The 56,375-nt window shown below is 62.5% G+C and carries 58 protein-coding genes (1 of these 58 cut by a window edge); 24 read left to right on the forward strand and 34 right to left on the reverse strand.

Translation table 11 applies throughout. From position 1 onward, the window contains the following. From YH3_RS36745 to YH3_RS18830, 3 genes are all read left to right on the forward strand, one after another. On the forward strand, nt 1–840 hold an 840-nt coding region (locus YH3_RS36745; protein ID WP_238592649.1), incomplete at its 5' end, for a dihydrolipoamide acetyltransferase family protein. A gap of 6 nt (nt 841–846) precedes the next feature. Further along, nucleotides 847–2,244, forward strand: coding sequence for a dihydrolipoyl dehydrogenase (lpdA, locus tag YH3_RS18825; RefSeq protein ID WP_064443847.1), 1,398 nt, complete (start codon nt 847–849; stop codon nt 2,242–2,244). A 106-nt stretch (nt 2,245–2,350) separates the two neighbouring features. After that, on the forward strand, nt 2,351–3,589 hold the full coding sequence (locus YH3_RS18830) for a helix-turn-helix domain-containing protein (protein WP_064443848.1): 1,239 nt from the start codon (nt 2,351–2,353) through the stop codon (nt 3,587–3,589). Between the two features lie 10 nt (nt 3,590–3,599). Here YH3_RS18830 and YH3_RS18835 read toward each other — a convergent pair whose 3' ends face one another. Further along, nucleotides 3,600–4,811, reverse strand: a complete 1,212-nt coding sequence (locus tag YH3_RS18835; RefSeq protein ID WP_064443849.1) for a low temperature requirement protein A — start codon at nt 4,809–4,811, stop codon at nt 3,600–3,602. A gap of 192 nt (nt 4,812–5,003) precedes the next feature. Here YH3_RS18835 and YH3_RS18840 point away from each other — a divergent pair, with 192 nt between their 5' ends. Together YH3_RS18840 and YH3_RS18845 are read left to right on the forward strand one after the other, a co-directional pair. Beyond that, on the forward strand, nt 5,004–5,228 hold the full coding sequence (locus YH3_RS18840; protein ID WP_228401253.1) for a flavin reductase: 225 nt from the start codon (nt 5,004–5,006) through the stop codon (nt 5,226–5,228). Nucleotides 5,229–5,239: 11 nt separating this feature from the next. Beyond that, the gene (locus tag YH3_RS18845) at nt 5,240–5,530 is read left to right on the forward strand and encodes a hypothetical protein (RefSeq protein ID WP_064443851.1); all 291 of its coding nucleotides are present in this window, start codon (nt 5,240–5,242) and stop codon (nt 5,528–5,530) included. A gap of 9 nt (nt 5,531–5,539) precedes the next feature. Here the strand turns inward: YH3_RS18845 and YH3_RS18850 are convergent, their stop codons facing one another. Then, the gene (locus YH3_RS18850; RefSeq protein ID WP_064443852.1) at nt 5,540–7,957 is read right to left on the reverse strand and encodes a lysylphosphatidylglycerol synthase transmembrane domain-containing protein; all 2,418 of its coding nucleotides are present in this window, start codon (nt 7,955–7,957) and stop codon (nt 5,540–5,542) included. Nucleotides 7,958–8,167: 210 nt separating this feature from the next. Here YH3_RS18850 and ppk2 point away from each other — a divergent pair, with 210 nt between their 5' ends. Next, nucleotides 8,168–9,133: a polyphosphate kinase 2 gene (gene ppk2, locus YH3_RS18855; protein ID WP_003940295.1), complete on the forward strand. Its 966-nt coding sequence runs from the start codon at nt 8,168–8,170 to the stop codon at nt 9,131–9,133. A gap of 13 nt (nt 9,134–9,146) precedes the next feature. On the opposite strand, the gene mgrA is transcribed toward ppk2, so the two are convergent. Further along, nucleotides 9,147–10,178 carry an L-glyceraldehyde 3-phosphate reductase gene (gene mgrA / locus YH3_RS18860; protein WP_042451484.1) on the reverse strand — a complete coding sequence of 344 codons (1,032 nt, stop codon included), beginning with the start codon at nt 10,176–10,178 and terminating at the stop codon, nt 9,147–9,149. Between the two features lie 324 nt (nt 10,179–10,502). Between mgrA and YH3_RS18865 the strand changes: the two genes are divergently transcribed. Further along, a complete protein-coding gene (locus YH3_RS18865; protein WP_064443853.1) occupies nt 10,503–12,779 on the forward strand; it encodes a bifunctional SulP family inorganic anion transporter/carbonic anhydrase in 2,277 nt (758 codons plus the stop codon). 4 nt (nt 12,780–12,783) lie between these two features. Here the strand turns inward: YH3_RS18865 and YH3_RS18870 are convergent, their stop codons facing one another. Genes YH3_RS18870 through YH3_RS18880 form a run of 3 tightly spaced genes read right to left on the reverse strand, consistent with a single transcriptional unit; the run spans nt 12,784 to nt 15,444 of the window. Next, complete coding sequence (locus YH3_RS18870) at nt 12,784–14,127, reverse strand: sensor histidine kinase KdpD (RefSeq protein WP_003939972.1); 1,344 nt, start codon at nt 14,125–14,127, stop codon at nt 12,784–12,786. Further along, nucleotides 14,124–14,828, reverse strand: a complete 705-nt coding sequence (locus tag YH3_RS18875; RefSeq protein ID WP_003939853.1) for a response regulator transcription factor — start codon at nt 14,826–14,828, stop codon at nt 14,124–14,126. The genes YH3_RS18870 and YH3_RS18875 overlap by 4 nt, the downstream gene beginning before the upstream one ends. Nucleotides 14,829–14,868: 40 nt before the next feature. Beyond that, nucleotides 14,869–15,444, reverse strand: a complete 576-nt coding sequence (locus tag YH3_RS18880; protein WP_007733449.1) for a TetR/AcrR family transcriptional regulator — start codon at nt 15,442–15,444, stop codon at nt 14,869–14,871. An 89-nt stretch (nt 15,445–15,533) separates the two neighbouring features. Between YH3_RS18880 and YH3_RS18885 the strand changes: the two genes are divergently transcribed. After that, nucleotides 15,534–16,529 (forward strand): hypothetical protein, encoded by a 996-nt coding sequence (locus YH3_RS18885; protein WP_064443854.1) that lies wholly within the window; start codon nt 15,534–15,536, stop codon nt 16,527–16,529. On the opposite strand, the gene YH3_RS18890 is transcribed toward YH3_RS18885, so the two are convergent. Then, nucleotides 16,526–16,903: a DUF952 domain-containing protein gene (locus tag YH3_RS18890; protein WP_064073987.1), complete on the reverse strand. Its 378-nt coding sequence runs from the start codon at nt 16,901–16,903 to the stop codon at nt 16,526–16,528. The genes YH3_RS18885 and YH3_RS18890 overlap by 4 nt on opposite strands. A gap of 76 nt (nt 16,904–16,979) precedes the next feature. Here YH3_RS18890 and YH3_RS18895 point away from each other — a divergent pair, with 76 nt between their 5' ends. Both YH3_RS18895 and YH3_RS18900 read left to right on the forward strand, forming a co-directional pair. Then, a complete protein-coding gene (locus tag YH3_RS18895) occupies nt 16,980–17,567 on the forward strand; it encodes a TetR/AcrR family transcriptional regulator (RefSeq protein ID WP_047270920.1) in 588 nt (195 codons plus the stop codon). A gap of 10 nt (nt 17,568–17,577) precedes the next feature. Further along, nucleotides 17,578–18,924, forward strand: a complete 1,347-nt coding sequence (locus YH3_RS18900) for a deoxyribodipyrimidine photo-lyase (protein WP_064443855.1) — start codon at nt 17,578–17,580, stop codon at nt 18,922–18,924. A 4-nt stretch (nt 18,925–18,928) separates the two neighbouring features. On the opposite strand, the gene YH3_RS18905 is transcribed toward YH3_RS18900, so the two are convergent. The 3 genes from YH3_RS18905 to YH3_RS18915 all read right to left on the reverse strand — a co-directional run bounded on the left by YH3_RS18905 (nt 18,929) and on the right by YH3_RS18915 (nt 21,273). Then, nucleotides 18,929–19,297 (reverse strand): VOC family protein, encoded by a 369-nt coding sequence (locus YH3_RS18905; protein ID WP_003939994.1) that lies wholly within the window; start codon nt 19,295–19,297, stop codon nt 18,929–18,931. 156 nt (nt 19,298–19,453) lie between these two features. After that, nucleotides 19,454–19,900, reverse strand: coding sequence for a hypothetical protein (locus YH3_RS18910; protein WP_021332236.1), 447 nt, complete (start codon nt 19,898–19,900; stop codon nt 19,454–19,456). A gap of 134 nt (nt 19,901–20,034) precedes the next feature. Then, nucleotides 20,035–21,273, reverse strand: coding sequence for an MFS transporter (locus YH3_RS18915; RefSeq protein WP_064443856.1), 1,239 nt, complete (start codon nt 21,271–21,273; stop codon nt 20,035–20,037). Between the two features lie 113 nt (nt 21,274–21,386). Between YH3_RS18915 and YH3_RS18920 the strand changes: the two genes are divergently transcribed. After that, nucleotides 21,387–21,977, forward strand: coding sequence for a TetR/AcrR family transcriptional regulator (locus YH3_RS18920; protein ID WP_050654696.1), 591 nt, complete (start codon nt 21,387–21,389; stop codon nt 21,975–21,977). Here YH3_RS18920 and YH3_RS18925 read toward each other — a convergent pair. Then, on the reverse strand, nt 21,935–22,555 hold the full coding sequence (locus YH3_RS18925) for a GNAT family N-acetyltransferase (protein ID WP_058226247.1): 621 nt from the start codon (nt 22,553–22,555) through the stop codon (nt 21,935–21,937). The two genes, YH3_RS18920 and YH3_RS18925, sit on opposite strands and share 43 nt — an antisense overlap. A gap of 57 nt (nt 22,556–22,612) precedes the next feature. After that, nucleotides 22,613–23,197, reverse strand: a complete 585-nt coding sequence (locus tag YH3_RS18930; protein ID WP_064443857.1) for a TetR/AcrR family transcriptional regulator — start codon at nt 23,195–23,197, stop codon at nt 22,613–22,615. Nucleotides 23,198–23,284: 87 nt separating this feature from the next. Here YH3_RS18930 and YH3_RS18935 point away from each other — a divergent pair, with 87 nt between their 5' ends. Further along, nucleotides 23,285–23,671 (forward strand): DUF1304 domain-containing protein, encoded by a 387-nt coding sequence (locus YH3_RS18935; protein ID WP_064443858.1) that lies wholly within the window; start codon nt 23,285–23,287, stop codon nt 23,669–23,671. 7 nt (nt 23,672–23,678) lie between these two features. On the opposite strand, the gene YH3_RS18940 is transcribed toward YH3_RS18935, so the two are convergent. The 3 genes from YH3_RS18940 to YH3_RS18950 form a co-directional block, all read right to left on the reverse strand. Continuing rightward, complete coding sequence (locus YH3_RS18940) at nt 23,679–24,188, reverse strand: hypothetical protein (protein ID WP_228232225.1); 510 nt, start codon at nt 24,186–24,188, stop codon at nt 23,679–23,681. 301 nt (nt 24,189–24,489) lie between these two features. After that, a complete protein-coding gene (locus tag YH3_RS18945; protein ID WP_020970454.1) occupies nt 24,490–25,335 on the reverse strand; it encodes a mycofactocin-coupled SDR family oxidoreductase in 846 nt (281 codons plus the stop codon). Between the two features lie 92 nt (nt 25,336–25,427). Beyond that, nucleotides 25,428–27,344, reverse strand: a complete 1,917-nt coding sequence (locus tag YH3_RS18950) for a propionyl-CoA synthetase (RefSeq protein WP_064443859.1) — start codon at nt 27,342–27,344, stop codon at nt 25,428–25,430. 178 nt (nt 27,345–27,522) lie between these two features. Here YH3_RS18950 and YH3_RS18955 point away from each other — a divergent pair, with 178 nt between their 5' ends. After that, a complete protein-coding gene (locus YH3_RS18955) occupies nt 27,523–28,794 on the forward strand; it encodes an MFS transporter (protein ID WP_064443860.1) in 1,272 nt (423 codons plus the stop codon). A gap of 20 nt (nt 28,795–28,814) precedes the next feature. Here YH3_RS18955 and YH3_RS18960 read toward each other — a convergent pair whose 3' ends face one another. The 6 genes from YH3_RS18960 to YH3_RS18985 form a co-directional block, all read right to left on the reverse strand. After that, complete coding sequence (locus YH3_RS18960; RefSeq protein ID WP_047270909.1) at nt 28,815–29,855, reverse strand: hypothetical protein; 1,041 nt, start codon at nt 29,853–29,855, stop codon at nt 28,815–28,817. Next, a complete protein-coding gene (locus YH3_RS18965) occupies nt 29,852–31,339 on the reverse strand; it encodes a carboxyl transferase domain-containing protein (protein ID WP_064443861.1) in 1,488 nt (495 codons plus the stop codon). Before YH3_RS18965 ends, YH3_RS18960 begins: the two co-directional genes overlap by 4 nt. Before the next feature lie 94 nt (nt 31,340–31,433). Then, nucleotides 31,434–32,627: an ABC transporter permease gene (locus YH3_RS18970; RefSeq protein ID WP_007733417.1), complete on the reverse strand. Its 1,194-nt coding sequence runs from the start codon at nt 32,625–32,627 to the stop codon at nt 31,434–31,436. Then, nucleotides 32,624–33,520 (reverse strand): ABC transporter ATP-binding protein, encoded by an 897-nt coding sequence (locus YH3_RS18975; RefSeq protein WP_003939757.1) that lies wholly within the window; start codon nt 33,518–33,520, stop codon nt 32,624–32,626. The genes YH3_RS18970 and YH3_RS18975 overlap by 4 nt, the downstream gene beginning before the upstream one ends. 43 nt (nt 33,521–33,563) lie before the next feature. Further along, nucleotides 33,564–34,109: a hypothetical protein gene (locus YH3_RS18980; RefSeq protein WP_003939943.1), complete on the reverse strand. Its 546-nt coding sequence runs from the start codon at nt 34,107–34,109 to the stop codon at nt 33,564–33,566. Continuing rightward, nucleotides 34,102–34,425 (reverse strand): helix-turn-helix transcriptional regulator, encoded by a 324-nt coding sequence (locus tag YH3_RS18985; protein ID WP_003940147.1) that lies wholly within the window; start codon nt 34,423–34,425, stop codon nt 34,102–34,104. The genes YH3_RS18980 and YH3_RS18985 overlap by 8 nt, the downstream gene beginning before the upstream one ends. A gap of 109 nt (nt 34,426–34,534) precedes the next feature. Between YH3_RS18985 and YH3_RS18990 the strand changes: the two genes are divergently transcribed. From YH3_RS18990 to YH3_RS19000, 3 genes are all read left to right on the forward strand, one after another. Further along, nucleotides 34,535–34,951, forward strand: coding sequence for a hypothetical protein (locus tag YH3_RS18990; protein ID WP_230691721.1), 417 nt, complete (start codon nt 34,535–34,537; stop codon nt 34,949–34,951). A 74-nt stretch (nt 34,952–35,025) separates the two neighbouring features. Beyond that, nucleotides 35,026–35,439: a VOC family protein gene (locus tag YH3_RS18995; protein WP_064443862.1), complete on the forward strand. Its 414-nt coding sequence runs from the start codon at nt 35,026–35,028 to the stop codon at nt 35,437–35,439. After that, entirely contained in the window at nt 35,440–36,015 is a 576-nt protein-coding gene (locus YH3_RS19000; RefSeq protein WP_007733408.1) for a TetR/AcrR family transcriptional regulator, read from the forward strand. It begins immediately after the preceding gene. Between the two features lie 12 nt (nt 36,016–36,027). On the opposite strand, the gene YH3_RS19005 is transcribed toward YH3_RS19000, so the two are convergent. The 3 genes from YH3_RS19005 to YH3_RS19015 all read right to left on the reverse strand — a co-directional run bounded on the left by YH3_RS19005 (nt 36,028) and on the right by YH3_RS19015 (nt 39,307). After that, nucleotides 36,028–36,867: an aldo/keto reductase gene (locus YH3_RS19005; protein ID WP_058037842.1), complete on the reverse strand. Its 840-nt coding sequence runs from the start codon at nt 36,865–36,867 to the stop codon at nt 36,028–36,030. A 145-nt stretch (nt 36,868–37,012) separates the two neighbouring features. Beyond that, nucleotides 37,013–38,644 (reverse strand): ABC-F family ATP-binding cassette domain-containing protein, encoded by a 1,632-nt coding sequence (locus YH3_RS19010; protein WP_030535395.1) that lies wholly within the window; start codon nt 38,642–38,644, stop codon nt 37,013–37,015. A 66-nt stretch (nt 38,645–38,710) separates the two neighbouring features. Further along, nucleotides 38,711–39,307 (reverse strand): class I SAM-dependent methyltransferase, encoded by a 597-nt coding sequence (locus tag YH3_RS19015; RefSeq protein WP_054188857.1) that lies wholly within the window; start codon nt 39,305–39,307, stop codon nt 38,711–38,713. Between the two features lie 130 nt (nt 39,308–39,437). Between YH3_RS19015 and YH3_RS19020 the strand changes: the two genes are divergently transcribed. Then, entirely contained in the window at nt 39,438–40,286 is an 849-nt protein-coding gene (locus YH3_RS19020; RefSeq protein ID WP_037128502.1) for an aldo/keto reductase, read from the forward strand. A 64-nt stretch (nt 40,287–40,350) separates the two neighbouring features. On the opposite strand, the gene YH3_RS19025 is transcribed toward YH3_RS19020, so the two are convergent. Next, on the reverse strand, nt 40,351–41,502 hold the full coding sequence (locus YH3_RS19025) for an NADH:flavin oxidoreductase (protein ID WP_064443863.1): 1,152 nt from the start codon (nt 41,500–41,502) through the stop codon (nt 40,351–40,353). Between the two features lie 202 nt (nt 41,503–41,704). Between YH3_RS19025 and ctaD the strand changes: the two genes are divergently transcribed. Genes ctaD through YH3_RS19040 form a run of 3 tightly spaced genes read left to right on the forward strand, consistent with a single transcriptional unit; the run spans nt 41,705 to nt 44,453 of the window. After that, entirely contained in the window at nt 41,705–43,459 is a 1,755-nt protein-coding gene (gene ctaD, locus YH3_RS19030; protein ID WP_046379038.1) for a cytochrome c oxidase subunit I, read from the forward strand. 45 nt (nt 43,460–43,504) lie between these two features. Further along, nucleotides 43,505–43,978, forward strand: a complete 474-nt coding sequence (locus YH3_RS19035) for a MarR family winged helix-turn-helix transcriptional regulator (protein ID WP_003939892.1) — start codon at nt 43,505–43,507, stop codon at nt 43,976–43,978. Nucleotides 43,979–44,033: 55 nt separating this feature from the next. Next, the gene (locus YH3_RS19040; RefSeq protein ID WP_042451127.1) at nt 44,034–44,453 is read left to right on the forward strand and encodes a DUF5313 family protein; all 420 of its coding nucleotides are present in this window, start codon (nt 44,034–44,036) and stop codon (nt 44,451–44,453) included. A gap of 9 nt (nt 44,454–44,462) precedes the next feature. Here the strand turns inward: YH3_RS19040 and YH3_RS19045 are convergent, their stop codons facing one another. Next, nucleotides 44,463–45,491 (reverse strand): NAD(P)/FAD-dependent oxidoreductase, encoded by a 1,029-nt coding sequence (locus tag YH3_RS19045; protein ID WP_064444227.1) that lies wholly within the window; start codon nt 45,489–45,491, stop codon nt 44,463–44,465. A 33-nt stretch (nt 45,492–45,524) separates the two neighbouring features. On the opposite strand from YH3_RS19045, the gene YH3_RS19050 reads away from it, so the two are divergent. Together YH3_RS19050 and YH3_RS19055 are read left to right on the forward strand one after the other, a co-directional pair. Next, nucleotides 45,525–46,151, forward strand: coding sequence for a helix-turn-helix domain-containing protein (locus tag YH3_RS19050; RefSeq protein ID WP_003940282.1), 627 nt, complete (start codon nt 45,525–45,527; stop codon nt 46,149–46,151). 56 nt (nt 46,152–46,207) lie between these two features. Beyond that, nucleotides 46,208–46,666: a GNAT family N-acetyltransferase gene (locus YH3_RS19055; protein WP_064443864.1), complete on the forward strand. Its 459-nt coding sequence runs from the start codon at nt 46,208–46,210 to the stop codon at nt 46,664–46,666. Nucleotides 46,667–46,678: 12 nt separating this feature from the next. Here the strand turns inward: YH3_RS19055 and YH3_RS19060 are convergent, their stop codons facing one another. Genes YH3_RS19060 through YH3_RS19085 form a run of 6 tightly spaced genes read right to left on the reverse strand, consistent with a single transcriptional unit; the run spans nt 46,679 to nt 52,311 of the window. Beyond that, the gene (locus YH3_RS19060; protein ID WP_064443865.1) at nt 46,679–47,215 is read right to left on the reverse strand and encodes an AAA family ATPase; all 537 of its coding nucleotides are present in this window, start codon (nt 47,213–47,215) and stop codon (nt 46,679–46,681) included. A gap of 53 nt (nt 47,216–47,268) precedes the next feature. Then, nucleotides 47,269–48,063 (reverse strand): MHYT domain-containing protein, encoded by a 795-nt coding sequence (locus tag YH3_RS19065; protein ID WP_003939865.1) that lies wholly within the window; start codon nt 48,061–48,063, stop codon nt 47,269–47,271. A gap of 40 nt (nt 48,064–48,103) precedes the next feature. Then, nucleotides 48,104–48,691, reverse strand: a complete 588-nt coding sequence (locus YH3_RS19070) for an ATP/GTP-binding protein (RefSeq protein WP_003940118.1) — start codon at nt 48,689–48,691, stop codon at nt 48,104–48,106. Then, nucleotides 48,672–49,046 carry a DUF742 domain-containing protein gene (locus YH3_RS19075; protein WP_007727785.1) on the reverse strand — a complete coding sequence of 125 codons (375 nt, stop codon included), beginning with the start codon at nt 49,044–49,046 and terminating at the stop codon, nt 48,672–48,674. The genes YH3_RS19070 and YH3_RS19075 overlap by 20 nt, the downstream gene beginning before the upstream one ends. 5 nt (nt 49,047–49,051) lie before the next feature. Next, complete coding sequence (locus YH3_RS19080) at nt 49,052–49,468, reverse strand: roadblock/LC7 domain-containing protein (protein ID WP_003940329.1); 417 nt, start codon at nt 49,466–49,468, stop codon at nt 49,052–49,054. Continuing rightward, nucleotides 49,465–52,311: an ATP-binding protein gene (locus YH3_RS19085; protein WP_238592652.1), complete on the reverse strand. Its 2,847-nt coding sequence runs from the start codon at nt 52,309–52,311 to the stop codon at nt 49,465–49,467. The genes YH3_RS19080 and YH3_RS19085 overlap by 4 nt, the downstream gene beginning before the upstream one ends. A 378-nt stretch (nt 52,312–52,689) precedes the next feature. On the opposite strand from YH3_RS19085, the gene YH3_RS19090 reads away from it, so the two are divergent. Then, nucleotides 52,690–53,199 carry a hypothetical protein gene (locus YH3_RS19090; protein WP_064443867.1) on the forward strand — a complete coding sequence of 170 codons (510 nt, stop codon included), beginning with the start codon at nt 52,690–52,692 and terminating at the stop codon, nt 53,197–53,199. 4 nt (nt 53,200–53,203) lie between these two features. Here YH3_RS19090 and YH3_RS19095 read toward each other — a convergent pair whose 3' ends face one another. Continuing rightward, nucleotides 53,204–54,646 (reverse strand): phospholipase D-like domain-containing protein, encoded by a 1,443-nt coding sequence (locus tag YH3_RS19095; protein ID WP_064443868.1) that lies wholly within the window; start codon nt 54,644–54,646, stop codon nt 53,204–53,206. Then, a complete protein-coding gene (locus YH3_RS19100) occupies nt 54,643–55,746 on the reverse strand; it encodes an NAD(P)-binding domain-containing protein (RefSeq protein ID WP_054188849.1) in 1,104 nt (367 codons plus the stop codon). The genes YH3_RS19095 and YH3_RS19100 overlap by 4 nt, the downstream gene beginning before the upstream one ends. A 112-nt stretch (nt 55,747–55,858) precedes the next feature. Between YH3_RS19100 and YH3_RS19105 the strand changes: the two genes are divergently transcribed. Continuing rightward, on the forward strand, nt 55,859–56,375 hold the 5' portion of the coding sequence (locus YH3_RS19105) for an enoyl-CoA hydratase (protein WP_003940192.1). Its footprint extends 215 nt past the window's final position; the window shows 517 of its 732 coding nt (coding positions 1–517); its start codon is at nt 55,859–55,861; its stop codon lies off the right edge, out of view.

Below are 56,375 nucleotides of genomic sequence, written 5' to 3' on the forward strand. Positions count from 1 at the left end.
AGAACTGCCCGATCACTGGGCGTCAACCTGCATGACTGTCGTCCGACGGGTTCGCGGGGGCGCGTCTGCGTCGCCGACGTGCACGACGCCGCTCGTTCCGCGCAGCTCCTGCCCGAGGCGGCGGCTGAGACCGAATCCGTTGCGGCCGAACCCGAGTACGACACAATTCCTTTCACCCCCATGCGATCGGCAATCGCCGGTAGGTTGCAGGCGTCCAAGCAGCAGGCACCCCATTTCCGGCTCACCGCAGACCTCGAGCTCGATGCGCTCCTCGCTCTGCGCAAGGAGATCAATTCGACCGTCCCGGCGGTCAAGCTGTCGGTCAACGACTTCATCGTGAAGGCTTGCGCCGCTGCACTGATGAAGGTGCCGGACGTGAACGTCCAGTTCGATGCCGCGAACGAATCGGTTCTTCGATTCGCGTCGGCGGATGTCTCGGTGGCAGTTGCACTTCCGACCGGGCTGATCACGCCCATCGTGCGTAGCGCGAATACCAAGTCGTTGGCGGACATCTCGGGTGAGGTGCTCTCGTTGGCCACCAAGGCGAAGACCGGCAAACTTCGTCCCGAAGAATTCCAGGGCGGAACCTTCACGGTGTCCAACCTCGGCATGTTCGGGATCAAGGCATTCGACGCGATCATCAATCCGCCCCAGGGAGCGATCCTTGCCGTAGGTGCGGGGGAGAAGCGCGCGGTGGTGGTCGGTGACAGTGTTTCTGCCCGGACCGTGATGACCGTGACCCTCTCGTGCGATCACCGGGTTATCGACGGAGCCCTGGGTGCGACCTTCCTTCGGGAGCTCCAGCGCTTTGTCGCTTCTCCCGCGCTGATGTTGGTGTAAGGGGCTGTGGTGGAAAACAATACGTCGCATAAGTACGACGTTCTTGTCATCGGTGGCGGCCCCGGTGGTTACGTGGCGGCGATCCGGGCTGCCCAGTTGGGGTTGAGCGTCGCGCTGGTAGAACGTGATCGCCTCGGAGGTATCTGCCTCAACTGGGGTTGTATCCCCACCAAGGCGATGCTGCACGGCGCGGACGTTGCGCATACCTTGAGTGAACTCGACACATACGGATTCAGTTCGGCGTCTGTCCAGTTCGACATCTCGAAGTTGGTGTCGTTCAGCCGAGGGGTTTCGGAGAGGTTGTCCGGCGGTGTTGCCTATCTGATGAAGAAGAACGGCGTCGACGTCATCTCAGGCGCCGCGAAGTTGGTGGACAAAGGCGTCGTATCCGTGGGAGGACAGACGTATCGAGCCGACCACGTGATCATTGCAACCGGTGCCCGGCCGCGTTCGATTCCCGGCGTTGCCCCCGACGGTGATCGGGTGTGGACCTACTTCGACGCGCTCGTCCCGAAGGAACTGCCGAAGTCGCTGCTCGTGATCGGGTCCGGCGCGATCGGAGTCGAATTCGCCAGCCTGTACCGCGATCTCGGAACCGAGGTGACCATCGTCGAGATGGCACCACACATCATGCCGGTCGAGGACGAAGAGATCTCGGCCTTCGTTCGCAAGCAGTTCGAGAAGCGTGGCATCACGATTCACACCGGAGCCTCGGTGTCGGCGGTGACCGTCGGCGACGACGCCGTCCAGGTGAATGTGCAGACGAGCGACGGTGTCGAGTCGTTGACCGTGGACCGGGTGTTGGTGGCGGCCGGAATCACCGGCAACGTCGAGGATCTGGGGTTGGAGGCTCTGGGCGTCGAGATCGAGCGCGGTGCGATCGTCACCGACCAGTGGTGCCGTACCAGCGCTTTCGGGATCTATGCGATCGGTGACGTCGCGGGCGCTCCATGTCTGGCGCACAAGGCAAGCCACGAAGCTGTCCTGTGCGTCGAAAAGTTGGCAGGCGTGCCCGACGTTCATCCGCTCGATCGCGACTACGTTCCGGGATGCACGTATGCCCGCCCACAGGTGGCGAGCCTGGGTCTGACGGAGAAGCAGTGCGCCGGTACTGGTCGCGCGCTGCGGGTCGGACACTTCGACCTGCAGGCGAACGGCAAGGCACTGGCGATCGGCGAGGCCGAAGGCTTCGTCAAGACGATCTTCGACGCCGATACCGGGGAACTTCTCGGCGCGCACATGGTCGGTCCGGATGTGACCGAGCAGATTCAGGGTTTCGGTATCGCTCGATCCCTCGAAGTCACCGGCGAGGATCTCGCCGAGGTCGTGTTTGCTCATCCGACGCTCTCGGAGGCAATGCACGAGTCTGTGCTCTCGGCGCTGGGGAGACCCCTCAACGCGTGAGCACCGTTCGCGTGCGTGAACGCCGTCCTTTCGTTCACGCACGCGAACAACTCTGCAACCGGGTGCAACGCTCGCTTTCGATGACCCCGTCACATAGGACTGGAGTGTGATCGGCGAAACGAATCGACTCGAACCGGCCCTGGCCAGTGGTGAAGACCCGGCGCAGTACGCACGTGTTCTCGAATCCGTGTACGAAGCAACGATGTCGGGACGCAAGCCGCCTGCGCGTCCGCGCTCCGTCATCGCGAATTCGTGGTCGCGTTTGCGTGCGCTCGGACTCGATCCGGACCGGTGCTCGATCACCGAGACGGGCCGCGAATCCGAGATCGAAGAAGGCAGACGCGCAGCCGGCATGGCGGAGATCTTCGACGAGGCGGTGCACGGTCTGGCACCACTCGTCGGCCCGGACGACGCGAATCTGATCGTGGTGGCGGACCGCTACGGACGTATCCTCTGGCGACACGGGTCCAGTCGAATGTTGGATCGGGCCGAACGGCTCGGGATGATCGAGGGTGCGTCGTGGACCGAGGAAGCTGTTGGTACCAACGGGATCGGCACTTCCTTGGCATCAGGTTCGGCAGTGCAGGTGTTCTCGGCCGAGCACTACTCGCGCTCGCAGCATCCGTGGACCTGCTCCGGGGCGACGGTTCGAGATCCGCGTAGTCGCCGGGCCATCGCCGTCGTGAACGTCGCCGGCGCAGCAGACACGGTCCACCCGTCGACTCTCGCTCTCGTGGACAGTGTGGCCAGGCTGGCGGAATCCGCACTGCGGGAGAAGCATCGAATCGGATTGGATCAGCTCCGGATGATCTCGGCATCGACGCTGGCTCGTGCGAGTCAGCCGACAGTGGTCGTGGACCGCAGTGGCTGGGTCGCGGCGGTGGACTCGATGGCGCCGATCTACAGAATCGCACTGCCGAAAGTGATGAGCAGCGGCGAGCATTGGCTCCCGTCGCTCGGACTATGTATGTGCGAGCCGCTTCCGGGTGGTTGGCTCGTCCGCCCTCAGATGGATCCGGCGTCCGGAACGGTTTGTGCAGAAGTCGAATTGGATGTGCAAGATCCGAATGCGATGGAATTGCGGTACTCCTCGGCAATGGGGAGCTGGAGTATCGACCTCAGCCCGCGCCATTCGCAGATCCTCGTGGCTCTGACACAGGCGCCCGAGGGCCTCACGGCCGCGCAGCTCGCCTCACAGTTGTTCGGCGATCCACGCAAGACGGTGACCGTCCGGGCCGAGATGTCGAGGTTGCGTAAGCGATTGGCCGGAATCCTGTTGGCTCAGCCCTATCGCTTCGACCCGGCGGTGAGGGTAAAAACCGCCCCTGCTGTGCGCCTTTATTAACCGCGGGGGGTTAATAAAGGCGCACAGCAGAGCGGCGCGAACGCCGCACCTGCGCGTACTCGTAGCCGTTCTGCCAGGACACGGTGGCCACCAGCACCCAGATGATCCACGTGGCGCTCATGTGCGTGCCGACGATGCCCATGACGATGGGGATGGCGGTGCACGGGAGCGCCCAGCCGAGCAGCCACCGTCGGTCCGATCGCGCGAACAGCCCTGCCACCAGGCTGATTCCGAAATAGACTGCGATGCTTCCGCACAACAACCACCGCAGGTTCGCGGGCGTGTGCTCCGCGCCGTGTTCGGTTGCCGCTCCGAGCCCCGCGACCAGAACCGCGATAGCGCCGGTGGTGAAACAGTGCAGCGCCATGTCGATGCGAGCGGGAAACTTCTCGGCCTGCAGGTGCGGAACACCGGCGTGGCCGTAGAGAAGCGAGAGAGCCCACATGCCCGAGAGCAGGACAAACGATCCGACTGCGAGGCTGACCACCGTCGAGTCCCAGGTGAGCTTCGAGGCCGCAGAAATCACGAGGATCACACCCTCGCCCAGCACGATGATGACGTACAGGCCCAAGCGCTCGGCAAGGTGAGCCCGATCGGAGTGCAGGGCTTCGAGTTCGGGCATCCGGTCGTCCTTGAACCCCCGAACCTTGATGATGCGGTCGAGCTTTTCCTGCGCGTCTTCCATGATCGCGCTGCCGGAGACGACGAACATGATCAGCAGGTCGATGGTCACACCGGCGGTCCAGAGCCAGAACCGAGTTTCGCCCTCGAACCAGAACGAGACGATCCACGGGATCACACCGAGAGACATCTGGGCGATCGGCCAGTCCACGACTATCTGGCCGTTGTGCCACACCCGACTCGCCAGCAGACGTACGGCCACGTAGGCGACAGCGAAGGCCAGCGCATGGTTGTCGTGGATGCCGGCCACGGCCGCCATCATGACGGCCAGTCCGAACATGGCGATCAGCATGCTCGGGATCCGGACACGGTCACCGGCAACGTTGCCGTACATCGTGAACGTCGCCCACGCGGTCCAGAACGCGAGATAGAGCAACGCGTAGAGCGCGACATCCGACCACGACGGCGAACCGTGGAGCAGGTGAGCCAGCTGACCGATACCGGCAACCACGACGAGGTCGAAGAACAATTCGATCCATGACGCGTGTCGCTCGCGCACCGCCTTCTGCTTCGAGTCTGGTTCATTTCCGAGTTCCGACATACAGCTCAGTATCGGCTATCGGCATCAACAGTGCTGGTAGGCGGCGAAGTTGTCCGTTTTTTCGAAGTAGTGTTTATGCTGTCCGCGCTCACGCGCGCGCCGTCAGGGAGGGGCATGCGAAGGCGCAAGTCGACGCCGTCGACCACATGACAAAGAAGTACGCACAAGAGTTGGCAGACAAGGGCTGACATCGTGAATGTCCCACAGGGCAACCGGGCGTTGTGTTTTCGAGAAGCCATGGCGCACGTGTGCTCACCGAGACTGCCGGACGCTCCCATCTGGATCATGTGCACCGTGGACGGTGGTGATCACAAGATCGTGACAGGATCGGTGGACGAGGTCGAGCATCGCGAGTCGAATCCACTGACCTACCACCGGCGTGTATTCGGTACGCACGCACCGATGTCAGTGCTCTAGGAAGGAGAGCCATGTATGTACTGGTGGACGACGGCCGCGTCAGCATCCACGATGTGGACAACCTGAAGGACTTTCACGTCGAGGTGAGTGCCGACATCTCCGAAGCCGAACTGGACGAACTCTTGCGCCTTCAGGATTACGGATACGTCAGCGGTGGTAGTGCATTCATCTCGGTAGCCCGCGTTCGCGAGAGCACCACGGACGTCGAAGGTGTTGCCGCGATGGTCGAATACGCCCAGAGCAAAGGCTGGGTGGACGAGGACGGCGAAGCACTGCAGGCTCACGTCGTTCGCCAGAAGTAGCGGAACGGCTCAGACCATGTCGTTCTTCTGCAGCCATCGCAGCGTCGGCCAACCGCAGAACACCGGGAGCCAGCAGGTCAGCACTCGGTAGAGCAGGACCGACGGGACCGCGATGCTTGCCGGCAGTCCGAATGCGGACAGACCACCGATGAGGGCGGCCTCGACGGCTCCGACGCCACCCGGTGTCGGAGCCGCCGAGGCGAGCGTCCCACCGATCATCGTCACGATGGTGACGGTGATGAACGTCGTGCCGCCGCCGAATGCTTCGACGCTCGCCCACAGAGCCAGGGCGGCACCCAGAGTTGTTGCGGCGCTGCCGCCCACGATGATGAGGAAGCGCGTGGGATTTCGCGCGAGTTGGCTCAGTTCACCCAACACCTCGGTGATCTGAGGACGCAGATCGTCGCGCAGCCACCCACGGAGTTTCGGGATGAACATGAATGCACCGAGAACTCCGAGCGCGACGCCGCCCGTCAGGTACAGAACAGTGGATCCCGGGATGAAGTGCGAGAGGTTCGTATCACGTCCGGCGACGATCGAGAAGAAGATCAGCAAGCCGACGTGGGTGACCACCTGAACCGTCTGTTGCAGCGCGACTGCGGCCGTTGCACGGACGGTACCGAGCCCGCCCTTCTGCAGGAACCGCACGCTCAGCGCGAGCCCGCCGACTCCGGCCGGAGTTGTCGTCGCCGCAAAGGTGTTGGCCACCTGCATGATCAAGAGGTTGCGGTAACTGACCATCGACGACGCACAGGCCCACAGGGCCGCTGCCGCGCCGACGTACGTCAGTGCGGAGACGCCGAGGCCGAGCAGTGCCCACCACCAGTTGGCCGTCTTCAGCTCGGTGATGAACGCGGGGACCTGGCTGATGAAGGGGTAGGCGACGTAGACCAGACCGATGAGCAGAACGAGCTGGATCAGCTGGTTGCGACTGAATCGGGTGACCTGTGCGGGAGCGACCTTTTCGATCCCGTTCTTGGCACCGACCTCGTCTCGGATCTCGGTCATCAGTTTCGCGGAATCCGTGACCGTCCGCCGAATTCGGTTGGGCAATGCAGCGGTGGTCAATCGGCCGGAGGCGGCGAGAATCGTGTCTGCGCCTTGCGCTCGAATCGCGGCGTCCACCGCTGCATCGACCCCGAACAATGATGCGGTGGCGAAGAGAAGTTGTGCGTTGTCGGACTGCATCTGAACTTCGGTGGCGCCGAATTCGGAGTACGCGTACCCGCCGAAGAGGATGGTTCCGCCTTCGACACGAATTTCGGAAGCGCGCAGGTCGCCGTGCGCCATCTGGTGCACGTGAGCGGTATGCAGTGTCTGCCACAGCGCGTCGATCAGTTTGGTGGATTCTTCCTCGCCCGCCTGGTTCTCGACGGCGACGGCAAGGGGGATGCCACGAGGACTCGGGCGCGCGTACATCTCCCACCCGCGATCGAGTACCGAGATTGCGACGGCCTTGGAACTGGCCAGACCGATGTCGGCGAACGCGATACCCATGAGCGCTCGGTGTTCGACGGCGCGACGAAGTGATCCGTAGGGCGGCGGAGTTTCACGGTTCCGGAACGAGATCCAACGGAACGTCTGTCGAATTGCTCCGCTGCTTCGCTGGTTCTGTCCGTACAACTCGACGACGAGTTCGTCGAAAGGTTCGTCGTCCGGTGCTTGGTCGATGGCTGCGGACATGACAAGAGGCCCGATTCCCGAGGGACTCACGACGCGGAACGCGGTGACGCGGTAACCGCGCCGCGCGAGTACGCGTACTGCCGAGTCCAACGGCACTTCGAGGGCAGGGGTGCCGACGGCGAGAACGATCACCGCGCCGATCAGGTAACCGACGGCGAGACCCAGCATCGATCGTGCGGGAACGATCGAGCTGACGATCAGATGGATGGGAGCGAAGAGCAGAAGCAGCGTCCACCAGGCTCGTCGCCACTTCTTCGGAAGCCACGGGCCCGAGACGGTGAGCACCGCCGCGAGCATCGCGATCCATCGCGGATCGTCGAGGAATTGCGACAGGAAGGTGGCGTCGAGTCGGTCCGGCACGTCGAGGTGCCATTTCGGTGCCGCCAGGCCTGTTCCGGTGAAGGACAGCGCGACACCGGCGCACAGGCCGGCGGCGGCGTATCCGGCCAGCAACTTCCACCGGCGCCCGACGATCAGGCCGATCAGGATGGCGAACGGTAGCGCCAGAATTGCGATGCCGTAGAGCAGGTACACAGTGTCTGACAGGCTCGGCGAGAGAACACCGACGATGTTGGACACCGACGTTTCGAGGGCGTCCCACTGACTTCGAGTGATCAGAGATCCCGCGATCACGCCGCCGAGCAGCACAGCAGCGATCGCAACCCGCATGATGTCGCTCGTACGGCGGTGCAGTGGTGGCAGGAGGCTTCCCGTTACCGGGATCTCCCGTCCGTCTACTCGCATCTCGCCAGAACTCTCTTCTCTCGGGGTTACCGACCGTCTCAGTTACCTCGATCAAGGTACCGCGTGAGGGTTCGGCGACTGGGAAGCCGGACCTGTCGTTACCTCCTCGATGCCAAGCAACATTCTCTTCGGACCCGCGGGAGCGGGCTTCGGCGCGTAAAATTCACTTTCCGGACGTTCGTTCATTTCGACGACAGGGAGTGCGTATTCATGAGCCCCGACGCCAGCGGTGTGGACGGTCGGGTTCCTGACCTGCCGACCCCGTCGACCAGAATTTCCGTCACCGAGGATTACGCGGCCGAGATCGACGAGCTGTCGAGTCTCAAGCACAAGCTCGGCGTGCTGGAGCCTTCGGAGTTCGCGGATGCCTGGAAGCAGGGTTACCCCTACGAGAAGAAGATGTCGCGCCGCGAGTACGAGCGGAAGAAGCGGCGTCTGCAGATCGAGCTGCTCAAGCTGCAGTTGTGGGTCAAGGAAACCGGTCAGAAGGTGCTCATCATCTTCGAAGGTCGCGATGCTGCCGGTAAGGGCGGGTCGATCAAGAGATTCACCGAGCATCTCAATCCCCGTGGAGCCCGCGTGGTCGCGCTCGAGAAGCCCACCGACATCGAGCGGACGCAGTGGTATTTCCAACGCTATGTCGCACACCTACCCAGCGGCGGCGAGATAGTGATGATGGACCGGTCCTGGTACAACCGCGCCGGCGTCGAACGAGTGATGGGTTACTGCACGCCGACGCAGTATCTCGAGTTCATGAGAGAGACCCCGGACTTCGAGCGGATGCTCGTCAACTCCGGGATTCATCTGCACAAGCTGTGGTTCTCGGTCAGCCGCGAAGAGCAGTTGGCGCGGTTCGCGGCCCGCCGAACGGACCCGGTGCGTCAGTGGAAGCTCTCACCGACCGATCTGGCTTCGCTCGACAAGTGGGACGACTACACCCAGGCCAAGGAAGCCATGTTCTTCTACACCGATACCGGGGATGCGCCCTGGACGGTGATCAAGAGCAACGACAAGAAGCGCGCTCGCCTCGAGGCGATGCGTCACGTGCTCGCCAGCTTCGACTATCCCAACAAGGATCACCGGGCTGTCGGTACTCCGGATCCCTTGATCGTCGGGCCGGCGTCGGCCGTATTCGAAGAGGGCGAGCACGTGAACGTGGAGTTGCCTCAGCTCTAGCGCAGGTGATCGCTCAGATCGAACTGGCCTCTGCCCACAGATTGATGCCGCTGTCCTTGGCGTGCTGATCTATGGAGGCCAGTTCGGCTGCGCTGAATTCGAGATTGTCGAGCGCGCCGACGTTGGCTTCGAGTTGGGCGACACTGGACGCACCGATCAGTACCGAGGTGACCCGCGAATCGCGGAGTGCCCAGCTCAGTGCCAGCTGAGCCAGCGACTGGCCGCGGTCTGCCGCGATGTCGTTGAGCGCGCGGATGTGGGTGAGAGCGTCGTCGGTCAACCACGACGGATCCAGTGACTTACCTTGAGCTGCACGGGAATCCTCGGGGACGCCGTTCAGATAGCGATCGGTGAGCATGCCTTGAGCGAGTGGTGAGAACGCGATGACGCCGACGCCGAGATCGTCGACAGCCGACAGCAGGTCCTGCTCTATCCAGCGGTTCAGCATCGAATAGCTCGGCTGGTGGATCAAGAGCGGAACCCCCGCAGCGGCGAGCAGTGCGGCGATTTCACGGGTGCGCTCCGGCGAGTACGAACTGATACCCGCGTACAGGGCCTTGCCCTGCTGGACAGCGCTGATCAGGGCGCCTGCGGTCTCGTCGATCGGAGTTTCGGCGTCAGGGCGATGGCTGTAGAAGATGTCGACATAGTCGACGCCGAGTCGTCCGAGCGACTGATCGAGGGAAGACAGCAAATACTTGCGGGAACCACCGAATCCGTAGGGGCCGGGCCACATGTCCCAGCCGGCTTTGGACGAGATGACCAATTCCTCGCGGTACGAAGAGAAATCCTCACGCAGGATCCTGCCGAAGTTCGTCTCGGCGCTTCCGTACGGGGGACCGTAGTTGTTCGCAAGATCGAAGTGGGTGATTCCGAGATCGAATGCCCGCCGCAGAACTGCGCGCTGGTTCTCGATCGGTACGTCGTCGCCGAAGTTGTGCCAGAGGCCCAGCGAGATGGCCGGGAGTTTGAGACCGCTCCGACCGGTTCGGCGGTACGGCATGGCTTCGTAGCGGTCCTGCGTGGCGACGTACTGATCGGACATGGTGCCTGCCTTCACATCGTTGTGTCTGCGGTTGAGCGTTCACTCCCGACCATTATCGCCGACGGCGCTCAGGTGTGCCGGCCGCTGGAGGTGTGTCAGTCAAAATGCTTGCGGTTTAAAGCAATTCGATCGATCTTTTGGACCGATGTTCAGGTTCGAGTCACAGTGCCGGGCGGCGGTGACGTCGACCACGTCTGGGCTCGCATCTAAGGGAACGGTAAGGAATCGCGGTTACCATGGTCACAGTCGATCGGCGATACCGATCGCCGATTCGCTTCGAACATGTTGCCCAGCAGCCGGATCCGGGGTCCGGCGAGGAGATCTATGTCGACGCAGTCCGTAGTGCACGCACAATCATCCGCAGACGAGAGCGTCGTGGGGGATTCGTCTCCGCCGGGTGGTGGAAGCCGGCGATATCTCGAGCAACTGATCAGATACGACGTGCCGGCGTCGCTGGTCGTATTCCTGGTGGCGCTTCCCCTGTCATTGGGAATTGCGATCGCCTCCGGGGCGCCGATCATGGCAGGTCTGATCGCCGCAATCGTCGGCGGAGTGGTGGCCGGAGCTGTGGGAGGTTCACCGCTGCAAGTCAGTGGTCCCGCAGCCGGCCTGACCGTGGTGGTCGCCGAACTGATCGGCAAGTTCGGGTGGAAAGTCACCTGCCTGATCACCGTCGGCGCCGGAATTCTGCAGATCGTGTTCGGGCTCAGCCGAATTGCCCGTGCGGCGCTGGCTATTGCTCCAGTGGTGGTGCATGCGATGCTCGCCGGTATCGGCATCACCATTGCGCTACAACAGGTTCACGTGTTGTTGGGTGGAAGCTCGGCCAGCTCGGCGCTGGACAATCTACGGCAGTTGCCCGCACAGATCGGTGCCTTGCATGTCGAGGACCTGATGATCGGACTCGTCGTCATCGCCACCCTTCTCGGGTGGCGCTATCTCCCTGCCGGTGTCCGCAAGGTTCCGGCGGCGTTGGTGGGCATCGTATTGGCAACTCTCGCTTCGCTGGCGCTGCCGATCGACGTCGAGCGTATTGCTCTCGACGGATCTTTGCTGGACTCGATCGGACTCCCCGCTCTGCCCGACGGCCAGTGGCTCGGCGTCGCAACCGGCATCCTGACCATCGCCCTGATCGCCAGTGTGGAGAGTCTGCTCTCGGCCGTGGCCGTGGACAAGATGCACTCGGGCCCGCGGTCGAACTTCGATCGCGAGATGCTCGGCCAGGGCACCGCGAACATGGTGTCCGGGGCCATCGGCGGCCTTCCGGTCACCGGGGTGATCGTGCGCAGTGCGACCAATGTCGAGGCCGGGGCGAAGTCCCGCGCGTCGTCGATCATGCACGGCCTGTGGATTCTGCTGTTCTCGGCTGCGCTCGCCGGGTTGGTCCAGCAGATTCCGAAGTCTGCACTGGCCGGACTGTTGATTGTCATCGGTATTCAACTGGTCAAGCTGGCGCACATTCGGTTGGCGCGACGGACCGGTGATCTGTGGGTGTACGGCATCACGGTGGTCGGCGTCGTGTTCTTGAATCTGCTCGAGGGCGTCCTGATCGGGTTGGCGCTGGCCATCGCCCTCCTGGTGTGGCGTGTCATCCGCGCAACTGTCACCGCAGAAGAGTTGGGCGACAACGATTCCGGGAAGTGGCGCGTCCTGGTCGAAGGCTCGTGCACCTTCCTGGTGCTGCCCAAGCTGACGTCGGTGCTCGCCGGAATCCCACCGCGGTCGGACGTCACCGTCGAGCTGTCAGTCGACTTCCTCGACCATGCCGTCTTCGACGTCATCGAAGAGTGGGCGAGGCAGTACGAGTTGGCAGGTGGTTCGGTGATCATCGACGAAGTCGGCTCGGTGAGTATGGAGAGCGCGACCACCGGTCCGCCGAAGCGCGGCGCCGCAGTCACCGACCTGCGCGGCTTGCTCGCGCCGTGGGGCAGTTGGCAACCACAGGCTTCGGGGAGGAATCTGAGCAGCCCGCCGGCCTTGCGGCCCATTCTCGACGGGGTGTCCAACTATCATCGCCATCGCGCCGAAGCGATACGGCCGCACATGGATCAGTTGCGCGACGGGCAGAACCCCGACTCCCTTTTCCTCACCTGCGCAGATTCGCGAGTGGTGCCGAACATCATCACGAGCAGTGGCCCCGGTGACCTGTTCACCGTGCGCAATGTCGGAAAGCTGGTTCCTGCCGGCGGCCGCGATACGTCGGTGGAAGCGGCACTGGCCTTCGGGATCGACGAGTTGGGTGTCAGCTCGGTGGTCGTGTGCGGACATTCGGGCTGCGGCGCGATGCAAGCACTCCTGACCAACGGTCCGTCGGAATCGGGAGTCGTCGGTGAATGGCTGCGGCACGCGGAGACGAGCTTGCAGGCCTATACGAGTGGCCATCCGGTCGCGCGTGCTGCGGCCGAGGCAGGTTTCTCGGAGGTCGATCAGCTCGGAATGGTCAATGTCGCAGTCCAATTGCAGACTCTCGAACGCCATCCTCTCGTCGGTCAGGCCCGTGTGGATGGTCGCCTGCGTATCGCCGGACTGTTCTTCGACATCGGCTCGGCTCGGGTCATCGAAGTGACAGCGTCGGGGATCGGCCAGTTGATCGAGACCTGAAGGGCTATTCGGGTCCGGGCTGATCCCTGAGTTCGACCAGCAGGCGAGCCCCGCCGAGTGGACTGTCGTGAAATGTCGTCCGTCCGCCGTGCAGGGCCGCCTGCTGCGCCACCAGCGCCAGGCCCAAACCGGAGCCTGTCTTGCCTGCCGTCGATCCGCGAGTGAAGCGCTCGAACACGCTCGAGCGTTCCTCGGCCGGTATTCCGCAACCGTTGTCGTCGATCGTGATCGTGACGGTGTCTGGTGAATCGGCCGGGCGAGCGAGGGTGATGCGCACCGCGCTCGCGCCGCCGTGGCGGACTGCATTGGTGATCGCGTTGTCGAGGATCAACCGGATTCCGCCGGGAAGGGCCCGGATGCAATAGGGGAGTGGGGAATCCACCGTGACGACGCCGACGTCGAGCCCAGGATGATGTCGGCGTGCGTCGTCGGCGGCGATGTCGCAGACCTCGGTCAAATCGGTGTCCTTGAAATCCTCGGCCGTCGAGAGTTCACCCTTCGCCAGGCGCTCGAGGTCTCTCAGAGTTGACTCGACGCGGCCCTGCGCGCGGGCCAGATCTGTGAGGATCTCGCGTCTTTGTTCGTGATCGAGGTCGTGAATGGACAACACTTCGATGTCGGTTCGCATTGCTGTCAACGGAGTTCGGAGTTCGTGAGCCGAGGCGGACGCAAAATCTCGGGCGGCGGCAAGGGCGGAGTTGGTTGCGGCTTGCGCTCGAGCGACGTCGCTGAGCATCGATTCTGCTGCTGCGGCAAGCTCGTCCGCTTCACGGATTCCGGAAACCTCGGTGGCGAGATCGGGATCGCGCCTGGCGATCCGGCGGGTCAACTCCACGAGGGGGCGCACCGCCGGGCCACCGAACAACCATCCCAACGCAGCTGCGGCCGCTACGGCCCCGACGCCGAAGAACGCAACCTGTCGCTGTTGGTCGACTGTGATGTCTCGCGCTTCGGCATAGGGAACCGCCAGCGAGACAAGGGCATTGATCCCGTCGGCCTCGGCGGTATATGCCCGGTACTTCGTACCGTCCACGTCGACGGTCGCCGAGCCGACCGGTAGTTCGGGCAGTCGCGTCGGGGTACTGGATTTGACGGTTCCGTCGGTGTCGGAGCGGATGGTCACGGAAAAGGCGCCGCCGTCTCCGAACGCGCCGAGAAAAGGTCCCGCTGTAGCCGCATTGGCCACGATGACCGTCGATGCCGTCTCCAATCGACGGTCCAACTGCGCCAAATTGTTTCGTGCGATAGCCAGTGCAACGACCACACCGAGTGCGATGACGATGAACGTCGCCCCCAGTGCCGCGGCCGCGGCAACGCGAGTTCGTAGTGAGAAGCGGCGACGCTTCACGGGTTCTCCCGAAGCACGAACCCGACGCCGCGAACGGTATGCAGCAGACGAGGTGAACCGCCGGATTCGAACTTTCGACGCAGATAGCCGATGAAGACGTCCACGACGTTCGTGTCGGCGACGAAGTCGTAGCCCCACACCAGTTCGAGGAGACGTTCGCGAGTGAGCACGATGCCGGAATTGTGTGCGAGCACTTCGAGTAGCTCGAATTCGCGTTTGGTGAGCGGTACTTCCTTGCCGTCGACACGAACCCGGCGACCGGAGAGATCGATGTCGAGGTTTCCGACCCGCAGGGTATTCGTACCCTCGGAGTGATCGCCGGCCGGAGTGTTGCTGCGACGGAGCATTGCGCGGATCCGGGCAACCAGTTCGGCAAGAACAAACGGTTTGACCATGTAGTCGTCTGCACCGGATTCGAGCCCGGCGATGCGATCGTCGACCGAGTTGCGCGCACTGAGCACGCAGATCGGGATTTCGTTGCCGGCGGCACGAAGCGCCGTCACCACACCGGTGCCGTCGAGCACCGGCATGTTGATGTCGAGGACTACCGCGTCCGGTCGCTTGTCGGAGATCACTCGGAGCGCGTCGGCGCCGTCCACCGCCGTCAGTACGGTGAATCCCGAGAGCCGCAATCCGCGTTCGAGTGAGGTCAGGACGTCTGCGTCGTCGTCGACTACGAGGATTTTCGGTATCTCGGTCACAGCCCCATTGTGCCTTGCCTGGTACGTCGGGTTTCGCCGATCAGACCGGCAAGTCGGTACCGTCCGGACGCAGACCGGCCATGAACACCGCGACCAACCGCGGGACCAGGTTCGGCATGGCCTCGTCGGACAACTCGATTTGCGGGCGCGTCAGTTTGGCCAGAGCCATTACGAATTCGAGCGGTTGCAGATCGGCGCGAACCAGTCCGGCGCTCTGAGCGGCGCCGATCGTCGCGGTCATCTTCGTTTTCGTCACCTCACGCACCGCCAGAACTTCGGGCGCCAGCTCGGTGAAACTGCGTTCCACCAGTGCAGGAATGAGCGCACCCAGGCGCAGTTCCACGAGGCGGTCCACCAGCGTGTGCCACGCGTTTATCGGATCGGTGGACATTGCCGTGAGTGCGATGTCGGCAGCCTCGCGGACATCGGTCAGTGTTGCGACGGCAACGGCGGTCACGAGGTCCTCGCGCGTCGGAAAGTTTCGATACAGCGTGGCGATGCCCACTTTCGCGAGTTCTGCGACTGCATCGAGCGGCGCGTCGTGCCCGCGCTCGGTGAACACCGCTCGTGCGGCGTCGACTATTGCGTTTCTGCGTTCACGTGCATCGGCTCGCACATCCACCTCCGGTATTGACAGTTCATCATAACCGGAGGAATATCTTCCACAAATAGTGGAGGAAAAACTTCCACTTAGGGAGGGTAGTTATGAACGCCGAAGTTGAAGCACAGGACCGCAAGAAGTTGGTGGCTGTGGTGTTGGGCTTGTCCGCCGTGATCGGGCTGATGCTGCTTGCCTTCGTACTGCCCTCGGTCAACAGTGGCCCGCACGAACTGAAGTTGGGCATCACCGGTCCAGCTGCGGCAACCGAACAGATCAGCACCTCGCTCGAGGCGAGTAAGCAAGGCGCCTTCGATACTCGAGAATTCGCCGACGCCGACGCCCTGCGTGACGCGATTCGGAATCGCGACGTGGTCGGCGGAATCGCCGTTGATGCCAACGGTCCTCACGTGTTGATCGCGACCGAAGGCGGAACCCCGATCGCCCAAACCTTGACCGGTCTGGCCAGTGGGCTCGCGGAGAGTTCGGGGGTGAAGGTTCCCGTCGAAGACGTTGTGCCGTTGACGGCGGACGACCCGACCGGTGCTGGGCTCACGGCATTGGCCTTGCCCTTGGTGTTCGGTGGAATCATGCCTGCTGTTGTTCTCGTGCAGCTGTTTCCGCGCAGCATTGTCAAGCGAGTGTTGGGCGCTGCCGGCGTCGCGGTTGTCGCGGGTTTTGCCCTGACTGCCATTCTGCAGTTCGGTACCAGCAGCCTTGACGGAAACTACCTGCTCACCGCGCTCACACTCGCCGTTGGTATTTCGGCCATCTCGCTTCCCATTTTGGGGCTCGAATCCCTGCTCGGGATGAAGGGGTTCGCGTTGGGCGCCGTCACGATGATGTTCATCGGAAACCCACTCTCGGGGATGGCGACAACTGCCGCGTGGTTGCCCGCAGGCTGGGGCGCATTGGGGCAGCTGCTCCCACCCGGCGCCGCAGGAGCATCCGTCCGTTCGATGGCGTTCTTCGACGGCCATGGCGCCACCACGCCACTTCTGGTGCTGGTGTGCTGGATTGCCGTCGGGATCGCGCTGTGCGTGGCTGCCGGCCGGAAGAAGGCGTCTGCGCCGGTTATCGAACCGGAGGCTGCGCTGGTCTAGCCGGCGTAGCTTGCGTACGGGGTCAGGTCGGGAATCGGCCAGACCCCGTCAACGCGTTCCACGGCCAGTTCGGCGACCACGGTGTCCTCGTCCATCGGTAGAGGTCGGAGGATTCGGGGCTTTTCCGCCTCCCATTCGACGTCGATGCCCGCGGAGGTCAGGGCGTCCTGATCGATGACGGCGACGACCAGCGGCAATGTGAGGTCGCCGAACACCAGATCGAGCACCGAAGCGAGTGCGTCCGGGGTCGTTGCGCGAATGAATCCTGCCTCGTCGTAACTGATTCCGCGCGTCGAGACCTCGTACTCACCGAAACGCTTGCATGCTTCCCAGTCGTCGGCGATAGCGACGTGGACGAGTCGTTGTCCGGTCATGCAGTGCTCCTGTAGTATTCGAATTAATGAAACGTCAACGTAGCATTAATTTACCGGCACGGTAACAGGGGACTTGATGGAGCAACCGCGCAGACGTGGGAGAACCAGTGACGCCGAGCGCGCCGAACGACGCAACGAGATTCTCGACGTCGCTGTCGACTCGTTTCGAGATGTCGGGTTCGCCCGAACTACCATCGAGGGCATTGCCACGGTGGCCGGCGTCGCCAAGCGCACCGTGTACAGCTACTTCGGCGACAAGTCTGCGGTCTTTGCAGCTGCGGTTGCGCGTCAGCACGCGTACGTCGACAATGCCGGCGAGGGCCAGTCCGACCTGCTCGCCGCTGCAGTGGACATCGTCATCGCCCTGCACAGCGACAACTCGATTGCGCTGCACCGCATGATGATCGGCGAGGCAGTGCAGTTCCCTGAATTGGCCGCAGCGTTCTACGAATCCGGCCCGGCCAAGTCGATTGCCTTTCTGGAGAAGATATTGATCGATCAGCACGGCCAGAAGGCTGCGCTGTGCGCGGATCAGTTGTACACCTTGCTGCTCGGGGAGGAGCACCGGCGGCGACTGCTCGGGCTCACCTCCGAACCGACAGCCGAAAGAGCGGCGCAACTGGCGGCCCGCGCGGTGGGATGCGTTCTGAGATCTGATCGGTAGGCTCGACTGGGTGAGTAACTCTGTGATCTGGTTTCGACGCGATCTGAGGGTCGGTGATCTTCCGACTCTGACTGCAGCGGCGGATGCCGGCGGACAGACGTTGGGTTTGTTCGTCCTCGACGAGAAGTTGCTCGGACCGGCAGGCTCACCCCGCCAGAATCAACTGTTCGCCAACTTGTCGGCACTCGACAACCAGCTCGACGGACGATTGATGGTTGTTCGAGGTGATCCGGCAGACGTGGTGCCCCGCGTGGCGGAATCCGTTGGCGCCGAAGAAGTTCACATCAGTGCCGACTACGGGCCCTACGGCCGACGGCGCGACGCGGCCGTGGCCGAGAAGGTGGAGTTGATCGCCACCGGGTCACCATATGCCGTGGCGCCCGGACGCGTCACCAAGGCGGACGGTGATCCGTACAAGGTGTTCACGCCGTACTTCCGTCAGTGGATGGAACATGGTTGGCGGGGCCCCGCGTCGACCGATGCGGGGACGGTCCGTTGGTTCGATCCGAGCGAGAAGGACGGTGGCCCGCGCCGGGTGAGTATCCCCGCGCCGTCCGGCACCGTCAGCGATGTCGTCGGTGAGACCGGTGCGCTCGAACAGTGGAAAGAATACTGCGAGAACGATCTTGACCGGTACGACGACGAACGAAATCGCCCCGACCTCGACACCACGAGTCGGATGTCGATCCCGCTCAAGTACGGCACGATTCATCCGAGAACCATGTTGGCAGATCTCTCCAAGCGACTCGGAGACGGCGCTCAGGCGTACCGTCGCCAGCTTGCTTGGCGAGACTTCTACGCAGACATCCTGTTTCAGCGCCCCGACAGCGCGCGGAAGAACTACGACGGCAAGTTCGACCGTTTACGTCACGACGGGGGAGTCGACGCAGACGCCGCCTTCACGGCCTGGTGTGAAGGCAAGACCGGCTTCCCGATCGTGGATGCCGGCATGCGGCAACTCGCCGCTGAGAACTGGATGCACAATCGGGTCCGAATGATCGTCGCGTCATTCCTGGTGAAGGACCTGCACATTCCGTGGTGGCGCGGCGCACGGTACTTCATGTCGCAACTGGTGGACGGTGACTTGGCCTCCAATCAGCACGGGTGGCAGTGGACTGCCGGGTCGGGTACGGATGCTTCGCCTTTCTTCCGCGTCTTCAACCCGATCACGCAAGGGGAGAAGTTCGATCCCGACGGCACATACGTCCGTCGGTGGGTCCCCGAACTTCGCGATGTTCCCGGGAAGGCCGTCCACTCGTTGAAGGCGATGCGCCCGGTCGACTACCCGGACCCGATCGTCGATCACGCGCACGAGCGTGAGGAAGCCTTGCGCCGGTACGGCGAGATCAAAGGCTGAGTGCTCAGTGATCTGCGGGCGCTACGCGGACGCGGTTTCCGTCCAGATCTGAAATGACGAACGTCAGACCGAAGACATCTTCGTTGGGTTCTTCGACGACCTCGACTCCCTTGGCCACCCACTCGTCGTGGATCGCCCGAATTTCGTTGCTCCCGCCGTCGACCAAGATGCCGACTTCGAAGTTGCGCGGTGTCGCGGGATCGAGGTCGCGGGACTTGCCGCTCCACAGTGCAAGGACCACACCGCCGCCGAGGTCGAAGGTCATGTACCGAGGGCTGAGGACCTCAGGCTTCGCGTCGAACAATTCGCCGTAGAACGCTGCTGCGGAGGCGGCATCGCTGACGTAGATCAGAAACTGGTTGGGTAGTCGCACTGTGGTTTTCCCTCTCCCGTTGATGTTCGGGCCACCGGCAACGGGGCGTGTGCCTGGTCGTGCGGGGCTGCGTTCAACAATCCCCGCGCGCCGGACGAATGTCCAAGAACAAGTGCGTCTGAGAGACAGATGGATTACTTATGACGACTGCTGCAGTCACACCGCACTGAGGTGGTACCCGACGCTCAGGTTCGGGTAGTAGCCGTCGATGTAGCTCGAGATGAAGTAGTGATCAGGGTCGGTGGTGCGGGTTCCGTCGGTGTCGAACTGCGGATAGTCGTTGGCCATGAAGACGGCTTGTCCGCCGCCGGGAGTGGAATAGACGACGTCGACCGTCAGGCCGCGCGGGTCCTGGTTGTACGCCGTGACGATTTCGGTCTCGTGGGGCGCGAGCGACTGGCGTGGGCTCTGCATCCACTGTCCGTAGGGGTTGTCGGCGCCTTCGAGATGAATTGTCTGTTCGGTGTCGTTGCTGATCGTCATCGTGATGCTGTTGCCGGTTGTGGGAAGGGTTCCGGCACTGGCGATTCCGCTCAATCCCAACGTGAGGGCGCCGGCGGCCAGAGCTGTGATTGCGGCAACTACGTAGCGTGGGTTCGTCATCGACGGTGTCCTTTGTCCGGGTGAGCGTTCGGTTGGCTCTCTCGAAGACAACTATGTCGGAGCAGATCGATGTCGTATGTCCACTCCCCGGACCCTGTGCAGGCGGAACGGTGTGTCCACCGATCGGGGGACACCTACTCCGACACCGAGACGGCTTCGACCTTTCGCTCGCCGGTGACCAGCAGTCCGATCAGTGCGGCCGCCGCGAGCACCATGACGAGTGCTCCGTAGCCACGCGTCGTATCCACCAATCCGACCTTGCCGACCAGGTAGCCGGCCAGCAAGGCGGGAAGACTGTTGGCCAGATATGCGATGACGTAGACGGTGGACAACAAACCCGCGCGTTCGTGGTTCTCGGCCAGCGGCATGACGGTGAGGATAGTTCCTTGGAATCCTGCTCCGAAGCCGATACCTGCAACAGCCGTACCGACCAGAATCAATACGGCAGAGGATGTTTCAGCACCGATGAGTGTGACGGCCACCCCGAGCACCAAGGCGGTGGTTCCGATCAGCATCACGGTCCGGCCGCCGAGTTTGCGGAAGGTGAGTACTGCTGCCGCTCCGAATCCTGTCAGTGTTGCAACCATGATGGCACCGATGAGGGAGCTGTGAACGTCAAGTGCGTTGCGCGCCAATGCAGGTCCGAGTGAGAGGTAGAAACCTCCCAGCGCCCAGACCGCGATCAGGCACGGTGCGGTCAGGGCAATCATCGTGCGCGCCTGACGAGGAACGGCCAGTGTGGGGCGCAGGGACTGCCAGGCTCCGGGGCGTCCGCCCGAAGTCTCGGGAGCGGCCCATACTCCGAAGATCTCGAGAATGACAAGCACGAGAAGGACCAGGTAGACAGTGCTGGTGGGCCGGGGCAGGTGCTCGCTGATGAGGCTCGAACCCACTGCTCCGACTGCAAGCCCCATCGTCGGAGCGACGCTGTTGATGATCGATCCTCGGCCCGGAGTGCGTTCGAGGTCGATCAATGCCGAACCCAGAGCACTGATTGCAGCGCCGGTGGCAACACCCTGTATGACCCGGGCGATGAGCAGGATGGTCAAACCGTCGGCCGAGGCGAACAGCGCGAGCGAGACTGCCTCGAGCGCGAGTGCTCCGAGCAGGACCGGGCGCCTGCCGATGTGATCGGACAGGGATCCGGCGGTCAGGAGCGTGGCGAGCAATGCGAGAGCGTAGATGCCGAACACGAGCGTCGACGCGAGCGAGGAGAATCCCCACAACTGTTGATAGTGCTCGTACAACGGTGTCGGGGTCGCGGATGCGCCCAGGAACGTGGCGATGATGACGGCGATGAGTGTGAAAGCGACGCCTCGCCCAAGGCGTGGGCGTGAAGTGCTTTCGGTCTGTGGTGAAACGGTCGTTGTCATTGTCGTAGCGCTTCCCGTGCGGGTGGTGAAGACTTCAAACGCAAATACTTTGCGTTTGGGACGCTACGCCTGGCCGTAGCCTAATGCAACATCTTTGCGTTAGTATTGGATTTATGAGTCCGTCCGCAGGTCCGCGCCCCGGTGGCCGTAGTGCGCGCATCCAACAGGCCGTGCATGCGTCGGCGCGCAAGTTGTTGGAACAGCGTGATCGGGCAGAGATCACGGTGCCGATGATCGCGACCGATGCGGGAGTGACCCCGTCGACCATCTATCGGCGGTGGGGTGACATCAACGAAGTCTTTGCCGACGTCTCGATCGAGAGATTGCGCCCGGACGCCGACCCGCGTGAAACGGGCTCGCTCCGAGGGGATCTGACGGTTTGGGCGCAGGAGTACCTCGAGGAGATGTCTGCGCCTGTCGGTCGTGCTTCGTTGCGTGACGTGTTGATGAGCGACGATCAGACGCATGCACCGGACGGTACGAAGAAGTTCAAGTGTGCCTTCTTCTGTCGGACGCAGATCGACGTGATCCTCGCGCGTTGGCCGGAAGCTGCCGGCGTGGATGGTGATTCGGTGGTCGACCATGTAGTGGCGCCGATCATCTACCGAATTCTGTTCGACCTCGAACCGGTCGTGCCGCAGCGAGTTGCGGAATTGGTGGATCAGACGCTTGCCCTCGCGGCGCGGGTCGTTGCCGAAGGCTGATCGCTACGTAGTCGGGCGTGGACGTGCATGTCGTGCCAGCCGTCGGCGTGCCTGGCGGAGCTTCGTCGAACACCTTCTTCGCTGAACCCTGCTTTGGTGGCGACTCGGCACGATCGTGGGTTGTGGATCGAGTGTGCGAGTTCCAATCGATGAAACCCTACTTCGCGGAATGCCCACTCGGACAGTGCGGTTACAGCCTGGGTGCACAGTCCGCGGCCGCGCGCCGCTGGGGTCACCCAATACGCGAGCTCGGCAGTGCCGTCCCACAAATTCACCCCCTTTGCTGCGATTCGACCGAGGAGTTCATTTGTCTCGGGAGCGGCGATCGCCCAATGGCATTCGGATTCGCTTGCCCACCCGTCTCTCCACTGGGTGAGCCAACCCCGTGCTTCGTCGATCGAGTCGGCGCGGCGGATGTGCCAACGCTGAATCGACGGATCGCGAAAGGCTTCCATGACGGCCGGTGCGTCGTCGCGGGTCCAGGGTCGGAGAATCGCGAAAGTCCCGACGTGGATCGAGGGTTGGTCCATCCCCTCGAGAGAGCCAGTGGCGATCGCGGGCGTAGTCAACTTGGGCACGTGAAGCATCATCGCCTACCCGCCTGATGGCGGGCAATGGCGTGAGCTTTCCGGTCATTATCCCTGCCACTCTGCGTTCAGTCGGCGCGCAGATTCCAGAGTTGCGATGGCCTCTTCGGTGTCAACTCGTGCGAGTACCAATGCACTTACCGTGCAGGAGAGAAGGATTCGAGTGCGATCTGAGAGCGTGGCGTCTGTCTCGGTTGGAAACGCGGCGTGTAATCCACTGTTGATCGCGTCGGCGAGCTCTCGGCGGTAAGCGCGGATCACTGCGGCCACCGCATCGTCGTGCGCGCCGAGTCCGGCAGCCGTATTGAGAAGTAGGCAACCGCGCCGAGGTGAGTCGGCGGTCATGGTGCCGATCGCGTGCGCAAGCGAGGAAAGGTAGTCGTCGACGGCGTCTGCCCCGGGATTTGTCGTGAGGCTGCGCAGACGTGGCCGGATGACATGGTCGAGGTACAGCTGCACGGCGGCGTCGAACAATCCGCGCTTGTTGGTGAACGAGTTGTAGAGACTTGACCGACTCAGCCCCGTCGCGGATTCGAGGTCGCCGAGTGAGGCACCTTCGTATCCGCGTGCCCAGAAAACGTCCAAAGCGGCAGCGACCACGGCTGTTGTGTCGAATTCTTGTGATCTGCCCATCAAAGCCTCGCTCTTTCTGTATCGTTCGGTCCAGTATATATTGGACCGAACGATACAGAATTCACTCGAAGCAACAGGAGTTCACCGATGAATGTCGCCGGCTACATCTTCGCGGGACTGGCCGCAGCAGTGCACGTGTACATTTTTGTCCTCGAATCGATTCTCTGGACGGCCCCGAAGACCCGCGCCACGTTCGGCGTGAAGTCCGAGGAAGAGGCGATCGCCACGCAGCCGCTCGCCTTCAACCAGGGCTTTTACAACCTTTTCTTGGCGATCGTGTCGGCGGTCGGCATCGTGATTGCGGCGACAGGCTCCGCGTCGGTCGGAATTGCCCTCGTCCTGGCAGGCGCAGGATCGATGGTTGCCGCGGGATTGGTGCTGATTCTCTCGTCTCCCGACAAAGCCCGCGCAGCCGTCGTGCAGATGCTTTTCCCAGCTATTGCCGTTGTTCTGCTGGTAATCCACCTGCTTTGAGTGGTCTCTATCCGCCGCCGAGCACCAGTGATTCGATCAACGCAAAAGCACCGTTGAGTGCTCCGCAATCGAAGGCTTCGGCCAGGGCGTAACCGATGACAAGTTCGTCGGTGCTCGGCGTACTCGACCAGACTGCGTCGGTCTGTCTGGGATCGGATTCCTCGTTCTTGGAGAAGTGCCCGATCCGCAATCCGTCGCGGGTGAATGCACTGTTCGCGTCGTCGACTGGGGCGAAGTTCAAACTCACGCCGTAGACGAGTGCCGAGACAGAGTACGAGCGACGGGACAGAAACCCTTTGCCGACAGTGAGTTCGACTTCGTCGCCACCGACAGTGAAGAACAAGTCGGCGGCGGCGCGCGTTCCGATGGGTGTGCCTTCACGGCGCGGGGCATCGACTCGACGCGTCAACAGAGCGTGTGAGTTGCCGTTTCGGACGTCGACGACCCCCGTGTCGACATCGAACGAGATCTCGACTTTTCCGTGAATCGGGTCCATTACGGCGTATTTGACCGTCACTGTGCCTACCCCCTGTAAGTGTGAACTCGGGTCAATAATACGTGGTGGGAGCGTTGCCCAGTATGCCCGAATCCAAAAAAATAGTGCCGAATGACGCGCGTTTGCGGCCAAATGCTTCTACGCTGGGTCTTGGGTTTGTTGCGCATCCCACAACGGTTTTTCCCACACCAGACGAGGAGCGCCTATGAGGTTGTCGACTACTTGTTCTGTTGCTACGAAGGCTTGATCAAGCCGGAATTGCCTCTGCCGGATGGTGCTCGAGACCCATCCGGCAGAGGCAATTCTGCATCAGTTCGGGCCTTCAGCCGCCGGCGAATTTTTCCGAGGTGCCGAGATCGATCGGCAACGCGATGCCGGTGATCCCGCGCCCGGCCGGCCCCACCAGATAGAACACCGCATCCGCAATCACTTCGGGGTCGACCCACGGGTGGGGCAGCAGATTCAGCTTCGACATGATCGGAGCGGTATCGGCGAGGACAGGATTCTCCAAGTCTGGACGGAACGCACGAACCATCGGTTCGTTGTCGATCATCGTCGTTCGCACATTGCCCGGGTGTACGGAGTTGACTCGGATGTCTGCCCAGCCGAGTTCGTTGGCCAGAGACTTCGCCAACCCCCGAACGGCGTGCTTGGACGCGGAGTAATGTGCAATCCCCGGCACGCCTCGAAGCCCGGCCATCGAGCTGATCAACACAATGGATCCACCTCGATTGCCGTTCATGATGTGCGGAATCGACACCTTGGTCGTCAACCAGACGCCGGTGACGTTGATGTCCATCAGCTCGCGGAACTCTTCGGCGCTCAGGTCCCAGGACAATTTCGCCGACGCCGCGATTCCCGCGTTGGCGATCACGATGTCCAGTCGGCCGAGTTTCTCGACTCCGGCGTCGACCGCTGATTTCAGGGCATCGAGGTCGCGAGTGTCCGCGACGGATGCGACGATACGCCGGCCCTGAGCTTCGACCAGGGCGACGGTCTGGGCGAGGTCGGCTTCGGTGGCCATGTCGTACCCCGCCGTTGCGACCGGCGCGCAGAGATCCACCGCGATGATGTCCGCGCCCTCGGACGCGAGCTTGACGGCATGCGCGCGCCCTTGACCACGCGCCGCTCCGGTGATGAATGCGACCTGACCGTCCAAATTGCCCATCGAACTTCCCCTGTCCGTGTGAATCGCCGAAACTGGAACGTGTTCATACTGCTACGTCCGGAGGCAGAGGGACAGGGGAATTCGCTGAATCCTTATCCGCGAAGGAGTTTGGACAACTCGTCCAATACGCTCGCGTCCTCGATGGTCGACGGGACCGTGTACTCCTCGTTGTCGGCGATCTGCCGCATGGTCTTGCGGAGGATCTTGCCGGAACGAGTCTTCGGTAGTGCGGCGACGACGGTGACGTCCCGGAACGTGGCGACGGCACCGATCTGGTCTCGCACCCGCGCGACCAGTTCTTGTCGGAGTGTTTCGGGATCGATGTCGACGCCGGACTTGAGCACGACATAACCGCTCGGCCGTTGCCCCTTGAGTTCGTCGTGAATGCCGATGACCGCGCATTCGGCGACAGCCGGGTGGCCGGCGACGACGGCCTCCATGCTTCCGGTCGAAAGGCGATGTCCGGCAACATTGATCACGTCGTCACTTCGTCCGAGCACGAAGACGTAGTTGTCCTCGTCGATGTACCCGGAGTCGCCGGTGAGGTAATAGCCTTCGAAAGTCGACAGGTAGGACTTCACGTACCGGTCCTCGTCACGCCACAGTCCGGCGAGTGTTCCGGGAGGAAGCGGCAGGCCGATCACGATGTTGCCCTCGGTGCCCGGACCCACGAGTTCGCCCTTGCCGTCGACGATTTCGACGCGGTATCCGGGGCAGGCGACGGTGGGTGAGCCTGCTTTGATCTCCATCGGTTCGAGGCCGCGCAGGTTCGCGCAGATGGCCCAACCGGTTTCGGTCTGCCACCAGTGATCGACCACCGGGCGATCGAGAATCCGAGTAGCCCACTCGTAGGTGTCGGGATCCAAGCGCTCGCCGGCCGCGAACAGTGTGTCGAGCGACGAGATGTCGTACTTGGCAAGCTCTTTTGCGTCCGGGTCGGCCTTGCGGACCGCGCGGATCGCTGTCGGAGCGGTGAAGAGTGCCGACACGTTGTATTCGGAAATGATGCGCCAGAACGCACCGGCGTCGGGGGTGCCGACGGGCTTGCCTTCGTACATGACCGTCGTGGCTCCGGCGAGCAACGGTCCGTAGACGATGTAGGAGTGGCCGACCACCCAGCCGACGTCGGAGGCGGTCCACCACACCTGTCCTGGGCTGATGTCGTACAGATTCTTCATGGTCCACGTCAGCGCAACGGCATGGCCACCGTTGTCCCGGACGACGCCCTTGGGCTTACCGGTCGTTCCCGAGGTGTAGAGAATGTAGAGCGGATCCGTCGCGGCGACCGACACCGGGTCGGCCGGGGTGGCGTCGGCGATCAGCTCGTCCCAGTCGAACCAGGCTGCGGCACTTGACTTGTAGTCGGAAGCTGCACCGGGAATCTGCTCGCGATTCTTCACGATCACGGTGTGCGCGGGAGTGGCGGACAGTTGCAGAGCCTTCTCGACCATCGGCAGGTACTCGATTGTTCGTCCGGGTTCGAGGCCGCCGGACGCCGTCACGAGCACCACTGGACCGGCGTCGTCGATACGGGTTGCGAGCTCCTTGGCCGCAAAGCCGCCGAACACCACCGAATGCACCGCGCCGATTCGCGAACACGCGAGCATCGCGATCGCAGCCTCGGGGATCATCGGCATGTAGATGATCACGCGGTCGCCCGCCACCACACCCTGATCTTTCAAGACGCCGGCGAAGAGTGAGACCTGCTCGAGCAATTCGGCGTAGGTGTACGTGGCCTTGGTGGGGACCATCGCGGAGTCGAAGATCAACGCGGTCTGATCGCCGCGGCCGTCGCGGACGTGCCGATCGAGGGCATTGAAGCTGGTGTTGAGCGAAGCATCCGGGAACCAGCGATAGATCGGCGCGGCAGAGTCGTCGAGAGCCTTGGTGGGCGCGACATCCCAGTCGACGGCCCGCGCAGCGTCGAGCCAGAACTTCTCCGGCTGATCCATGCTCTCGCGATATGCGTCGGCATACGTGGTGTGGGACGCCTGCTCGGAAGAGCTCATCGACGTGTGTCCTCTCGTGAACTTCGCTTACCGGTGACCTGAAACACCTTAGGTCACCGTCAGTGCGGTGCGCCTCAGTAGCGGTGGGGGTACCGTCCCTTTGCGCCGGGCGGGCCTGTCCCGTCGGCCAGTGGCGCGCAGGGGTGGGATAGGGCAGGGACTGAAAGGGGGGATCGATGTGACAGGTGCAGCGCAACGCGCAGGCTTCTGGGGAGTCCTCGCTCTGCGTGACTTCCGACTTCTGTGGACCGGCGACGCAGTCAGCGGTATCGGAAACGGTGTCACGACCGTCGTACTGCCGCTGATCGCGCTTCGCGAACTGGACGCGAGTAGCTTCCAGATCGGTGTGCTGGCATCAGCAGTGTGGTTGCCGTGGTTGATCGTCGGACTACCAGCCGGTGCCTGGATCGACCGGCTGCCTCGGCGCCCGATCATGATGATCGCGAACGCTGCGTGCGCGCTGTTCTTCGCGAGCCTCGCGATCGCCGGCTTCCTGGAGGCGATGACATACGGCCACCTGCTCCTGGTCGCGCTGCTCACCGGTACAGCCACCGTCTTCTTCCAGGCGGCCTATCACTCGTATCTCCCCACGGTGCTCGCCGAAGCGGATCTTGTCGAAGGGAACTCGAAGATTCAGGGCGCCGAGGCCGCAACTCGGGTGATCGGCCCAAGCGTCGGTGGGCTGGTGGTTGCAACTGTCGGGCTCGCGGCCGGTCTGGTTGTCGACGCGTTCACGTTCGCCTTCTGCTTCGTATGCATCTGGCTGATTCGTGTGCAGGAGACCGTCCATCGCGGACAGAATCAGCGAGAACCGTTGCGACGGCAGATTGCGCTCGGACTGCGATTCGTCGCCGGTGATCCGTATCTGCGGTCGATCGTCGTCTACGGCACTCTGCTCAATTTCGGTCTCACCGGGTACTCCACGATCCAGATCGTGTTCCTGGAAAAGACGGTTGGCGTGGGGGAGTTCGGACTCGGGCTTCTCCTGGCGATTGCCGGGGTGGGCGGAATTGTCGGATCGATGATCGCGCGCCCGCTCGGCCGCAGATTCGGCACTGCCCGAAGCGTTCTCATCTGTCAGTTGGTGACGGGACCGTTCATCCTGTTAGCACCTCTGACGACGTACGGTGCCGGCCTGTTCTGGTTCTGCATCGGCGGCATGGTGATGGTTGCGGGCGTCGTGTCGTGCAACGTGGTGCTCGGCAGTTTCCGTCAAAGTTACTGTCCGCCGGACCGCCTCGGACGAGTGGTGGCAACGAGTATGTTCCTGCTGCACAGCAGCATTCCGCTCGGTGCTCTGACGGCAGGCTACCTCGGCGACGCAGTGGGACCGCGCGGGACGATGTGGATCATGGCCTGCCTGATCGCGCCGTGCGGATTGGTCTTGCTCTTCAGCCCCCTCCGCGGAATCCGCGATCTACCGAGTCGGCCGGCGATCTCAGTGCGGTAGAGAATCGCTGCGGTAGGGGATTACTGCGGTAGAGCCGCGGCGGCCTCTTCGCTTCGAATCGCGATGCGAAGTGTCGCGAGCATGAACAGTGACACTGCGAAACCGAAAAGCGCGCCGAACTGGTCCTGCGTGAACAGATAAACCTGCGTCACCAGGAGGCTCACGATGAGGGATGCACGCAGGAGCCTTAATGCTCGCAGGTACGGACCTCGGAAGAGGAACCACACTCCCAGAACCACAAGAACTCCGGTTGTGACGGTGGAGATCTGGACCACCAGGTCGGAGACGTCGTCGGCCTCGACGACGTTCTCGGAAACCAACGCGTAGATCACCTGGACAATCGCCAGAAGAGCCTGCAGTACGAACAGGGTCAGAACCAGTCGGCGGACGACCCGGTGCCGGAGCAGTTCCTCAGCACGGTGGAAGAACGCGTTGCGGCCACGAGTGATCTTCGATTCGATACCGCCGGTCGGCGGAGTCTGTGAATGCAGGCCGGCCTTGATCGAATCGACGAGGTCGGTGAGGCTGCGGTCTTCGACGCCGTCGAGTACGCGGAGGGCGTGGTTGTACTGGATCTCGTCGAGCTGACCGAGAGCGAGGTCCGAGAGCGCTCGCGCCCCGATGGCGAGCCGATGACGATCATTCATTCCGCGCCGAATCACCACCTCGCGCGCGGCAAGATAGAAGAGAACGAAGACGACGTACATGATCGCGATGGCAGGCTGGTAGAAGTAATCGACGTCGGCGGTGACGAATTTTCCGACCTCGTCAATGAAGAGACCGAACCCGATTCCGCCGACGAGCGTGGCCAGGTCACGCGTGCGAGAACCTTCGGTGATGGCGGTCGCCACGATGGCGACGGCCATCAGCAATCCGCCCCAGAGAACGTGTGCGATGTGGAGGGCGCCGCCCCCGATCTGGGGATAGCCCGTTGCCGCCAGATAAGCGCGGGTGATCAGCACGGTGGCGATGCCCGCGAACAGGAACAATTCGAAACGAGCGAGTGCCGCGCGGTCGTAACTGTGCGGCAGCGTCAGCGCATTCCGGTCCTTCGTCGTCATTGCGGAACTCCCAGGTTTCGATAGCGCGCGATACGGGAGGACTGGCGATCGGTGTCCGACTCTTCGGCGAGCACGAAGAGTTCGTGCGCTATCGCAGCCCCTACCCTCTTGGAGAATTCCACGGGTTCATCGGCCGCGTCAGGCGTTTCGGGAATGATCGCGTCGACCACGCCGTCTCGAAGCAGATCCAACGAACGAATGCCCTGCGCTGCCGCCATCTCCGGTGCGTGACTGATGTCGCGATGGACGATCGCGCTTGCGCCTTCCGGTGGCAGGGGAGCGAGCCACCCGTTCTGTGCCGCGAGTACCCGATCGGCGGGCAGCAGCGCGAGAGCCCCACCGCCTGTTCCCTGGCCGAGCAACACCGACACTGTCGGGGTCTTCAGCGTCACGAGGTCGGCGATGCAACGGGCGATCTCAGGGGCCAGTCCACGTTCTTCAGCTTCTTTGGACAGCGACGCGCCCAATGTGTCGATCACTAGGACAAGCGGGAGTTGTAGTTCTTCGGCAAGTTTCATGCCCCGTCGCGCTTCCCTGAGCGCGGCCGGTCCCATCGTGGTGAGCGCGGATTGGCCACTGCGGTCCTGGCCGAGCAGGATGCACGGAAAGCCCCGGAAGCGGGCGAGCGAGAGCAAGATCGTCTTGTCGGTTTCACCCTGCCCGGTGCCGCTGAGCGGTACCTGTTCAGTTGCGGCATGGCGGAGCAACTGCCGGATGCCGGGTCGATCGGCCCGGCGCGAGAGCATCACCGACTGCCAGGCGGGAACATCGGGAATCTCGGGTGAGGGAATCGGGTCCGTGGCCGCCGGGGACGGGGGATCGGTGAGCACGCACAACGCTCGGTTGACCAGCAGACGGAGGCGGTCGACGGGGACGACGCCGTCGATAACGCCGTTGCGATACAAGTTTTCGGACGTCTGGATACCGTCGGGAAACTTTTCGCCGTACAGGGATTCGTAGACACGGGGTCCGAGGAATCCCACCAGAGCACCGGGTTCCGCGACGGTGATGTGGCCGAGGGATCCCCACGAGGCAAAGACCCCGCCGGTGGTGGGATTGCGCAGGTAAACCAGGTAGGGCAGGTGTGCCGCTTTGTGAACAGCCACTGCCGCAGCGATCTTCACCATCTGAACGAACGCCACGGTGCCCTCCTGCATCCGCGTTCCGCCGGAGGTTGGCGAGGCCAGCAGCGGGAGTTGTTCTGCCGTAGCACGTTCGACGGCGGTCACGATCCGCTCGGCCGCAGCGACTCCGATGGAACCGGCGAGAAAGCTGAATTCACAGGCAATTACCGCGACCCGACGTCCCCGAACGGTACCGACACCGGTGACGACGGACTCGTCAACTCCGCTCTTCTCGCGGGCCTTCGCCAGGTCTTCCGCGTATTTCGCGCCAGGTCCGACGTCGACGGGCGGGGAGTCCCAGGAGACGAAGCTCTCGGGATCGAGTACCGCAGTGAGTAGTTCTTCGGCCGAGATTCGCACAACGTCCTCCAAGTAAGCAGCACCCCGTCCAGGATGAACCTACCTGGGCGGGGTGCTGCCGTGATCGTGTGGCGTCAGTTGTGCGCCGGATAAATCAGCGTCCGAACGCCTCTTTCCACGAAACGACCTTGCCGATGCGAAGGATGGAGCGCTGGTAGATCTTTGCCGCGATCATCGACAGCGCAGCAGTCACGACCAGCATCAGCAGAATCGTTCCCACGATCTGGAACGGAGAAGCAACACCGGCGGAAATGCGCAGGGGCATGAGGATTGCCGAGAACGGCGGAATCCAACTCAACACGTTGCTCAGGGTTCCTTCTGGATTGCTCACCGAAACGAAAGCCACGCTGACCATTGCCATGACGAGCAGCGCGAGAGGCATCGCGGTGGCGTTGACGTCCTCCTGTCGCGAGACCATGGACCCGGCCGCGGCGTACAGCACGGCGAAGAAGAGGAAGCCCAGAATGAACCACCCCAGTGTGCCGAACAGAACGCCGATTGCGGTGCCCGTCACGGTCAGGACGCCCGTCGCCAGTCCGGTGGCGACGCCCGCGACAGCGTAAGCGGCCATCTGCATCAAGCCGACAGCACCGATTCCGAGAACCTTGCCCCACAACAACTGCAGTGGACGGAGAGTGGAGAGCAGCAACTCGACGACACGGCTGGACTTCTCCTCGACGACGCCCATCGCCACGTACGTTCCGAACAGCAGGATCTGCATGTACAGGAGCACCACAGCAGCGATCGACATCGCTATACGTTGGCCCTGTTCGGGATCCGGGGGATCGATGGCATCGATGGTGACCACTGCGGTGGACGTGGCTTCGGCGAGCTGAGCCGGGTCGATCCCCGCAGCGGAAAGCGCATTCGATTGTGCCTGCTGTGCAACGGAACTCTCGATGACGGCCCGCAGATTCGTGGCTACTTCCTTCTTGGTCACGACAGTGACGCCGCCGCCCGATCCAGCGATCACGGCCACGTCGAGGTCGCCGTCCTTGACTTGATCACGCGCGGTGCCGTCGTCGGAAACCTCCGTTACCGTCACCGGATTTCCGAGGGTGTCGCCGATGGACACCATCGTGGCACTGAGTGATTGGTTGCCGACCAAGCCGATCTTCGACTTGTCCTCGTCGCCGCCGGAGAAGAGCGAGAAGGCGATGATGCCGCCGATGATCGCGACCAGAATGATGACGTTGCTGATCACAAAACTCTTCTTCGAGATCTGCGTCATGAATTCGCGTCGGGCGACCAACCCGATGGCTCGACCTCCGCTCAACTGGTTGCTCATGCGGCTACTACCTCTCGGAACAGATCGGTCAGTGACGGACGTCGTAGCGTGAACTCGTGCACCGGTCCGGTTTTCAATGCTGCGTGCAGGATCTGCTGATCGTCGGCCGTGCCGTCGACGCTCAGGAGCGTTCGGCCGTCGAGGTGGCTCAGTGTGGTGACACCGATCAGATGGTGTGCCCAACCGACCGGCGCGTCAGGGGCGAAGACTTCGATTCGGCCGTCACCCTTGCCTCGTAGCTCGTCGACGGTTCCGATCTCTCGCATGCTGCCGCGGCTGATGATGCCCACGCGATCGCACAAGCGCTCCACCAGATCCAGCTGATGGCTGGAGAAGATTACGGGAACACCGGTGCGAGCCTTCTCGACCAACACGTCACTCATGACATCGACCGCTACGGGGTCAAGGCCCGAAAACGGTTCGTCCAGAACAAGTACCGATGGGTCGTGAACCAGCGCCGCCGCGAGCTGCACACGTTGCTGATTACCGAGGGACAGGGAATCGACGGTGTCCTTGACGCGTTCGGCGATGCCCAGACGTTCGGTCCACCGCTCAGTGGCCGCGTGCGCGTCGGCCTTCGAGAGTCCGTGTAGCTCGGCCAGATAGGAAAGTTGCGCTCCCACCTTCATCTTGGGGTAGAGGCCGCGTTCCTCCGGCATGTATCCGATAGTGCGACGCACGTCGAGGTCGACGGGTTTGCCGCCGAGGCGAACTTCTCCCGAATCTGCTCCGAGCACACCCAGCGCAATGCGCATCGTGGTCGTCTTGCCGGCGCCGTTGCTGCCGACGAATCCGAAGATCTCGCCTGGACGCACTTCGAAACTCAGGTTGTCGAGTGCGACGACGTCGCCGTAGCGTTTCGAGATGCCGTCGATCGTGAGGGTGGCTGACATGGGTCCTTCCCATCGGTCGAGTGGTGCGCTTCGGTAATACGGGTCAGAGATCGAACTCTTCCGAATCAATCGGATCCGGGTCTGGATTGGTCCACGAGAGAATCATCGCGGGCGTGCACGCGCCGATCAGCATTGCAGTCAGTGCCAATAAACCTCCCGTGTAAGGCAGCCTCTCTACATTCCACTGCACCGACGAGGTGAAAATGAGGAAAATGGCGACAATGAAGACCAACGTTTGGGTCACGCTGAGCCCGACGGAGCGAGCGTCGTTGCGTTGCTGGATCTCCCATTCGTCCAACGCCTGCCGCGGAGCATCCCCTTGCCGGCCCGACACGATTTGAAGTGAGGACCACGTCGGCAGGAACAGCAGGGTGAGGACCGGCCATGCCACGGCGAAGAGCGGATTGAACAGGCATGCTGTGCTGACGGCAACCATCGTGGTGAACAGGACCGCCAGGGCGACGACGAGTACGCGCCGACGTCGACGGGTTCGCCAATTCGGGAGCCAATGTCGGAACGTCTCCTCGTTCTGCAGGAACCGCCGAGTGCGGTGGGCCTGGTAGCGGTCGATCAGATTTGATTCAGGCACTTGGCTTTTCACTCCCCTCGGTAGTGCGGTCAGATCGGTAGACCTCCGTCGACGGTGCATTCCGGTAGACCTCCGTCGACAGCGGCCCGAACTCCGTCCGGGAGAACACCGCCTCCACCGGGAGGTCGAACACCCAGCAGATTCGGAATGCAAGATCCAGGCTGGGGTAGTGGTCACCGCGTTCGAGTGCCCCCACCGTCTGCGGATTCACGTCGACGAGTTGCGCAAGCTGTGCCCGGCTCATCTTCCGCTCGGCGCGAAGCACTCCGATGCGATTGAAGATGGGGAGCGCGTCTCCCCGCCGGACTGGGCTCATGCATCAAAGTGTTGTAAAAACCCAACAGTTTGTCAACACGAACCGCGATTGTTCGGCTTCTGGGGCGTGCCGGCGGATAAGGTTCGGGCAACGGAAGGGGCTTGGCATAGTGGTCGAACAGTTGGTGCTCGAAAAGTCCGGCCTGGTCGTGCAGGTGCGCGAGGATGGTAGCTACTGCGTGGGACCGCAAGGGCGCGACGCGGTCTGGCGCGATCCGATGGAGAAGGGTGCAGTCATCGGTATCGGGCAGCACACTCCGGGGGATGTGGAAGGCGAATCGTGGTGGGTCGTGTACGGCCAGTCGGACATCGGGGCGGACGTCACCGTTCGACTCGAGGACGGGTCGCACGTGCCGGTTTCGCGCCTCGGTGAGATCTTCGCCAGTGAATGGTTGAGTACCCCGCAGCAGGCGTTGCTGTACCGGTCCGATCGCCCGGTGGAGTCGCAGCCCACTAAACTGTCTGTGCTGTTCGCCAGGCCGAAGTTCATGCCCAAGGCGGCGTTTCCGGAGAATGATCGCTTGTAGTTGCAGCGAGCTGCCGTCGGGAGGCTGGCAGCCATCTTCTCGAAACATTACGGTACGTACTGTACTGTTTTGGAATGATAGCTTGGCCGAACGACCTCGCAGTAGTGCAAGTGCGCGTAGCGCGACCCACCGACAGGCTCGACGACGTGATTACGTTCTATCGCGACTGTCTGGGATTGCCAGAGCTCTACCGGTTCTCCGGTCATGCCGGGTACGACGGAATCATGCTGGGTCTGCCGGATTCGAACTATCACCTCGAATTCACGACCCACGAAGACGGAAGCCCGTGCCCGGCGCCGACGCAGGACAACCTGTTGGTGCTCTACTTCGCCGGCGAGTCGGCGATGTACGAGGTAGTTCAGAGGTTGGGGGAAGCAGGGCACGAACCCGTTGGCGCCGAGAATCCGTACTGGGAGGAGAATGCGGGGATGACTTTCGAAGATCCCGACGGCTGGCGTCTGGTGCTCATGCCGCGGCCGGTGCTGTAGATGGTGCGCGCCCGCGACGAGCGGATCGACGACGCCGTTCTGGCGGCAACCCTGGAGTTGTTGGGGGAGAACGGATATGCGGAGCTGTCGATCGGTTCGGTGGCGACGAGAGCGGGCGTGCATCGACCCGCCATCTACCGGAGATGGCCGTCGAAGCGGCATCTGGTGGTCGACGTTGTCGTGGCGCACATCGGCACTGATCCAACGCCGGACACCGGCGATCTCAGGGCAGACCTGGTCGCCGGCATCACGACATTGGTTGTGGGGCTGAGCGAAACGGTAGTCGGTCGGATCCTGCCCGCGTTGGTCGCGGATCTGGCGGCGGACCCGGAATTGGCGCGGGATTTCCAGTCGGCATTCTTTCAGCCTCGACGCGATTCCACTGCGGCAGTGCTGGAATCGGCGCGCCTACGCGGCGACATACGGAGCGACTTCGACCTGGACTTCGTCCTGGACGCGCTGGCGTCGCCGATCTATTACCGAGCGTTGTTCCGTCACTTACCGCTGGACGCGCTCCTGGCCGAGCAGTCCGTCGATTCTGTGCTGCTGACGTTGACTCCCCACGAAAATTCTTGAAGCCGTTTCGATTCAGTTCAATTCGACTGGATCGGGTCCGACACGGCTGTCGGTGTTCAGCGCTGCGATTGCAGCTGACTCGTCGGCATCGAGTGCGAAGTCGAAGATTGCGGCGTTGTCGCGCATGCGGGCAGGCGTGACCGACTTCGACAGAACGGTGTGGCCCTGTTCGAGATGCCAACGCAGAATGATCTGTGCCGGGCTCTTGCCGTGTGCTGCAGCAATTTTCCCGATGGCCGGGTCGTCCAGGATGGTTCCCTGTCCCAATGGGCTCCAAGCCTCGATTTCGATGCCGCGACTTCGCGCGTACTCCCGTGACGCGTGCTGTTGCAGTCTGGGGTGCAATTCGATCTGGTTGACGGCCGGGGTGATCGAGCTGTGCTCGGCCAGCAGTTCGAGATGCTCGGGCAGGAAGTTGGACACACCGATCGCCCGGGTGCGGCCGGAGGCGAGAATTTGCTCGAATGCCGCCCAGGTCTCGACGAACAGGCCCTTTGCCGGCGCGGGCCAGTGAATCAGATAGAGGTCGACGTAGTCGAGTCCGAGCTTGTCGAGGCTGGTGTCGAAAGCGGCGAGTGTTCGGTCGTGGCCCTGATCGTCATTCCACAGCTTGGTGGTGACGAACAGCTCTGACCTAGGGATATCCGAACCTGCGATGGCGCGGCCGACCCCGGCTTCATTTCCGTAGATCGCGGCCGTGTCGATGTGGCGGTAGCCGATCTCGAGAGCTGCGGCAGTGACCTCTTCGGTCTGTGCGTCCGGTACCTGGAAAACGCCGTACCCGAGTTGCGGGATGGTGATCGGCTCGCCGGTGGTTCCGTGAGTCAGTGTGCGGTCGGGGATCGACAACATTGAAGAGTGCCTTTCGGGACTGGGATGTGGCAGCTCGACGGGGGATCATGTCATCCGCGGGCCACCTATGCCGCGCATGCAACTATTGCGTGCGCCTGATAAATAGTTGCACACGCGGGTTGTCTGCGCAAGCAGAGTCGATCGGCTACTCCTCGAAGAGCTGTCCGTTCTCCATTCGCCACCGGCGCGTGCTTCGGGTGGACTGCAGCATGCGTCGATCGTGAGTGACCAGAAGGAGGGTTCCCTCGAACGACTCCATTGCCTGCTCGAGCTGTTCGATCGCCGGAAGGTCGAGATGGTTCGTCGGCTCGTCCAGTACCAGTAGGTTCACGCCGCGAGCCTGGAGCAAAGCAAGTGCAGCCCTTGTTCTCTCGCCGGGGGACAGGGAAGCGGCAGATCTGAGTACGTGGTGTCCGCGCAGGCCGAACTTGGCGAGGAGAGTGCGGACATCGGCATCGGGCCAGTCCGGAACCTGCGCACCGAAGGCCTCCACGACTGGTTGATCACCTTCGAACAATCCACGCGCCTGATCGATCTCACCGATCGCGACACCGGAACCCAGCGACGCGATGCCCTCGTCCGGGACGAGTTTGCCGAGCAGGACGTTCAGGAGGGTGGTCTTGCCTGCCCCGTTCGCGCCCGTGACGAGAATCCGATCGCCCCAGTCGATCTGCGTCGTGACCGGACCGAACGTGAACTGACCGCGAGTTACCTTGGCGCCGTTCGTGGTTGCGACAACGGAACCGGACCGCGGCGCCGCCGCGATCTCCATGCGAAGTTCCCACTCCTTGCGCGGTTCCTCGACGACTTCGAGTCGCTCGATGCGGCGTTGAGTCTGGCGGGCCTTCGCGGCTTGCTTCTCCGTCGACTCGGTCCGCAATCCGCGTCCGATCTTGTCGTTGTCCTTGGCTTTACGACGCGCGTTGCGGACGCCGTGTTCCATCCAGTTGCGCTGCATCTGTGCGCGATCTTCGAGATCGGAGCGGGTGCCTGCGTATTCCTCGAACGCCTCGCGTGCGTGCTGGCGGGCGATCTCGCGTTCGGCGAGGTACGACTCGTAGCCGCCGTCGTACACGGCGATGTCCTGTTGTGCCAGATCGAGTTCCACGATTCCGGTGACGGTGCGCGAGAGGAACTCGCGATCGTGGCTCACGACAACCAGTGCTGCGCGCGTCTCGGCGACAAATCGCTCCAACTGCTCGAGACCGCGTAGGTCGAGATCGTTGGTGGGCTCGTCCAACAAGAGAATGTCGTAGCGCGAAAGCAACAGTGACGCGAGGCCGGCGCGCGCGGCCTGACCGCCGGACAATGCCGTCATATGTGCATCGAGTGGAACTCCGAGACCGAGTTCTTCGACCACCTTCTCGGCGCGCTCGAGCAGGTCGGCGCCGCCGAGAGCGAGCCAGCGTTCCAGTGCCGGGGAGTACAGATCCTCTTCGGCTTCGGCCAGGGTTTCGGCTGCGGCGTTCATGACTTCCTCGGCGTGGGCGACGCCGGTGCGGCGGCCGAGGAACTCGAGGACGGTCTCACCCTCGATGCGATCGGGTTCCTGCGCGAGGTAACCGACCGCAGCATCCGGCGGGCTGAGGATGATCGAACCTTCGACGTCGGCAGTTCCGATTCCGGCCAGTGCGGTGAGAAGCGTCGACTTGCCGGCGCCGTTCGCGCCGACGAGGCCGATGACGTCGCCGGGGGCAACGGTGAGGTCGAGGTCGGAGAACAGGGTGCGTTCTCCCCGGGAAGCAGAGAGGCCGCTGATGCGCAGTGTTGCAGTCACCTGAGAAGTATCCCCGGTGCTGTGCGCCTTTATTAACCGCGGGCGGTTAATAAAGGCGCACAGCAGTCAGCCACGGACCAGGTGATACCAGCACGGATGTGCCGCACGGACCGGAAGTGGCGATTCACTCACGTCCGCGGCCATGCTCGAGGCCATCGACCAACCGTCGAATGCACGCATGACGTCCTCCTCCGAGACGCCGTGTGGCATCGGCCAACGGTGCCCCGGTCCGAATGCGAACATCACCATGGACGCTCCCGGTGCGGTGATCGCATTTACGGATCTCCCGTAGTCCCGCCGTTGATGATCGGTGAGCCCGTGAAAACAGCCGATGTCGAGCACCAGCAGGTGCCCGCCGTCGACAGCGATGTGCAGGTCTGCCGCGTCCTCGTGGAGGAACCGGACGTCGACGTGTGCTTCACGCGCGTGTATGCGCGCTTTGTCCAGCGGTTCCTGTTCGGCGTCGACGCCGGTGACGTGCCACCCGCGTTGCGCCAGCTCGATGGAATGGCGTCCGGTGCCGCAACCGATATCGAGTGCACGGCCACCTTCCGGGACGGGAATCGCATCCAGAAGGCCGGACAGTTGAGCGTCGAACCCGTGCCCGGTGTGCTCCCACGGAGTGACGCCGACCTTGTAGGCGAGACGATATGAAAGATTCATCGCTCTCTCTTTTCTCGAGGCGATTCCAATACTTGTCTTCCAAGGTAGACCGGCATTTCGGGCGGTACAAGGGCACTGCCCGGAGGTTCGGCGGGGAATGCCTCCCGGCCCTCGCGCGTTGGATCCATATATGACCGAGACCAACGATGTGACCTCTGTACCGACCATTGTTCTGAACGACGGTAAGACGATCCCCGCACTCGGATTCGGTGTGTTCCAGGTTCCGGACGACGAGACGCAGGAGGCCGTCTCCACAGCCCTGAAGACCGGCTACCGCAGTATCGACACCGCCAAGATCTACGGCAACGAGGTGGGCGTCGGCCGCGCGATCGCCGAATCCGGCATCGCCCGCGAAGACCTTTACATCACGACAAAACTGTGGAACGACGATCAGGGCTACGACTCGACGCTTGCGGCATTCGACGCCAGCCTCGACAAGTTGGGTCTCGAGTACCTCGACCTGTACCTGATCCACTGGCCGGTTCCGTCCAAGGACCTGTACGTCGAGACGTTCAAGGCATTCCAGAAGCTCAAGGCCGACGGACGGGTTCGATCCATCGGCGTCTCCAACTTCACCATCGAGAACCTCGAGCGCGTCATCGGCGAAACCGGTGAGGTGCCGGTCCTCAATCAGATCGAGCTTCACCCCAAGTTCAACCAGGCAGAACTGCGCGCCTTTCACACCGGCAAGGGAATCGCGACGGAAGCGTGGAGCCCGCTCGGACAGGGAACCGTTCTCGGCGACCCCGTCATCACCGCTATCGCCGACGCTCATGGCGTCACCGCGGCTCAGGTGATCATTCGCTGGCACCTGCAGATCGGAAACGTGGTGATTCCGAAGTCGGTGACCCCCGAACGTATCGCCGCCAACTTCGATGTCTTCGGATTCGAACTGACACCGGAACAGATCAACGCGATCGGTGCTCTCGACGACCCGGCCGGCCGCATCGGCCCCGACCCGGTCACGCTCGGCAGCTAGTACTTCCGGCAGACCCACAAACGGCACTCCCGCAATTGCGGGAGTGCCGTTTTGTCGTGCGAGGTCAGTTCAGGTGCGTGCGATGTTCTGCGGTGAATGCGATGTGCTCGTCCGCGCGTCCGGTGCGGAGCTTCTCGACCCACTCGGGATCGGCGAGCAGCGCGCGCCCGATGGCAACCATGTCGAATTCACCCCTCTCGTACTGAGCTTCGAGACGCTCCAGCCCGGTGACGGCAGATGCAGCGTCGCCGGTGAATGCCGTCGTGAACACGGAATCGAGTCCGACCGAACCGACGGTGATGGTCGGCAACCCGGTCAGCTTCTTCGTCCAACCGGCGAGGCCGAGTGTGCCGTCTTCACCGTCGAGTTCAGTGAATGCCGGTTCCCAATGACGCCTCGTGGACGGATGCAGAACGTCGACGCCGGCGTCGACCAGGGGAGTGAGGATGCGGCCGAGTTCTGCCGGGCTCTGGGCGATACGAGCGTCGTAATGGCCGGACTTCCACTGCGAGAATCGGTAGACGATCGCGAACTCGTCCCCGACGGCCTCTCGGATTGCGGCGACGACCTCGGCCGGGAAACGGGTGCGGGCCTCGAGTGATCCGCCGTATCCGTCGGTTCGGACATTGGTTCCCGCCCAGAGAAATTCGTCGAGCAGGTAGCCATGTGCTCCGTGCAACTCGAGACCGTCGAAGCCGGTGTTCTTCGCGTTGAGTGCGGCGTCGACCCACGACTGCTTCAAGTCGTCGAGGTCAGAGGTGGTGAATTCTCGTCCCAGGCGGGTGCCGTCCAGTGCCAGGCCGGAGGGGCTGACGGTTTCGACCTCGGGGTTCAGGCGCGAGTTCTCGCCGCGTTCGACTCCGAGGTGCCACAGCTGAGGAATGATCGATCCGCCTTCGGCGTGGACGGCGTCGACAACCGACTTCCAGCCACCCAGGCTCGAATCGCCGTAGATGCGCGGTACGCGGGTGTGCGGGCCGGCTGCCGGGTCCGGGATGTACGTGCCTTCGGTGATGATCAAGCCGACACCACCTGCTGCGCGACGACGGTAGTACTCGGCTACGTCGGCGCCGGGGATTCCGTCCGGCGAGAAGGCGCGCGTCATCGGGGCCATGGCGAAACGGTTACGCAACGAGAGTGATTTGACCTCGAAAGGCTCGAAGAGGCCGCGCAACGCGGAGGCCTCGGGTGCTGTCGATGTGTCGGGAAGAGTCACGGGTTTGTTCAACGCGGCGGACCCTCGACCTATTCCGCCGCCTGACTTTATCTCACCGAAATCTGCAAAAGGTTGCGTACGTTCGGTTTTCGATAGATGCTCACGTCGACCACACTTAGTTTGTGCATTAACTATTAACATGCGATATGGTCGTGCGGAAAGTTCTTGAGGCGGTATCGAGCACGAAAGAGGACGCGCGAGCATGACGACAACGGTGCCGGACGAGCGGACCGGAGAGTTGGAGCCGATTCCGGAGCGGCCGTACCCGAAGCGCCGTGATCCCAAGGGGTCGTGGATGTTCGACATGATCAAGACCACCGATCACAAGAAGATCGGGATCATGTACATGATCACGGCTTTCGTGTTCTTCCTGATCGGCGGCCTGATGGCCCTGTTCATGCGTGCGGAACTGGCTGTCCCCGGGATGCAGTTCCTCTCGAACGAGCAGTTCAACCAGTTGTTCACCATGCACGGCACGATCATGTTGCTGCTGTACGCGACGCCCGTCGTTTTCGGCTTCGCGAACTACATACTTCCGCTGCAGATCGGTGCCCCGGACGTGGCGTTCCCGCGTCTGAACGCATTCGGGTTCTGGCTCTTCACTTTTGGTGGTCTCATCGTTCTCGGCGGATTCCTTACGCCGGGCGGCGCTGCCGACTTCGGTTGGACCGCGTATACCCCGTTGTCGGGTGCGGTGCACAGTCCCGGCGTCGGCGCCGACCTGTGGGTCTTCGGTCTGACGGTCGGTGGCCTCGGCACCATTCTCGGTGCGGTCAACATGATCACCACCGTGATCTGCCTGCGCGCACCAGGTATGACGATGTTTCGGATGTCCATCTTCACGTGGAACATCTTCATCACCAGCATTCTGATCTTGATGGCGTTCCCGTTGCTGACCGCTGCGTTCATGGGTCTGTTCGTCGACCGTCACCTCGGTGGACACATCTTCGACCCTGCGTCGGGTGGAGTTCTGTTGTGGCAGCACCTGTTCTGGTTCTTCGGTCACCCCGAGGTGTACATCATCGCGCTGCCGTTCTTCGGCATCGTCTCGGAGATCTTCCCGGTCTTCAGCCGTAAGCCGATCTTCGGGTACACCGGATTGGTCTATGCGACACTGGCGATTTCAGCTCTGTCGATCGCGGTGTGGGCTCACCACATGTACGCGACGGGTGCTGTTCTCCTGCCGTACTTCTCGTTCATGACGTTCCTGATCGCCGTGCCGACAGGTGTGAAGATCTTCAACTGGATCGGCACGATGTGGAAGGGGCAGTTGACCTTCGAGTCGCCGATGCTGTTCTCGGTCGGCTTCTTGATCACCTTCCTATTCGGTGGTCTGTCGGGTGTCATTCTCGCGAGCCCGCCGATCGACTTCCATGTCACCGACACGTATTTTGTCGTCGCCCACTTCCATTACGTGGTCTTCGGTACGGTCGTGTTCGCCACGTACGCCGGTATCTACTTCTGGTTCCCGAAGATGACCGGTCGCATGATGGACGAGCGTCTCGGCAAGTGGCACTTCTGGACCACGTTCGTCGGTTTCCACGGCACGTTCCTCGTTCAGCACTGGCTCGGCGGCGAGGGGATGCCGCGTCGCTATGCCGACTACCTGCCCTCGGACGGGTTCACGGTGCTGAACTCGGTGTCCACGATCTTTGCCTTCGTGCTCGGTGCCTCGACGCTTCCGTTCATCTGGAACGTTTTCAAGAGCTACCGCTACGGCGAAGTTGTCACCGTCGACGATCCGTGGGGTTACGGAAACTCGCTGGAGTGGGCAACCACCTGCCCGCCGCCGCGTCACAACTTCACCGAGTTACCGCGCATCCGCAGTGAGCGTCCGGCGTTCGAGCTGCACTACCCGCACATGGTGGAGCGAATGAGGGCGGAAGCGCACGTGGGTCTCACCGGGCAACCCACGTCGACGTTGGAGAAGAGTGACGATCGTCGCCAGATTGATTAGTGCAATAATAGTTGCTGCACTAATTAATCTGATAACATCGGATTCATGACGACGAAGGCTCCGCAGACGCAGATGGATGATCCGCTGGCTCTCGACCGGCAGGTGTGCTTTGCACTTGCGGTCGCGAACCGGGCGGTGCTGTCCGTCTACCGGCCACTGCTCGAGCCGATGGGCCTCACGCATCCCCAGTACCTGGTGATGCTGGCACTGTGGGGAAAGTCGCCGATGGCGGTCAAGGAAATCGGGCAGGCACTGCAACTCGATTCGCCGACGCTGTCGCCGCTCCTCAAGCGACTCGAGGCGTCCGGGCTGATCACGCGAACCCGTAGCCGCGCCGACGAACGGCAACTGGACGTGGACCTCACCGAAGCCGGTGTGGCACTGCGCGCGGAGGCGGAGAAGATCCCGCCGGCGGTTGTCGCGAAGCTCGGCGTCAGCCTCGCCGAACTCGAAGAACTCCACAATGTTCTGACGCGGGTCAACGAGGCCGCGCTCCGCGCCGGAGCCTTGGACCAATGAGAGAAATGTGATGACTGCATCCGAAAGAAACGTGATGACTGCGTCAGTACCGTCGATGCGTACCGAACAGGTGACTTCCGTGACTTCCAAAAAGCAACGTACGAGCCCGAATCCTCTTCAGTGGTTGGGTTATTCAGTGGGGCGCAAGCTGCCCGATTCGATGCAGGACTGGGTACGAAACGACCTGATCGGTGACTGGGCCGTGCCGCGTCACCTGATCCGAAGCATGGTGCCGTTCATTCCAGTGTTCGCGGCCTTCATGCTCTTCCCCGGACCGTGGGCCCTGCGGGCATCGATGGTGCTGCTCGGAGTGCTTCTGGCACTGTTCTATTCGGTCTCCTACATGGCTCAGAACAGGTCGCGTCGCCTCGAGCGTCACGGTTTGCCTTCCGACCTCGAGAACCCGAAGAAGATCTCGCGCCACGACGCCGAGAAGGCCGCCTACGAGAAGTTGCACGGCGGCCCCGCGACGTAGACACCTCGGTCACATGCCGTGGAGGGCGCTGCCGCCGTTCAACTCGCAGACGCGTTGCTCCACGGTCGCCGAGAAGCCCCCTTCCGGCTCGGTCGAACGAAGAGCCGATTCGACGTCTTGCTCGACCAGATATCCGTTGATCGCGATTGCCGCGGTCGAACCTGCCGCCGCAGCATTGATTACCTGGGCGCGAGGGTCGACGACGTTGCCGGCGCCCCAGACGCCCGGAACGCTGGTGGCGCCGGAAGGGTCGACAACCGCGAATCCCGTAGGGCCGGTTTTGCACCCGAGTCGCGTCAGATGTGTGTCGTTCGGATTGAAACGTGGCGCAACGAACAATGCTGAGCGAGGGACCAACTGGCCGTTGTCGAGTTCGACGGCCCTCAGTTCGCCTCTCTCACCGATCAATCCAGATACCGATCCGTCGGCAACCGTCACTCCTCGGGCAGCCAGTCGCGCGCGTTCGTCGGGGGTGAGCGAGATCTTGTCGGGGAATAACGTCACATCCGACGACCACTGTCGGAGTAGAAACGCCTGGTGAAGTGACATCTCGCGAGCGTCGCCGCCGAGAACGCCGATCGGTTGGTCGCTGATCTCGTACGCATGGCAGTACGGGCAATGGAGCACGCTTTGTCCCCAAAGCTCCTGGATGCCTTGTATTTCCGGGAGTGAATCCCGTAGACCGGTGGCAACCAGCACAGTACGAGTTTCGAGCGTCGTGCCTCCTGAAAGTTCGACGACAAAGCCGGGTTCGATACCGCGCCAGGAGATGTCGACTACGTCATCTTGTGTCAATTCCACTCCGTACGTCTGCAATTCGCTGCGTCCGACGGCGAGCAACTCACGTGGCGCCATGCCGTCGCGCGAGAGGAAGCCGTGCATGTGTGCTGCCGGTGCGTTGCGCGGTTTGCCGGAATCGATGACGGCGACCGAGCGCCGAGCACGACCCAACACCAGGGCTGCGCTGAGTCCGGCGGCGCCACCGCCGACGATCACGGCGTCGAGGATCTCAGTTTCAGTGTGTGTTCGCATGAGCACAGATTGCTCGCGGAGGAGGTTCATCAGCAACTAATGTTGCCATTTCTGGGAATCGTCGTCAGACTCGGCACCATGAATGTCAACGGTCCGCACATCGATGCCGCCATCTCGCAGATCGGCGCGCGCCTCAAACGCATTCGTACACAGAGGAACGTCACGCTCACAGCGCTGTCCGAGTCCACCGGTATTTCGAAGAGCACCCTGTCGCGGCTCGAAGCGGGGGAGCGTCGCCCGAGCTTGGAGTTGCTGCTTCCGATCGCGCTTGCCCACCAAGTGCCGTTGGACCAACTGGTGGCGGCACCGCAGGTCGCCGATCCACGCATCCAGAGTGCGCCTCGAAGCGTCAGTGGGCGAACGGTATTGCCGCTGACTCGGCAACCGGGTGGGTTGCAGGCATTCAAGATGACCATCCCGGCAAGCCAGACGGAACCGGATCCCCAAGTGCACGACGGCTACGAATGGCTGTACGTGCTGTCGGGGAGGTTGCGGTTGGTGTTGGCCGATCACGACATCGTGATGGGTACGGGTGAAGCTGCTGAATTCGACACCCGAAACCCGCATTGGTTCGGCAGTGACGGGCGCGGCCCGGTCGAGGTACTGAGTCTGTTCGGCCCCCAAGGAGAACGCATCCACGTTCGGGCCAAGCCTTCGGCGAAGTGAAGGACAGTCATACTTTCATTCGGTACTGCCGGAAGCGAAGAGGACAGTGAGGATCTGTGCGAATCGAAATTGACGACCTGAGTCGGGATGCGGTCCGTGCTCTACTCACCGAACATCTCGCCGACATGCACGCGACCTCGCCCGCGGACAGCGTTCACGCGCTGGACGTCACGGGGCTGATGGATAGCTCTGTGACCATGTGGACGCTGTGGAGCGAAGGTGACGAGTTACTCGGTTGCGTCGCACTCAAGGAACGGTCGTCGGCGGGCGGCGAGATCAAGTCGATGCGAACGGCATCGGCAGCAAGGGGGCGTGGCGTGGGAACGCGACTTCTTCAACACGTCGTGGACGAGTCGAGACAACGAGGTTACCGGCAACTCGAATTGGAGACCGGTACGCAAGAGTTCTTCGATCCAGCTCGCCGGTTGTACGCGAAATTCGGGTTCGTGCCTTGTCCACCGTTCGGGAACTACCGCGAAGACCCGAACAGCGCATTCTTCGTTCTCACCTTGTGAGCAGCTCGCACGCTACAGCATCTTGGCTGTGATGCGTCGTACTGCACTGTCGGAGTCCATGATTGCGGTGTCGAGCACCAGCCGTTCCGTAGTCCACGGCTCGTAGTCTCGATCCAGAATTTCCTGCCACGTCGGTAGTACGAGATCCGGGATGTCGACGACTCGCCGTTCAGCGCGTCTGCGATGCTCGTCGGGATCCGAACAGATGACCTCGACACCGAGCAGGCGCGCCGAATTATGTTGTGCGGTAGCGGACCAGGCGTTTCGTGTCGCCTCGACGGGGTTGACGCATTCGACCACGACCGAAAGTCCCAGTCGCAATTGTTCGGCGGCGAGCGCGTACCCGGTGATGTATCCAGCGGTCCCGGACGCGTCAGCGATACCGCTGCGGATCAGCGTCTGTTCGATGGTATCGATCCGCACGAAGGGGATTTGGTGACGCTGCGCAAGCGCCCGCGCGATCGTCGACTTGCCGGTGGCCGGCAAACCACCGATCACGACGAGCGTTGCGCGGGTCGATGGCTGGGGGTTGTGTCCGGCATCCACCATCCCCGAAATGTACGGGGCGTTGTCGATTTACGTGAACTCGCCCCGTACTCTGCTCAGTTCGAGATCGCGAACTCTCGTGCTTCGAACGCCAGATCGTCGGCGGCGGATTCCATTCGTGCCGTCGCGCGGTTGGGTGCTGTCAGCACTGCGACAATCGGAACTGCCAACGCCAGCAGGCCGAGAACGAAGACAGGGAAGAGGAACGAGAACACTTCGAGTCCCTGTGGCGCCGGGGCTGCCGCGTCGTGAACAACCTCGACAGCGGCCATTCCGGTGTAGTGCATACCGACGACGGCGATGCCCATGATGATTCCGGCGACAAAACGCAGAATCGTGGACTCGAGCACCATGGTGAACCACAGTGCAGCGGTTCCGGCGACGACTGCGATGAGAACCGACAGTGCAACGAAGAGCAGGTCGTAGTGGATCTCGCCCTGAAAGCGCAAGGCGCGCATACCCGTGTAATGCATGATGTTCACGGCGAGACCGGTTACCACGCCCCCGATCAGAAGCCGCGTCCAGCGAAATTCGGTCCCGATGATCAGCAGGCCGACAAACACGGCCCCTACTGAGATGATCGCGGAGATCACGGTCCATCCGAGGTTGTATCGAATGGGACTGCCGGGGACTGCGAATCCGAGCATGGCGATGAAATGCATGAGCCAGATGGCGACGCCACCGATCGACAAGGCAGCCATGGCGAGCCATCGCATGCGTGTGGCGGTTGTCGTCGCCGACGCTGAATGCCTGGTGCACGCCAGGCCGACTACCGACCCGACCACGGACACGACGTAGGCGAGTCCGAGCAGCCAGATTCCCATCGAGAAATGGTGCATTTCATCCGACATGCCAGTTCCTTTCGGCGACGATTCGCATCTGGTGATTCATCTAGACGACTGCTTCAGCTGCAAGTCGTTCGAGGGAGTATTCGGTGACGGCGATCAGCGCGCGTTTGGCTGATTCGCGGTTTCGGGCGTCGATCTCGATCATGGGAACCCGGTTGGGTAGAGCCAACGCCTGGCGGAGATCGCTCGCCGAATGGATTGGCGCGCCGTCGAAACGGTTGACCGCCACGATGAACGGGAGGCCTCGCGCCTCGAAGAAGTCGACTGCGGCGAAGCTGTCTTCCAGGCGACGCGTGTCGACCAGAATGACCGCACCGATCGCACCGGTGATCAGGTCGTCCCACATGAACCAGAAGCGGCGCTGTCCCGGGGTTCCGAACAGATAGAGGACCAGGTCGTCGGCGAGAGTGATGCGCCCGAAGTCCATCGCGACCGTCGTGGTGCTCTTGTCGGGAGTGGATCCGAGATTGTCGATACCGTCGCTGGCGTCGGTGACCATGGCCTCCGTGCGAAGGGGGACGATTTCGGAGACGGTCCCCACAAGTGTTGTCTTGCCAACACCGAAACCCCCGGCGATCACGATTTTTGTCGATTTCACGCGAGACGATGAGTCAGAGTGCCCGAAGTCCACTGAGGGTCCTTTCGATCAGTTCGCGTCGCTCGACTCGAGATGCGTCGCTTCGCAGAGTGGCATGTATTTCCAGTGATCCGGCTACTACGAGGTCGGCGACCAGTACCCGCACGACTCCGATCGGAACACCCAGGTGGGCAGCGATCTCGGCAACCGAGATCCGCTGCTCGCAGAGTGCGACGATCGATGCACGAATATCCTGCGGTGCAAGATTGTTCGAGACCGCGTCTTCGATCGTCGCGATGATCGCTTCGAGTGGGAGGTCGATGGACGGCAGGGTCCGACCTTCGGTGAGCGCGTACGGCCGGACCAAGCTCGGTTCGGCGTCGTCGTACTCGGATTGATGGTGAGGCATCGAACTCAAATACCCTGCGATGTTCTCGGGGCAATGTCCATGGTGGTGCCGACGCGATCGACGAGAGTCGCCATTTCGTAACCGATCTGGCCGATGTCGCATCCGGCGACAGCGAGAGCAGCAAGGTAAGCGCCACTACCGACGCCCATGAGAAGCAGGTAGCCGTTCTCCATCTCGACGACGGACTGCATGACGGCTCCACCGTCGAAGAGGCGTGACGCCCCCGCGGACAGGCTGGCGAGTCCGGAAGTGACAGCGGCTAATTGATCGGCCCGATCGAGCGGAAGATGCGTGCTCGAGGCCGTCAACAACCCGTCGGCTGAGACGATGATCGCGTGACTCACACCCGGCACGTCTCGGGCAAAAGCCGAAACCAGCCAGTCGAGTGCGCGGGGAGTCTCTTGGGCTCCGACAGTGTTCACTGTTCTCCTTCATCGTTGTGCAACATCGTGGACGCTTCGAAAGACTGTCCGCCATCGGGCTGATGGTCGGCAGCGCGCCGACGCCCTCGTTGTACTCCGGATTGGTAACTGCTCCAACCACGTTGGACGTCCGCCGGATTGGATGCATGGCGCTGTGTCGTTCCACCTCTCCCGACTGCGCCGGGAACCAGGCGGGCTCCGCGGTCTCGAATGGGAAGTCCGGAATCGGCGATCTTGGTGACCGGCATCTCGAACGAGGTCCGAGCGGCCAGCCAGCCTTGATCCGCGTCGGTGGTCCACGCACTGCCGGTGGAAGCAGCTGACGTCTCCGCCGTCGGGTCCACGAGCCACTCGGACACCATCCGGGCGAAAATCGGCATCGTGGTCGGGGCAGCGAGTACGCCGTTCGAGTTGCCCTCTCCCGCGCCGTCAGCGCGCGCCGATGCGCGAGCAGAGAGCCCGTCACGGGTGCGCGAGGAGAAGAACGCCGCAGTATTTGTCGGCGTCGGGGCTGAGAGCCGGTGCCGTGGCGGCGGGGTTGTCGACGGGTGTGGACCCACCGGGATCTCGGGACCCTGTGCCGGCGAGGTGAATTCCGGCGAAGGAGTACGCACGGGAAGGGACGTCGATGCGCTTGTGCCTTCGGGATCGGGCAGAGGAGCGAAGGACGACACGGAGGTGGCGGGTGCAGCAGTGGTCGGAGTCGAGGTACTGACCGCCGGTACTCCACTTGTGCCCGGAGTGCGACGTGGCAACCCCGAAGGCGCTGTTGTCGTGGGAATGGATTGCGGTGTGATCGGGGCGAACGTCTCAGTCCGGTCGGTGCTGTTGCTGGGCGTTCGACGCGGGAGATCTGCGAAACTTCTGGTCGCAGGCTGCGGGGGTGCCAATTCGGTCGGGACGGGCTTTGACCAGGACGGTTCAGACGGTGCGGGCGGCGGAGTCCGATCGAGCGTGGGCACGGGTCCGGTTCGCGGCGTGCGGATCTCGGGTCCCCGAGAAGAATCGAGTATCGACGTCGGTAGGAGCACCGTTGCGGTGATGCCGCTGTGCGTCGACGACGTTGCCGTCGGGCGCAGGCGCACAGAGATGTTGTAGCGACGACTGATTCGGCTCACGACGAACAAACCCATGCGACGCGCTGTATCCGCGCTCATCTCGCCGCCGGCGGCGAGGCGCTCGTTGGCATCGAGGATATCGGCAGGCGACATGCCGATACCGAGATCTGCGATCTCGACGATCATGGAGCCGTCGATGGTGCGGGCAGCGTTGATGGAGACGGTGGTCTCCGGCGGGGAGTACCGCAGAGAATTGTCGAGCAGTTCAGCGATGAGGTGAACGACGTCCGGGGCAGCATGACCGGTGACGACTCCGGGCGGTATCTGCCCGAGTTCGACGCGTCGATATTCCTCGACGCCTGATACCGCCGCACGAAGGATATCGCCGAGAGCGACGGGGGCGGTTCTGGCGCGGCGTACATCGGTTCCGGCGAGAACCAACAAGTTGTCGCCGTTTCTACGCATTCTCGCGGCGATGTGGTCGAGCCGGAACAGATTCTCGAGGCGACGAGGGTCGTCTTCGTCCTGCTCCAACTGTTCGATCAAACCGAGTTGCTGGTCGACGAGGGACTTGTTACGCCTCGACAGCGTTTCGAACATGTCGTTGACCTGGCGCCGCAGGGTGGCCTGCTCGCCGGCCAGCGTGATGGCCTGACCGTGCATGTCGTCCACCGCGCGTGCAAGCTCGCCGATTTCCTCGTGGGTGCGGATCGGTACACGGGCGAAGTCGACGTCGTCGATACTGGCACCTGCGCGAATTCGTTCGATCGCGTCGGGGAGTCCGCGTCGTGCTGCTTGCAATGCGGCAAATCGCAGCCGACGGATCGGATCGATGAGCGATCGGCTGATGACGAGGGCGATGGCCAGTGCCAGCAGGACCGCGCCGAGCACGATTGCAGTGTCACGAAGTGCTGCGGTTCGTGCTGCATTGGATTCAGCGGTGACGGTATCGCCGAACTCGGTGACGGTGGTGTCGGTCAGGCTGTTGTACTGGTCGTTTCCGGATTTCAGATCGGTACCGACGCGGCTCCCCAGAGGAGAGGTCGACGGGGTTGATCCGAGTGCGTTGATCCGGTTCTGAGCAGAGTTGCTGAGGGTCCGGACGGTGTCGTTGCTCCCGTCGATGGCGAGAATGTTGTTCAGAGCGACCAGTTCGGCACCGGCGGCACTGACCATCGAGGTACGAGCCTGCTGGTCCGGATCACCTGAGCCGAAGAGGATTCGTTGTTCGGCCAGTGCTCGTCGCGCATCCCAGAGTGCTGAGAGTCGGCCACCCTCTTCGCGCAGCGCCGGACGCTGAGAATGCTCGACGACGCTGGTGAAGGTGCTCGAGAGTGCGCGAGAGACTTCGCCGACCCGCGAAACCAAGCGTGCGGGAGCCACCGCGCCGGCGGCGACCTCTTCCGTGATGGAACGGCTCTCTGCGAGCGCCGAAGTCACTTGGTCGTTGAGGTCGTCGTCGGACTGGAACGCGCGCGCGGCGTCGACCAGTTGATCCATTGCGTCCGAAACCGCTTGTGTGGCGGGGCCGGTGTCAGTGCGTGCCGATGCGGCTTCGGCGAGCTCGTACAGCGCGGATTCGAGATTGATCGCGGCGGGCACAGCGAGGGCGCGCTCGGACGAGGAACTCAGCTGTGCGGCTTCTTCGAGTTCCGTCTGAACGCGAAGGGCTCCGAGGACGACGGCGACGATCATCGGCAATGCGAGAACGGCGATGACCTTCCATCCCAGGCGCCATTCGCCGATCGACCACCAAGAGGTTGTCGTGTGTGAATCGTGTTTCATGCGGAACATGGCCCCTTCACGTCAACCCCCCGTGGGTCATTGCCCGAACCCCTTCGATCCGGTTTGACCAGAAGGGGTAGTTAGCTGAACGGTAACAGACTGTTCGCTGGCTCGCTACATCCCAGTTGGCTTCTTGGATCGCCGATGACTATATCCGGATTGTAAGGCCAGGTGAAAGGGTAAACGGACAAGTGCGGCGAATGGGATAGCCGGATAGTCCAATTTGGTAGCTCGGCGAGTAGTGCTGCCCGGGAATTCGTGGAACTCACGGCAAGCATCTGGCTCGTGTCCCGACATCGAGGACACGTCCGAACGAGGCGCACACGCATGTCAGAATGTGGAAACCGCACCGATGACCGAATTGAGCTTGGAGCCATAGTGAGTGGAACTGCTCGCGACGCGTTGCGCGCGATCGCCGAACTGCTCGCCCCTGACAGCGCTGCTGTCATCGATCGTGTGACTCTCGCGATCGACCAACCGGAACGGTATGTCGAAGTACAGAACGAGTTGTACTCACAGACGCTCGAGAAGCCACACCCGGAAATGGCGTGGTTTGCTCTCGTCGACGCATTGCACGAACAAGAACGCCTGGTCTGGGTGGACTGGAACGAGGATGCTGCCGAGGTTCTGGGTCAGCTGCGAGTGCTCACGTCGGCGCCGGCGGGATCGTGGGAGTGGGCGGACAGTCTTGTCGTGGCCTTCGATCGAGCTGCTGGACTCGAATCGCTTCTCGCTCGTATCGGCGACAACATCACCGATACGGGCGTTTCACTTGCCTGGCTCGACAGCGACAGCGATACGTTTCTCCTCGCGCTCGTCCCGAGTGTTCACGGTGCAACGCTCGTCGAACTCGCGCTGGCAACCGGGCACTGCGTGCGCGTGTTCTAGAGTCTCAGCGTTTGCCGAGCAGGCGGCGCAATCCTTCGATTCGATCGCTCAGTCTGGGCGGCGTGCGCTCGGGATCCATCAGTGCATTTTCAGCGAGCACGTGGTCTTCGCCGTCGACTGTGTTCCGGTCGAATTCGCGCAGACTGCGAGCGTCGGAGGTCGAGAGAGCGCGAACCGTCGACAACAGTGACTGCTCACCCGACGCGTCGTCGACTTCTTCCTCGGTGACGTCGAGGTGCTCGCTGAGTAGCCGGCGCCTCAATCCGATGATCGAGGCGCGCAACTCGACATCTGCGTCGTCGTCGGATTCGACGGCGATGTCGCACTCGGTGTCGAAGCCCATCGAACGGTTGTTGAGATTCGACGACCCGATTCGCAGGAGGCGATCGTCCATCACGAGAACCTTGGCGTGTACGTAAATAGGTGCGCCAGAAGAGGTCACGGGATAAAACGCACCGAAACGGTCGTGGATATCGGCCGACCACAGCAAATGCAGCAGGTCGTGGCGTGCCCCGTCCATCGCCTTTTGTTCGAGCCATCCATCGGCGTTGCGCGGAATGACCAGAACGATTTCCGGTCCGTCGTCCTCACGCAGGCGCGCGGCAATCGCCTCGGCCAGCGTGCGTGATGCGAGGTACTGGCTTTCGATGTAAAGCGTGTGTTCGGCGCCGGCGATGGCGGCGAGATACAGCGCCTCGATCTCACGAACCTCCGCGCGCTCGCCGAGTTCCGGCAATGTTCTGGCGACGGCTACGTCGACCACCCGCAAGGTGGGAGCCAAATTGACGGGCCACGGAGTCGCAGTGCTCTTGACCGGTGTCAGATCCTCGCCGGTTGCGGATTTCCAGCGTGCCCGCGCCAATTCGCCGATGGCCGCAGCCGCATTGCCGTCGACCGCCGTGGTTGCGTCATGCCAAGGGCCGTAACGCCTTCCGCTCGGCGTGATTCGATAATCGTTTCGGTCGACGTGATCCGAGGTGTCCCAGCGGTCCACAGTCATGTCGATGCCGCCGCAGAACGCCAGAGCGTCGTCGATGACGATGATTTTCTGATGGTGCGCCGCACCAACCGGGTGGGCGCCGTCGATCTCGAACCGTAGGCGCTCGTCGGTCAGCCAGTTGGACACGAAGACGGGAGTCATGCCGCGGCCGATTGCGGTGAACGCGCCGATGTTCCATTTGAGTACGAGGATTTCGAGGTCGGGTTTCTCGCGGACGAGCCAGCGGAGGAACATTCCCAACCGGTTGGGGCCGTCGAGAGTCTGCTCGCCTGGTTCGAGTTTGATGCGCGTGTCGAAGTCCCAGCCGATCAACATGATTCGCTTTTCAGCTTGCAGCATTGCGGACTTCGCATGATGAAAGTAGTCGGCGGCGTCGACGATGCAGGCAAGATTGTCCGCCGGTTCGATGCGCCAGCAGGTTTCGCCCGGAACAAGGATTCTGTTCATTCGCCGATTCCCAGGTACGCGGTCAGTTCGCGCGCTGCCGCTTGGCCGGCGCGGTTGGCTCCGATCGTCGACGACGACGGTCCGTATCCCACCAGGTGCACGCGAGGGTCGGCTTCGACCTGCGTGGCGAGGCGCCCGGTCATCGGGATTCCGCCACCCGGTCCGCGCAGGTGCAACGGCGCCAGGTGATCGAGTGAGCTACGAAAACCGGTGCACCACAAGATGACATCGGCGTCGGCGACGGTACCGTCGGCCCACTTCACGCCGTTCGGAAGAATTTCGGAGAACATCGGCAGTCGATTCATCACACCACGCTCACGTGCTGCCCGGATGGCAGGCGTTACCGGGAGGCCGGTCACCGAGACAACGGATCCCGGTGGCAGGCCGCGTCGTACACGATCTTCGACCATGGCAACCGCAGCGCGGCCGATGTCCGGCGTGAACGGCTCGTCGCGGAACTCGGGTTCGCGCCGCGTCACCCAGGTAGTGGTCGTGACGCGTGAGATCTCGTCGAGCAGTTGGACAGCCGAGATCCCGCCGCCGACCACGACGACATGTTTGCCTTCGAACTCGGCAGCGGTTCGATAGTCCTTCGTGTGCAGTTGTCGGCCACGGAACGACTCGGCCCCGCGATAGTGGGGGATGAAGGGCCGCTCCCAGGTCCCCGTCGCGTTGATCAAGCCTCGCGCCGCGAATACTCCCCGGTCGGTCTCGATCCGCAGGCGCTCTTCCCTCGGACACACCACTCGCGTGTGTACCGGGCGGTGGACGGGAAGTTCGAATTGCTTTTCGTACAGTTCGAAGTAGTGGGGGACCGCCACCGATGCAGGCACCTGTTCGGCGTCTGTACCGGTGGTTTCCGCGAAGGACATTCCCGGGAGGTCATGGACGCCGTTGACGGTGCTCAGTGTCAGGCTCGGCCAACGGAACTGCCACGCCCCGCCCGGCCCCGACGCATGATCGAGCACCACGAACCCCGATTCGGGCTCGATTCCGAACTTGCGCAGGTAGTACGCGGCGGAGAGTCCGGCCTGTCCGGCGCCGATCACCACCACGTCAACCGGGTGTGGTTGCTGTGCGGCAAGGTCGTCTGTACTCATCGGTAATCTAACCTCCTGATGTACAGAACTTAGCTGCAGAGAAGTATGCGGACGGTATCGGCGCCTTGGAACATCCCTGTGTCGAGCCTTCCAGAAACGAAAGTGAGCGGACATGATCGGGTTCTCCCGTGACGGCAACGTCGTGACCATCGAGTTGCAGCGTCACGAGCGTCGTAATGCGCTCAGCGCGGAACTCTGCATCGCAATACGGGACGCGATGAACGCGGCGGTAGCCGAGCACGCGCATGTCGTCGTCATCACCGGTGAGGGATCGGCGTTCTGTGCAGGCGCGGACCTTTCCGGCGACGTCTACATGGAGGGCTTCACCGATCGCCTGTTCGAGATGCTTCGCTCTATCGACACGGCGCCCATCCCCGTCATCGCTGCCGTCAACGGTCCGGCCATCGGCGCGGGCACGCAACTGGCCATCGCGTCGGATCTTCGCGTCGTAGCGCCGAGCGCTCGCTTCGGAATCCCGGCCGCCACCCTCGGTGTCTCGGTGGACAAGTGGACGATGCGTCGGCTCGCGTCGCTGGTCGGCGGCGGTCCCGCGCGCACCATTTTGCTCGGCATCGAACAGATCGGCGCCGAAGAAGCCTTCACTCGCGGCCTCGCCAACAAAATCGGAA

It is taken from the genome of Rhodococcus sp. YH3-3 (assembly GCF_001653035.1).
Taxonomy (GTDB): Bacteria; Actinomycetota; Actinomycetes; order Mycobacteriales; family Mycobacteriaceae; genus Rhodococcus_F; species Rhodococcus_F qingshengii.

What these genes read in the sequence shown, in the direction of transcription:
- YH3_RS18995 (WP_064443862.1), top strand. Translation starts at nt 35,026, where the DNA reads ATGATAGCTTGGCCGAACGACCTCGCAGTAGTGCAAGTGCGCGTAGCG.
- YH3_RS18885 (WP_064443854.1), top strand. Translation starts at nt 15,534, where the DNA reads ATGAACGCCGAAGTTGAAGCACAGGACCGCAAGAAGTTGGTGGCTGTG.
- YH3_RS18960 (WP_047270909.1), bottom strand. Translation starts at nt 29,855, where the DNA reads ATGACGACGAAGGACCGGAATGCGCTGACGCTGCCGCACAGTTACGAC.
- YH3_RS19100 (WP_054188849.1), bottom strand. Translation starts at nt 55,746, where the DNA reads ATGAGTACAGACGACCTTGCCGCACAGCAACCACACCCGGTTGACGTG.
- YH3_RS18950 (WP_064443859.1), bottom strand. Translation starts at nt 27,344, where the DNA reads ATGAGCTCTTCCGAGCAGGCGTCCCACACCACGTATGCCGACGCATAT.
- YH3_RS18935 (WP_064443858.1), top strand. Translation starts at nt 23,285, where the DNA reads ATGAATGTCGCCGGCTACATCTTCGCGGGACTGGCCGCAGCAGTGCAC.
- YH3_RS19075 (WP_007727785.1), bottom strand. Translation starts at nt 49,046, where the DNA reads ATGCCTCACCATCAATCCGAGTACGACGACGCCGAACCGAGCTTGGTC.
- YH3_RS19040 (WP_042451127.1), top strand. Translation starts at nt 44,034, where the DNA reads ATGCGTACCGAACAGGTGACTTCCGTGACTTCCAAAAAGCAACGTACG.
- YH3_RS18985 (WP_003940147.1), bottom strand. Translation starts at nt 34,425, where the DNA reads ATGAGCCCAGTCCGGCGGGGAGACGCGCTCCCCATCTTCAATCGCATC.
- YH3_RS19050 (WP_003940282.1), top strand. Translation starts at nt 45,525, where the DNA reads ATGTTGCCATTTCTGGGAATCGTCGTCAGACTCGGCACCATGAATGTC.
- YH3_RS18930 (WP_064443857.1), bottom strand. Translation starts at nt 23,197, where the DNA reads ATGGGCAGATCACAAGAATTCGACACAACAGCCGTGGTCGCTGCCGCT.
- YH3_RS18915 (WP_064443856.1), bottom strand. Translation starts at nt 21,273, where the DNA reads ATGACAACGACCGTTTCACCACAGACCGAAAGCACTTCACGCCCACGC.
- YH3_RS18895 (WP_047270920.1), top strand. Translation starts at nt 16,980, where the DNA reads ATGGAGCAACCGCGCAGACGTGGGAGAACCAGTGACGCCGAGCGCGCC.
- YH3_RS18835 (WP_064443849.1), bottom strand. Translation starts at nt 4,811, where the DNA reads ATGTCGGAACTCGGAAATGAACCAGACTCGAAGCAGAAGGCGGTGCGC.
- YH3_RS18970 (WP_007733417.1), bottom strand. Translation starts at nt 32,627, where the DNA reads ATGAGCAACCAGTTGAGCGGAGGTCGAGCCATCGGGTTGGTCGCCCGA.
- ctaD (WP_046379038.1), top strand. Translation starts at nt 41,705, where the DNA reads ATGACGACAACGGTGCCGGACGAGCGGACCGGAGAGTTGGAGCCGATT.
- YH3_RS18865 (WP_064443853.1), top strand. Translation starts at nt 10,503, where the DNA reads ATGTCGACGCAGTCCGTAGTGCACGCACAATCATCCGCAGACGAGAGC.
- YH3_RS19065 (WP_003939865.1), bottom strand. Translation starts at nt 48,063, where the DNA reads ATGTCGGATGAAATGCACCATTTCTCGATGGGAATCTGGCTGCTCGGA.
- YH3_RS18845 (WP_064443851.1), top strand. Translation starts at nt 5,240, where the DNA reads ATGTATGTACTGGTGGACGACGGCCGCGTCAGCATCCACGATGTGGAC.
- YH3_RS19060 (WP_064443865.1), bottom strand. Translation starts at nt 47,215, where the DNA reads ATGGTGGATGCCGGACACAACCCCCAGCCATCGACCCGCGCAACGCTC.
- YH3_RS19035 (WP_003939892.1), top strand. Translation starts at nt 43,505, where the DNA reads ATGACGACGAAGGCTCCGCAGACGCAGATGGATGATCCGCTGGCTCTC.
- YH3_RS18850 (WP_064443852.1), bottom strand. Translation starts at nt 7,957, where the DNA reads ATGCGAGTAGACGGACGGGAGATCCCGGTAACGGGAAGCCTCCTGCCA.
- YH3_RS19020 (WP_037128502.1), top strand. Translation starts at nt 39,438, where the DNA reads ATGACCGAGACCAACGATGTGACCTCTGTACCGACCATTGTTCTGAAC.
- YH3_RS18920 (WP_050654696.1), top strand. Translation starts at nt 21,387, where the DNA reads ATGAGTCCGTCCGCAGGTCCGCGCCCCGGTGGCCGTAGTGCGCGCATC.
- YH3_RS18890 (WP_064073987.1), bottom strand. Translation starts at nt 16,903, where the DNA reads ATGACCGGACAACGACTCGTCCACGTCGCTATCGCCGACGACTGGGAA.
- YH3_RS19085 (WP_238592652.1), bottom strand. Translation starts at nt 52,311, where the DNA reads ATGAAACACGATTCACACACGACAACCTCTTGGTGGTCGATCGGCGAA.
- YH3_RS18945 (WP_020970454.1), bottom strand. Translation starts at nt 25,335, where the DNA reads ATGGGCAATTTGGACGGTCAGGTCGCATTCATCACCGGAGCGGCGCGT.
- YH3_RS18975 (WP_003939757.1), bottom strand. Translation starts at nt 33,520, where the DNA reads ATGTCAGCCACCCTCACGATCGACGGCATCTCGAAACGCTACGGCGAC.
- ppk2 (WP_003940295.1), top strand. Translation starts at nt 8,168, where the DNA reads ATGAGCCCCGACGCCAGCGGTGTGGACGGTCGGGTTCCTGACCTGCCG.
- YH3_RS18910 (WP_021332236.1), bottom strand. Translation starts at nt 19,900, where the DNA reads ATGACGAACCCACGCTACGTAGTTGCCGCAATCACAGCTCTGGCCGCC.
- YH3_RS19015 (WP_054188857.1), bottom strand. Translation starts at nt 39,307, where the DNA reads ATGAATCTTTCATATCGTCTCGCCTACAAGGTCGGCGTCACTCCGTGG.
- YH3_RS19000 (WP_007733408.1), top strand. Translation starts at nt 35,440, where the DNA reads ATGGTGCGCGCCCGCGACGAGCGGATCGACGACGCCGTTCTGGCGGCA.
- YH3_RS19005 (WP_058037842.1), bottom strand. Translation starts at nt 36,867, where the DNA reads ATGTTGTCGATCCCCGACCGCACACTGACTCACGGAACCACCGGCGAG.
- mgrA (WP_042451484.1), bottom strand. Translation starts at nt 10,178, where the DNA reads ATGTCCGATCAGTACGTCGCCACGCAGGACCGCTACGAAGCCATGCCG.
- YH3_RS19095 (WP_064443868.1), bottom strand. Translation starts at nt 54,646, where the DNA reads ATGAACAGAATCCTTGTTCCGGGCGAAACCTGCTGGCGCATCGAACCG.